The organism is Streptomyces sp. NPDC047981 (assembly GCF_040653315.1).
Classification (GTDB): Bacteria; Actinomycetota; Actinomycetes; order Streptomycetales; family Streptomycetaceae; genus Streptomyces.
The window spans coordinates 1-57,671 of record NZ_JBEZNQ010000044.1 but is presented as its reverse complement, the minus strand read 5'-3'; the positions used below and the strand labels follow the sequence as shown (position 1 = coordinate 57,671).

The following is a 57,671-nucleotide window of genomic DNA, read 5'->3' as shown; positions in this document are numbered from 1 at the left end:
GCGAGTAGCCGAGCCGGTCCACCGACTGCTGTCCCTGGCAGAGGAAGTAGTACGCGAACGCGCCGAGCGACTTGCCCTTCTGCGGGTTGAAGTTCGACTCCAGGGCGGTCGGGACGATCATGTAGCTGTAGCTGGAGAGCGGGTAGGTGCGCGGGTCGGTCGAGTTGTAGACCCCGTCGAGGCGCTGGGTGAGGTCGGCGTTGATGGCCGCCTTGGTGAGCGAGACCGCGACGTTCTGGGCGGTGGGCTCGGTGTAGTAGCCCTTCTCGTTGAGGATCTTGGCCACCGGGAATCCGGTGGTGGAGACCGCGTACGAGTACTCGACGTAGGTGATCGTGCCCTGGTTGCCGTCCTGGGCGACGTAGCCGGAGACGCCGTTGGAGCCGGACTGGCCGACGAAGCCCTTGCCGCCGATGACGGGGAAGTTGGAGGTCGGGCCGCAGGGGGTGCGGCGGCCGGCCTTGGCGCAGTACGCGTCCCACAGGCCCGCGTGCTTCTTGCTCAGCCAGGTCGTCAGCTGGGCCGTCGTGCCCGAGCCGTCGGAGCGGACCACGGGGACGATCCGGCGGGCCGGGAGGGCGGCGGCGAGGCCCGGGTTGTCGGCCTTGATCGCCGGGTCGTTCCACATCGTGACGGTGCCGGTGAAGATCTTGGCGACGTTCTCGCCGGAGAGCCGGAGGTTGGTCACCCGCCGGTTGCCGATCCTCAGGTTGTACATGAAGGCCGTGCCGCCGGCGACGATCGGCATGTAGCTGAACTTCCGCGAGGGCGGCGGGTCGGCGACACCGGAGTCGTTGATGCCGTAGGGGATCTCGGAGACGGCGAAGTCGACGGTGCCGTTGCGGAACTGGTTGCGGCCGTCGGAGGAGCCGGTGCCGTTGTAGTTGACCGTCATGCCGTACTGCTTGACGTTGGCCCGCCACTGGTCGAGGGCGTTCTGGCTCCAGGTGGAGCCCGCGCCGGAGACCGGTACGTAGCTCTCGGCGGCGGCGGGCAGGGCGCCGGTCACCAGCAGCGCGAGGGCGGTGACGAGCACCGCCAGGGTGCGCCGCAGCACGCGCGTGGGGAGCGCCGGGGGGCGTCCGGACATGGAGGTCTCCTGATCGGGGTGGCGGGTCGTACGGTGCGGCGGCGAGTGGTCAGCCGGCCGTGGGCGGGGGCGGGGACGGCGGGGTGGCTCCGACGGCGACGGGCTCGACAGGGCGGGAGCCCATCCGCTCCACGTCCTTGCGGGAGGCGGCGGCCCTTCGGCGCTGCTGGCGGCGGCTGAGCTGGCCGGGGCCGCGCCCGCCGATGACCCGGGCGAGCAGGAAAAGCAGCAGGACCAGCGCCATCAGCAGCGCCGCGCAGCCGAAGCCGCGGATGATCATGGTCTTCTCGGGCGAGGCGACCAGGGTGAAGGTGGCCAGCGGCAGCGAGGTCTGCGGTCCGTCGAAGGGGTTGAGGTTGAGGCCGGTCGCGGCGCCGGAGGTGAGCAGCACCGGGGAGGTCTCACCGATGCCGCGCGCGGTGCCGAGGATGACGGCGGTGGTCAGGCCCGAGCGGGCGGTCGGCAGGACCACCGTCCACACGGTGCGCCACTGTCCGGCGCCCAGCGCGTACGAGGCCTCCCGCAGTGAGCCGGGGACCAGCCGGATGACGACGTCGGCGGCCCGGATGATGATCGGCAGCATCATCACCGAGAGCGCGAGCGAGGCGGCGAAGCCGGACTTGTCCAGGCCGAGCGCGAGGATCGCGGTGGCGTAGATGAACAGACCGGCCACGATCGACGGCAGCGCCGTCATCGCCTCGACGATGGTGCGCACGAACCGCGCGTAGCGGCCGGGCACTTCGTTGAGGAAGACCGCGCAGGCGAGCCCCAGCGGCACGGTGATCAGCAGCGAGATGCCGATCTGCTGGAGCGTGCCGACGATGGCGTGCACCATGCCGCCGTCGGTGATCGGCTGGAGGGGTCCGGTGCCGGACATGTCCTCGGTGAAGAAGTTCAGATGGCCGAGCGCCTCGTACCCGCGCCAGAGCGCGTAGCCGACGATGAAGAGCAGCGCCGCGAGCAGCAGTCCGGCGAGGGCGTGCACGAGGGTCTGGGCGAGCCGGGCGCGGACCGTCGCGCCGTTCTCGTCGAGGGAGACGAGGACGGCGTACAGCGCCATGAACGCCAGGTACGTGACGACGGTGAAGCCGAGCGGGGCGTTCCAGGGCAGCACCCGGTCGAAGACCACGGCGGTCAGGGCGACCGCCGCGGCGCCCGAGCCGACCAGCGCGAAGACGTCCTTGGCGTGCAGCGAGGAGGTGACGCGGCGGGTCTCGGCGGGCGCGCCGGGGCCGTGCGGGACGACGTCGGGTGTGACCGTGGTCGGCACCTCGTCGGTCGCCGCGGGTTCGGCGGTGGTCAGGGTCATGCGTCGGCTCCCGTTCCGGACCGGCTGCGCGCGACCACGGAGGACGCGATGAAGTTGACGACGAGGGTCATCAGGAAGAGCGAGAGGCCGGCCGCCATGAGCGCGGACATCCCGAGCGGGCTGGCCGCTCCGTAGCGCAGGGCGATCAGCGCGGAGACGGAGTTGGCGCCGTTCTCCAGGATGTGCGGCTGGAAGAAGAAGACCGGCGAGATGATCATGACGACGGCGATGGTCTCGCCGAGCGCGCGGCCGAGCCCGAGCATCGTCCCGCCGATGATGCCGCCCTTGCCGAAGGGCAGGACGACGGTGCGGATGACCCCCCACTGGCTGGCGCCGAGCGCGAAGGCGCCCTCGCGCTCACCGGGCGGGGCCTGCGCGAAGGCCTCCCTCATCACCGAGCAGGCGATGGGGGTGACCATCAGGGCCACGACGATCCCGGCGATGAAGGTGGAGGAGGTGTAGACGGTGGCGGGCGCGAGCGGGTCGCGCGGGTCGGCGCCGTCGACGGCGAAGACCGGGATCCAGCCGAAGTACGTGGAGATCCACCGGGCGAGTCCGGTGATCTGGGGCTGCAGGAAGAAGAAGCCCCACAGGCCGTAGACCACGCTGGGCACGGCCGCCATCAGGTCGACGAGGCTGACCAGGGTCCGGCGCAGCCGGCGGGGCGCGTACTCGGTGATGTAGAGCGCGGTGCCGAGGGCGAGCGGCAGGGCGAAGGTGATCGCGGTGACGCCGATGAGCACGGTGCCGGGCAGCACGGCGGCGATGCCGAAGCGGTGGGAGTCGGGCTCCCAGGCCGAGGTGGTCACGAAGGACCAGCCGGCGTCGCCGAGGGCCTGGGCCGCGCGGACGCTCAGGAAGACGCCGACCAGGGTCATGGTGACCAGGACGACGGCACCCGCGCCGCGCGCGCCGCCCCGGAAGAACCGGTCGGCGGGGTCGCCGGCCTTGGACCGGGGGCGCGGGACGTCGGTGTCCGGGGCGACGGCGGGAGTGACGGTGGGGCCGGGCGTCGGGCCGGCGGTCGGACTGGCGGTGCTCACGAGGCGGTCCCCCGGACGGCGTCGGGCAGCCGCAGCCCGCGCAGCCGTCGGGTGTAGGTGACGCCCGCGGCGAGCTGGCCTTCGGCGGCGGCGGCGAGGAAGAGCTGCAGGCTGTGGCGGCACTCGCGCTGGCGGCGGAAGGTCCGCGCGGCGACGGCGACGCACCGCTCGTCCAGGGCGAGTTGCCAGCTCCAGAGGCCGGTGGTGGCGCCCATGGTGACGAGCGGTACCGCGCGGTCGAGCCCCTCGCGCAGCCGCCGTACGGCCGCGCAGCAGGCGGTGTGACCGCTGTGGAGGTCGGGTCCGCGCCCGAGTTCGTGGTTGTTGGCCCCGACGAGCCGCCAGCTCACGGCCTCCGCCCCGACATCGCCGGGCGTCCACTCGTGCGGCGCCTGACGTCTTTCGACGTCCACCCAGGAAACAAACAGAAACCGTGGCCGAGACACGACACCCGCCCCCTTCGCCCGGACCCCACGCGTGGCCGACAATCGACCACGCGTTCACAGCTGCGCGCATGACAATCACGGCGCTGGGCGCTGGTGGCTACACGGGCCGGTGAAGCAGAGACGGAGAAAATATGAACGAGGGGTAGAAGTCCTCGGGAGGAGTCGGCAGCTACCGGAGCCGCTCGGTCCGTTGTTGTACGCCGCTGGGGGAGTTGCGGCATTCGGCGGCGCGCGGGGCCCTCGATCCACCGGAGGGCGACTTCCGGCCATAGGGCCGATTCACGGCGGCGCGGGGCCGGTTCACGCGCACGAGGACGGCGCGGAGCCTGATCGTCGGCACAGAGCGAGGCCGCGCGTCAAGAGTTCGTACAGTCCGGCGCCAGACAGCAAGATCACTCGGGACGTCCGCATCGGGCGGTTTTGTCGGCACCGCGGGCCCGCGCCGAACAGCCACGTTAAAGTCTGATTTCCGGCCGAAAAAATACGGCAGCGCGACGCCACGCAGCGGGATCGGGTCCCCGACGGCCGGAACACCCGCCCCCGCATGGCCGATCTCCACAGCCCGGTGGGTGCACCCGGCCGGAAGGACGGCCCATCAGCCCCGCCACGGGCAAATGTGACGCGTCTCACGGAATCCCTCTCTCCGGGCGACATTCCGTCCGCGCGCCGTGGTCGGTCCAGGCACGATGGACTCCCTTGTATTCAGAGGCCAATCGGAGCCTCGACCTCCGCCGTGGACGTTGGTTGCCCTGCTGGGGCGGCCGGGTTTTACTGGGCAGAGCTTGCCAGCGGAAGATCCCATCGACACGTCTGGCGCACCCCGTTCTCCGATATAGCTGAATACGAAGCGGAGTCGAAAGAATGCCTGCAAGAACAGCGTCGGTCGTTCTGGACAAGCTCCCCACCCCGCCCCATCCCCACCCCATGTGCGAGCGCGAGGAACAGTTATCGGCCCTGCGGCGCCTCCTCGGCGAAGCACTGGCGGGAAACAGCAGGATCGCCGTCGTCAGCGGTGCCGCCGGACACGGGAAGACCGAACTCCTCGCCGCACTGGCCGAAGAGGCCGAGGGCGCGGGCGCCGTGCATCTCTCCGCGACCGCCTCCCGCATGGAGCGGTACGTGCCCTTCGGTGTGCTCGCCCAACTGTTCCGCAACGTGGAGCTGCCGCCCGCGGCGGCCGGACATGTGGCCCGCCTGCTCGACCGGGCACTGAGCGCCGACGCCGCGAACACGCAGGACGCCGCCGCCGTCCCGCCGCGCCTCTTCCACGAGATGGGCACGGCCATGCACGACCTCGTCAAATACGTCGAGCGGCCGCTGCTCATCAGCGTCGACGACGTCGAGTACGCGGACACCCCGTCCCTGCTGTGCCTGTCCTCCCTCACCCGCCGGCTGCGGGTCACTCCGCTCCTCCTCGTCCTCAACGAACTCCCCTCCCCGCGCAGGTCGAGCACCCTGCTACGCGCGGAGCTCCCCCCGGAGCCGGTCTGCCACCGCGTACGGCTGCCACCCCTGTCCCTCGTCGGGGTGCGCGAACTCCTCGCCTCGCGCCTCGGCCCGAGCGCCGCCGAAGCCCTCGGCACGGAGTGCCTCGCCGCCACCGGCGGAAACCCCTTCCTCGTCCGGGGCCTGGTCGAGGACACCATCGCGGCGGCGCAGGAGTGGCCCGCCCCTGTGCTCTCCTCGGGCACCCTCTTCGAGCAGGCCGTCCTCGGCTGCCTCTACCGCTGCGCCACATCGGTGCGGACGATCGCACGGATCATGGCCGTCCTGCACGATCCCCGGTACGTCCCGCTGCTCGTCCAGTTCCCCGGGACGCACCCGCAATCCCTCGACCTGGCGCTGAACACGCTGGAGGAGACAGGCCTGCTGGCGAACGGCTCCTGGCGCCACCCCGACGCGCGCACCGCCGTGCTGCACGACATGACCCCCGAGGCGCGCGCCGAGCTGCACACCAGGATCGGGACCCTGCTCTTCAAGAACGGCGCTCCGGTGACGGCGGTCGCCCATCACCTCGTCGCCGCGAGCCAGATCGACAACGACTGCGCCGCGGGCGTGCTGCTCGAGGCCGCGCAGGAGGGCCTCGCCACCGGCGACACCACCCTCGCGACCGACTGCCTCTCCGTCGCCTACCGGTACGACCGGAGCAAGGAGCACTTCACCGCCACCACGGCGATGCTCTTCCGCACCGAGTGGCGGTCCGATCCGCGCACCGCGGCCCGCCGGCTGCCCGCCCTGTTGGACGCGGCCCGCTGCGGCCTGCTGACCGGACGTCATGTGGCAGCGCCCGTCGACGCGCTGCTCTGGTTCGGCCGGCCGAGCACGGCCCTGGAGATCCTGGAGCAGATGGAGGGGCACGCCCGGCTCCGCCAGGACGCGGAGGCGTCGGCCACCCTGCGCAGGTGCCGGACCACCCTCGCCCTGCTGTACCCGGCGGCGGCGGAGGGCGGCGACGCCACGGCGGTGGCGGGCGGTCCGTACGTACCGCCCGCCGCCACCCGGGGGCAGACCCTGGCCGAGCTGCCGCGGGTGCTCCGGGACGGGCCCGGGCCGCTCACCGCCCTGTGCGCGGAACAGGCCCTGGTCAGCCACCAGTTGGACGACGACACCCTGATCCCGCTCGTGGTGGCGGTCAGCACGCTGATCCTCAACGGGATGTACACCTCGGCCGAGCAGTGGATCGACTCGCTCACCGCCGCCGCCCGGAGCCAGTCGGCGCCCGTCTGGCAGGCGCTGTTCGAGAGCCTGCGGGCGAAGCTGGCCCTGCACCGGGGCGACCCGGCCGAGGCCGCTCGGCTGGCCGAGCGGGCCCTCGGCGAGACCCCGGCCGCCGGCTGGGGCGTCCTCATCGGGCTGCCGCTGACCGTCGCCCTGGAGGCGTACACCGCGCTCGGCTCGCACGAACGGGCGCTGGCCCAGCTCCAGGTGGAGCCGCCCGAGGGCATGTTCCAGACCCCGATCGGGGTCGGCTACCTGCGCGCCCGGGGCAACGCGCTGCTCGCGAGCGGCCAGTCGCAGGCGGCCCTGGACGACTTCGCCGCCGTCGGCGAGCTGGCCACCCGCTGGCAGATGGACGTCCCGGCCCTGCTCCCCTGGCGCACCGACGCGGCCCGGGCCCACCTGGCGCGCGGCGAACTCGCGCGCGCCCGCGAACTGGCCACCGAGCAGTCGGTCCTCGTCGGACCCGGGCACCACGAGGCGCGGTCCGTGACGATGCGGACGCTGGCCGCGACCGCGCCCCCGCAGGAGCGGATCAAGCTCCTGGGGCACGCCATGGAGGCCGCGCAGAAGTGCGGCAACCCGCTGGAACTCGCGTACACGCTCAACGCGCTGAGCCGGTGCCACCTCGACACCGGGCAGTACAGCAAGGGCCGGATGGCGCTGCGCCGGGCCCGTCAGCTCGCCGAGCAGTCCGGTGTGCCGCTGCCCGCCAGGACACCACCGGAAGCGGCGCGAAGACCTCAAGAGCTCGGCGCGGCGACCGGCGGCGAGAAGCTGGTCGCCCTGCTGAGCGACGCGGAGATGCGGGTCGTGGCCCTCGCCGTCCGAGGCCACAGCAACCGCCAGATAGCGGGCAAACTCTTCGTGACCGTCAGCACCGTCGAGCAGCACCTCACCCGGGTGTACCGGAAGCTCGGGATCAGGCGGCGCAGCGACCTCGTCCTCGCCGTGAACGGCGAGGGCGCGCCGGGAGTCACCGCCCGGCGCGCCTCCTGAGCCCGGAGTCCCACGGGCCCGCCCGGCGGCCTCCGCCGGCCGGGCCCGGATCTCATCCGGCGCCGGGGCCGGGCGGTCCGGTCCTCACGCCGTACGGTCCGGCGCCGTGGCCGCGGGGCGGACGGTGAGGGCCTCGCGGATCACCCCGGCCACGGCGTCGCGCCGCGCGTCCAGGTAGAAGTGACCGCCGGGGAAGACCCGCACGTCGACCGGGGCCGTGGTGTGGGTGCGCCAGGCCGCCGCGTCCTCGACGGACGTGACCGGGTCGGCGTCGCCGACGAGCACGGTGACCGGGCAGCCGACGCGGGCCTCGGGCGGCGCGTAGTGCCCGGCGACGGCCCGGTAGTCGGCGCGCAGCGTGGGCAGCAGCAGCGCCATCATGTCCTCGTCGGCGAGCAGCGCCTCGTCGGTGCCGCTCAACTGTCGTACCCGCGCGAGGATCGCGGCGTCGTCCAGCGGTCCGGTGCCGCCCTCCGTACGGACTGAGGGCGCGCGGCGCCCGGACAGGAAGAGCCGTACCGGCCCGGAGCCGCCGGCCTGCCGCTCGTAGCGGCGCGCCACCTCGAAGGCGACCGCCGCTCCCATGCTGTGGCCGAAGAACGCGCAGTCGGCGGGGAGTTCGGGTCCGAGCGCCGCGACGACCGCGTCCGCGAGCGCGTCGATGCTCTCGGCGGGAGGTTCGAGGCGTCGGTCCTGGCGACCGGGGTACTGCAGGGCGAGGACCTCGACGTCCGGTGCGAGGGTCCGCGAGAGCGCGGTGTAGGCGCTCGCGGCGCCGCCCGCGTGCGGGAAGCAGACGAGGGTGGGCGCGGCTTGCGGCACCGCGGTGAATCGACGTAACCAGAGACGCGTGTGCGCGTGTTGGATGTCCACGTCGGGAGCGTAGGCAGCCGTCCGGGCCGGCCGGAACCCCTACTCCGGTGCCCTGCGGGCCACTCCCCCGCGGACTCCGCCGACCCCTGGTGCGACTCCTCCTGCGACCCCTGTCCGCCACGGGGTGTCCCTGCACGAAGACCCGTGGCCCCTCGTCGAGTCGGCGAGGGGCCACGGGTCTTCTCTGGTCGGGACCCGCGGCCGGTACGGGGGAATTCCCGGCCGCGGGTCCCCGTCGGGGACGTGGTGGGCGTCAGGAGACGCGCACCTCGGGCTTCTCCTCGGCCGGGGCGGGGGCCTCGGCAGGGGGCTTGCGGAGGTTGAGCGCGGCCACGGCGCCGAGGAGGGCGGCCGCGGCGGTGACCCAGCCGGCCAGCCGCAGACCGGCGATGACGTCGGCGTCGGCCGGGGCGGGGGCACCGGCGGTCAGGTCGAGGCCGGAGTTGGCGATGACCAGGATGACGGCGAGTCCGACGGCCGCGCCGATCTGCTGCGAGGTGGAGGCGAGGGCGGAGGCGACACCCTGCTCGGCCGGGTCCACGCCGGCCCCCGCGGTCGCGAAGATCGAGGTGAACGCCAGGCCGCCGCCGAAGCCGTAGAGGGCGACACCGGGCAGGACCGCCCAGTACGTGCCGCCTGCGACCATGCCCGCGGCCATCGCGGCCATGCCGATCGCGTAGATGAGCATGCCGAGGGAGAGGGCTCCGCGCAGACCCGTCTTGTTGAGCATGGTCGCGGCGATCTTGCCGCCGGCGAGCATCGCGAGCAGGCCCAGCGGGAGGAAGGCGAGGCCGGCCTGGAGCGCGTTGTAGTCGAGGATGTTCTGGATGTACGTGGTGAAGAGGTAGTAGCCGCCGCTCAGGGCGCTCATGTGCAGGAACGCCACCATCATCGAGGTGACGAGGCTGCGGTTGCGGAACATCCGCAGCGGGGCGAGCGGGGCGCTGGTCTTGGCCTCGATGAGGAAGAACGAGGCGACGAGCAGCAGGCCGACGATCAGCGAGCCGAGCACCCGGGGCGTGGTCCAGCCGGACTCGGGGCCGCTGACCAGGCCGAACACGACGAGCGTGGCGCCGATGGTGACGACCAGGGCGCCCGGGATGTCGAAGCCCTGACGGGCGCCGGTGCGCGGGGCGTCCGGAGCGAGCAGGCTGGGCACGCCGAGGAGCGCGACGAGGGCCAGCGGGGCCATGAAGAAGAAGACCCACTCCCAGCCGAGCCACTGGGTGAGCACACCGCCGAGCAGCGCGCCCGCGGCGAGGCCGCCGCTGCCGGTGGCGCCCCAGACGGCGAGCGCCTTGTTGCGCGCGGGGCCCTCCTCGAAGCTGGTGACGACCAGGGTGAGCGTCGCGGGGAAGAGCAGCGCGCCGCCGAGGCCCTGCACGGCCCGCGCGGCGACCAGGAGTTCCGCCGAGCCGGCGAGGCCGCCGACCAGGGCCGAGACGCCGAAGAGGACGAGCGCCGCGACGAAGACCCGGCGGGCGCCGAGCCGGTCGGCGGCGCGTCCGCCGAAGAGCAGGAAGCCGCCGAAGGCCACGGCGTAGGAGCTGACGACCCACTGGAGGGTCTGCGGGGAGAAGTCGAGGGCCTTGCCGATGTCCGGCAGCGCCACGAACACGATGTTGTAGTCCACGGCGATGATGAACTGGGCCAACGCCAGCAGCGCAAGCCTCAGGCCGGACCGCTGATGCGAGCTAACGGAACCTTCCACTGGATTGGAGCCCTTCTGCAAAAGGAGAACGGCGAGCCGCTCTCTACATGTCGTTCGATTGCTGAGCGGTGTTCAGAGTTCGCATGGGAGATGGTACCGCCACGCCGTTCACTGTCAAGCGGAATCGGCGTGCGCGCGAACCGGCCCCGGACCGTGTGCGCGGTCCGGGGCCGGCGATCGAGCGGGGGCGGGCGCCGCACCGGCGCCGCAGGGCAGGTCAGGCGGGGTCGGCGTCGCCGACCGGGCCGAGGACGACCGGCAGTTCGCCGATCACCCGCAGCGAGATCCCGGGCCAGCGCTCCACCCGTCGGCTGTCGTCCAGGCGGACCTCACGCCGGATGAGGGCGGCGAGCGCCTCCTGGCCGATCATGCGCGCGATCGGGGCCGCGACACAGAAGTGGATGCCGTGCCCGAAGCCGAGGTTGCGGGTCTGCTCCCGGGTGATGTCGAGCCGCTCCGGGTCGTCGAAGGCCGCCGGGTCGCGGTTGGCGGCGGCCATCATCACCGCCACGTACTCCCCGGCCCGCACCGGGATGCCCGCCACGTCGGCGTCCTCCAGGGCGGTCCTGGTCACCATCGCCAGCGTGCTGTCGTAGCGCAGCAGCTCCTCGACGGCGGCCGGCACCCGGTCCGGGTTCGCCCGCAGCCACGCGAACTGCGCGGGGTGGGAGAGCAGGTTGTGGACCTGGTTGCCGATGAGCGCGGCCGTGGCACCGAACCCGGCGGCCAGCAGGTTCATCAGGAGCATGGCCAGCTCCCACTCGGACAACCGGTCGCCCTCCTGCTCCGCGCGGGCCAGTTCGCTGATGAGGTCGTCGCCGGGCGCCTCCCGGCGCGCGGCCACCATCTCGATGCCCGCGTTGATGAAGACGTCACGGGCGCCGTTGCGGCCGGTCTTCTGCTCGTCGGTGAGCGTGAAGCCGGGGTCGAGACCGCGCCCGCTCTCCATGGTGTTGGCGAAGAAGAGCGGGTGGTAGTGCTCGGGTATGTCCATCATGTCGCTGAGGACCCGGGCCGGCAGCGGCCGGGACAGCACCTGCTGGAGGTCGACGCGCCCGTCCGGGTGCTCCGCCAGGGCCTGGTCGAGCAACTCCTCCGCGTACCGCGCCGCCTTGGGGCGCAGGTCGGCGATCATCTTCGGCGTGAACGCCTTGGACACCAGGCCGCGGATCCGGGTGTGGTCCGGCGGGTCCATGAACATGAGGATGCGGCCGGACTCCCCGCTCGCGGGGTTCTCCACGAACTGGTCGGCCACCATCGGGTTGACCCCCCAGCCGAACCGGGGGTCCTTCATGAGCGCCGCGGCCTCCTCGTAGCCGTACACGGCCACGATCCCGCCCGGCGTGCGGAAGGCCCTGCCGTGCTCCTCCCTGGTCTTGCGGTGGTACGGAAACGGGTCGGCATGGAAATCGGGGTCGAACGGGTCGAAGGGAAGCGCCCGCCGAGCGGCTTCGGGGTCGTACGTGATGACATCCGGGATTTTTGCGGTCGACGCCTCGGTCATTTTCCACATCCCACTCGATTGAGGACCGTCTGCTGGGATCCGGAAATTACTTGCGACCTCCCCCTAGGGCCAACCCCTCTCCCCGCGCGGGGAGGACTGGGGTACCCCAGAAAATCTGGGGTTGGCACTAGGGGGAGAGGCCCACTACTTTCACCGGGGAAATCGCAGAGTATCGCACCGAAAACTCCCTGACACGAGGTTCGGATGAGCAATGGCAGCGACCGCAACAATTCCATGGAATTCCCTGAGATCCTCGGCGGATTCGACCTCACCGACCACGCGGGATTCGCCGGCGGGATTCCGTACGGGCTGTTCGCGAGGCTCCGCCGCGAGGCACCCGTACTCCTGCACCCCGCCGGCACCCTCCCGGACGGCGAGAGCTTCTGGGTGCTGACCCGGCACGCGGACATCGCGGCGGCGTCGGTGGACCCGGTCTTCTCCTCGCAGGGCGGTGGCGGTCGCGCCGGCGGCGGCTCCCACCTGGAGGACCTGCCGTTCGGCGGCGGCCTCACCGGCAGCGTGCTGGCCATGATGGACAACCCCCGGCACGACGTGTTCAAGCACCTGCTCGGCCCGGCCCTGGCGACCGCCGTGACCGCTCTGGAGCCCGAACTCCGGGCGACCGCGGCGGACCTGGCGGACGCCCTGGTCACGCGCGGCCGGGCGAACCTGGTCGACGACTACACCGAGCCCTTCGCGCTGCGCTCGGTGGCCCTGCTCCTCGGCATTCCGCGCGAGGACTGGCCCCGGCTCACGGAATGGGTGCACGCCGTCCTCGGATTCACCCACCGCAGGACCGGACAGGTGGACGACGTCTCGCGGGCCGTCTACCAGAATCTGCGCTCCTACTTCACCTCGCTCCTCGAAGAGAAGCGACGGCGGCCCGCGGACGATCTGGGCTCCGTCCTCGCCAACGGCGAACTGCCCGCCGACAGCGGCCAGCCACCGCTCACCGAGATGGAGCGGGAGACCAACGCGAGCGTCCTGCTCGTCAGCGGCTTCGAACAGCCGCGCAACACGATCGCCGGCGGCCTGCTGGCCTTCGCCCACCACCCCGACCAGTGGCGGGAGTTGCGCAAGGACCGCGCCCTGCTGCCGACCGCGGTCGAGGAGGTGCTCCGCTGGCTGCCCGCGAACCCGTACAACCGGCGCACCCTCACCCAGGACGTGGAGCTGCACGGCACGCGCATGCGCGCGGGCGACAAGGTGACCCTGTGGTGGCCGTCCGCCAACCGTGACGAGACGGTGTTCCCCGACGCGGAGCGGTTCGACATCCGGCGCGACCCCAATCCGCACCTGTCCTTCGGCCACGGCGTCCACTACTGCCTCGGCGACGCCTTCGGCCGCCTGGAGATCCGGCTCGCGCTCGACGCGCTGCTCGACCGGGTCGAGGAGATCCGGCCCGCCGGACCCGAGACCTGGGCGCCCAACAACAAGCACACGGTGCTGCTCGACGTCCCGGTCGAACTCGTCCCCGCGCAGGAGGTGTGATGACCACGCCCGCCGTGGAGGCGCCCCCCACCCGCGGCTTCGCCGCCGCGCTGGAGAGCGGGCTGCTCGGCCCGGAGCCGCCCGCCTTCCCCGAACAGGACGCGGCGGACCGGGCCGAGGGCGACGCGACCACCGCCCGGCTCGACGCGTTCCTGCGCGCCCGGCTCGACCCGGACCGGGTCGACCTGACCGGAGAACTCCCGGAGGGGTTCCTCGACGACCTGCGGGCGAGCGGCTTCCTGAAGCTGCGTCTCGGACCGGAGGCCGAGGGCCTCGGGCTCTCGCCGTACAACACCTTCCGCGCCGTCGAGCACGCCGCCGGACTCTGCATGCCCGCCGGGCAGATGCTCGCCGTCCAGGCCGGGGTCGGCGCGCCCGCGCTGGTGCCCGCGCTGCCCGAGGGGCCGCTGCGCGACCACCTCACCGGGCGGCTCGCCGACGGCGCGGTCTCGGGGTTCGCGCTGACGGAGCCCGCAGGGCAGAACAACGCCTGGCCGGGCACCACGGCCACGCCGGCCGCCGACGGCGCCTCCTACGTCCTGCGCGGGGAGAAGGTGTTCACCGGGCACGGTCCCGTGGCCGACCTGCTGGCGGTCGCGGCCACCGAACACACGGTGGAGGGGCGCCGGTTGTGCGTCTGCTTCGTCGACACGTCCGCCGCCGGTTTCGAGGTGACCTCCTCCATCGAGTTCGCCGGCAGCCGGGGGCTGCCCAACGGGGCGCTGCGCCTGGACGGGGTGCGGGTGCCGGCGGAGCACGTGGTGCGCGGCGCGCCCGAGGAGCCGCGCTTCTCCGACCGGATGGCCGACGTCCTCCTCGACGGCCAGCTGTACTTCACCGGCGCCCCCGCGCTCGCCATCGCCCGGCTGTGCCGCAGCTGGTCCGCGGAGTTCCTCGCCCGGCGCAGCGTCAACGGCCGCGCCCTGATCGAGTACGACGCCGTCCAGCGCCTTGTCGCCCGGACGCTCGCCGAGGTGCACGCGGTGGACAGCGTGATCCGCTGGGCACTGATCGGCCCGGGAGCCGAGGACCGCTGGTTCGAGCGGCTCACGGCCAAGAACCTGGCCGTGCGCACCGCCTGGCGGATCGTCGACAGGACCGTCTCGCTGTACGGGGCGGAGGGCGTCGAGACGGTGCCGAGCAAGCTCCGCCGGGGAGCGCCCCCCGTCCCGCTGGAGCGCCGGATGCGCGACGCCCGCAGCCTGCGCATCGCCGGGAACGTGGACTTCCAGCTGGACGCCCAGGCCGGGCGGCGGCTGCTGACCCGGTACTACGCGACGACCGGTGACGCGCCGGCCGCCGCCTTCCCCGGGCACACCACGGGCGGGGACGGCACGGCAGGCCTCACGGGGGCGAACCGGGCCCATCTGACGGCCGTACGGGAGCAGGTGGCCCGGTTCCATGAGACCTGCGCGGCCCTGGTGAAGGCCCACCCGGAGCAGGAGGAGCTCTTCGAGAAGGAGCACACGCTGATCCTGCTCGGCCGGATCGGGGCGGAGCTGTTCGCCATGTACGCGGTGCTCGCGAGGGCCGCGCAGGCACGCCCCCGCGACGAGGGCGGCGGCGAGGGCGCGTACGCGGACGCGGCGTCGGGGACGCTCGCGGAGGTGTACTGCGTCGAGGCGGGCCATCGGCTCGCCGATCTGTGGCGACGGCTCGACACCGGCCCGGAACCCGACTACGCGGGGCTCGGCAGACGTTGGCTGGCGGGCTGCGCGGACCGTCCCTGAGACGTGCGACGGCCGGGCCGGGGAGCGCATCCCCGGCCCGGCCGTCGGCGTTTCACGTCAGGCGGCGGCCACCGGCTCGCCCGTCGGCACGTGCCCCAGGGACTTGGAGAGGTCGATGAGTTCGGCGCGGTAGAGCTTCGCGGGGTCGCGGACCTGGGGGGCCAGGTGGCCGTACACCTCCAGCGAGACCAGGCCGTGCATCCGGCCCCAGACGCGCAGCGAGAGGGCGACGGCGGCCGGCGGCAGGTCCGGGAAGGAGCGGCGGATCAGGTCGCCGAAGTCCGGGTCGAAGTCGGACCAGGCGTGGTCGCTGCCGATGTAGAGGTGCTGTGCCTTGGGCCAGGCGGCGGCGACGATGCTGGTGAGGACGGCGCAGGAGCGGTGCTCCGCCTCGGCGGCGGCACCACCCTCCGGGGGCTGGTAGTCGGGCACGGCGTCGCCGTACACCAGGCGGAACTCCTCCGGGTTGCCCACCGCCCAGTCGCGGTAGGCCTGCCCGAACGCGAGCACCTGCGCGGCCGCGTCCCCCTTGGGCGTCTTCTCGACGGCGGCTTCCAGGGTGTCGGCCAGCCGGCCGTAGACATCCGCGATCAGGACGCTGACCAGGTTGTCCCGGGTGTCGAAGTAGCTGTAGATGGCACCGGCGGTCATCCCCATGTCACGGGCGATGGCACGCAGCGAGATCGCGGCCGTCCCGCTGGTGGCCATGTGCTCCAGGGCGGTCGCCTTGATCTCCGCGGTTGTCGCTTCGCGCAGCCGCATCCTCCGGCTTTGAGTCACCTGTCCCATGCTCGGCATCTTAGCAGTGTTGAAACATAAATACCGCTCCCCGGTTCCTTCACGGCATGTAATTTACTGGCGGAGTGCAAATGATGAACACTGTGTACATGACTCAGCCCATCACGCGGCCCCAGGCGGGCGGCACCCTCCGCATCGGGGGCGATCTCACCGTCAACCGGCTCGGCTACGGCGCCATGCGGCTCACCGGACCGGGCATCTGGGGCGACCCGGCGGACCCCGCCGAGGCGGTCCGTGTGCTCCGGCGGGCCGTGGAGCTCGGCGTGAACTTCATCGACACCGCCGACGCCTACGGCCCGTTCACCAGCGACCTCCTCATCAAGAAGGCCCTGCACCCGTACGCGGACGACCTGGTCATCGCCACCAAGGTCGGCCTCACGCGCCCCGGCCCCGACGACTGGCGTCCGGTCGGGCGGCCCGAGTACCTCCGCCAGCAGGTCGAGCTCAACCTCCGCCACCTCGGCCTCGACGCGATACCCCTGCTCCAGCTGCACCGGATCGACCCGGCCGTCCCCCTGGAGGACCAGGTCGGCGCGCTGGCCGAGCTGCGCGCGGAGGGCAAGATCCGGCACATCGGCCTGTCCGAGGTCACGGTGGAGGAGCTGGAGAAGGCACGGGCGGTCACCCCGATCGCCTCCGTCCAGAACCTCTACAACCTCGCCGAGCGCAAGTACGAGGACGTCCTGCTCCACGCCGAGCAGCAGGGCCTCGCGTTCATCGCCTGGTTCCCGCTCGCCATGGGACAGCTGGCCGCGCCGGACGGCACGCAGGGGAGCGCCGAGGGCGACGTGGCGGGCGGTGCCACGCCCGCGCAGCTCGCGCTCGCCTGGCTGCTGCGCCACTCCCCCGCCCTGCTCCCGATCCCCGGCACGTCCTCGGTGGCGCACCTGGAGGAGAACATGGCGAGCGCGGCGATCCGGCTGTCCGACGAGGACTACCGGTCCATGACCGCCGTCTCCTGACGGCACGAGAGGAACCCGGATGCCGCCCACCGAGCACGGTCACCGCGTCGTGGCCGTCCACGGGTCCCAGACCGTACGGGTGTCGATCGGCGGCCGTACGGTCGCCGCGTCCGACCGGCCCGTCCTCGTCCACGAGACCGGTCTGCCCGTGCGCTACTACCTTCCGCCCGAGGACGTCGACCTCACGCTCTTCGACACCTCCGAGACCCGGACCACCTGCCCCTACAAGGGCGAGGCGGCCTACTGGTCGTTCCGCGGCGACGGCCCGGACGCGCCGGCCCACCCGGACGTGGCGTGGTCGTACCTCGACCCGATCGACGCCGTCCCCGAGATCAAGGGGTACCTGTCGTTCTACGACGACATCGCCGTCGTGGACGTGGCAGGCCCGGCGCCCGAGGCGCCGGCCGTCTGACACGTCCGCGTTCCGACGCGACCCTTTCCGACGCACGACGGGCCGGCGCGGACTCCGCGCCGGCCCTCCGGTACCCGCCGTCCGCTCAGGCCGGCGGGTTGCCGTGCTTGCGGGCCGGCAGGTCGGCGTGCTTGGAACTCAGCATGTCCAGGGCGCCGATCAGCACCTGGCGGGTGTCGCGGGGGTCGATCACGTCGTCGACCAGGCCGCGTTCGGCCGCGTAGTACGGATGCATCAGCTCGGCCTTGTACTCCTTGATCTTCTGGGCGCGCACCTCGTCGGGGTCGTCGGCGTCCGCGATCTCGCGCCGGAAGATCACGTTGGCCGCGCCCTCGGCGCCCATCACCGCGATCTCGTTGCTCGGCCAGGCCAGCGAGAGGTCCGCGCCGATCGAGCGGGAGTCCATGACGATGTACGCGCCGCCGTACGCCTTGCGCAGGATCAGGCTGATCCGCGGCACGGTCGCGTTGCAGTACGCGTACAGCAGCTTCGCGCCGTGCCGGATGATGCCGTTGTGCTCCTGGTCGACGCCCGGCAGGAAGCCGGGCACGTCCACCAGGGTGACCAGCGGGATGTTGAACGCGTCGCACAGCGAGACGAACCGGGCCGCCTTCTCCGAGGCGTGGATGTCCAACACCCCGGCGGCGGAGGACGGCTGGTTGGCGACGATGCCGACGACCCGGCCGTCGAGCCGCGTCAGCGCGCAGACGATGTTCGTCGCCCACCGCTCGTGGACCTCGAAGAACTGCCCGTCGTCGACGATCTCCTCGATCACCGCCCGCATGTCGTACGACTGGTGGGGATCGTCCGGGACCAGGTCGAGCAGCACGTCGTTCGGCCGGTCGACCGGGTCGTCGCACATCTCCGCGGGCGGCATCTCCCGGTTGTTCTGCGGGAGCAGCGAGAGCAGGAAGCGCACCTCCTCCAGACAGGACTCCTCGTCGTCGTGGACGAAACCGGCGACGCCCGACACGCCCGCGTGGACGTCCGCGCCGCCGAGCCCGTCCATGGACACCTGGGCGCCCGTCACGGCCTGCACGACGTCGGGTCCGGTGATGAACATCTGCGAGGTCTCCCGGACCATGAAGACGAAGTCGGTGAGCGCGGGCGAGTACGCCGCCCCGCCCGCGCACGGCCCGAGCATGACGCTGATCTGCGGGATCACCCCGGAGTTGCGGGTGTTGCGGCGGAAGATCCCGCCGTAGCCCGCCAGCGCGGTGACGCCCTCCTGGATCCGCGCGCCCGCGCCGTCGTTGAGCGAGACCAGGGGCGCACCGGAGGACGCGGCGAGGTCCATCAGCTTGTGGATCTTGGCGGCGTGGGCCTCGCCGAGGGCGCCGCCGAAGATCCGGAAGTCGTGCGCGTACACGAAGACGGTCCGGCCGTGGACCGTGCCCCAACCGGTGATCACCCCGTCGGAGTGGGGGCGGCGCCGCTCCATGCCGAAGCCGGACGAGCGGTGCCGCCGCAGCGCCTCGATCTCCTGGAACGAGCCTTCGTCGAGGAGCAGTTCGATCCTCTCGTGCGCGGTGAGCTTGCCCCGGGCGTGCTGGCGCGCGGTGGCCGTCGGGTCCGTCCCCCGACGTACCCGCGACTTCAGCTCGATCAGTTCCGCGAGGCGGTCTGTGGCCGGCATGGCTGGACTCCTTCGTCCTCGTCGGGTCAGCGCGCGATACGGGCCAGCAGGCGCCCGGCATCGGCGAGTTCGGCAGGTGTGGCACCGGAGGCCGCGACATAGCCGTCGGGCCGTACGAGCAGGAAGCCGGAGGCGCGCCGGGTCACATGGACGTGCCCGACCGGCAGCGCGGCCCGCTCCGCCCACTCCCGGCCCCGCCGGGCGACCGCGCCGCCCGCGGGCCCGGAGGTCACCAGACGGAATCCGGCGGGTCCGGTCGCCGTGTCCTCCGGCACCCAGTGCGGCGCCCGCCGGCCGGGGGCGGGCAGCCCGCGCGACCGCGACGACCGGGCGGAGCCGGCCCGGGCGTCCTCCGACAGGGTGTCGGGGTAGTGGATGCGCCAGCCGGCGAGGAGCGGGACGAACCAGCGGCGCAGCACACCGGCCGCCTCCAGGGAACTCCACACCGTGTTGCGCACCCTGGCCGCGAAGGGGCCGAGCATGAAGACCTTCAGGAACCGGTGGGTGACCCGGACGATCTGCTCGGCGGCCCCGCGCCGCTCCGCCTCGTACGTGTCGAGGACGCGTGCGTGCAGTGCGCCGGTGCACACGCCGGCCAGCTTCCAGGCGAGGTTGTGCGCGTCCTGGATGCCGAGGTTGAGGCCCTGCCCGCCGAGCGGGGAGTGCGTGTGGGCGGCGTCCCCCGCCAGCAGGCAGCGGCCCTTGCGCAGGGCGACGGCGATCCGCTCCTGGCTGGTGAACCGGCCGACCATGTCGAGGTCCTCGATGGTGATGCCGCCGGGACCGCGCTCGTCGAGGAGCTGTTGGACGCCCTCGGGGGTCGTCGGATGATCGTCGGGGACCGCGCCGGAGACCCTGATCCGGTCGCCGGGCATCGCGGCGAAGACCACCGAGCCCTTGTGGCCCAGGAAGTAGTGGACCGCGTCCCGTTCGAAGGCGCCGTCGATGCGGCCCTCGGCGAGCAGGAAGCCGGTGGCGACCGGGGAACCGGCGAAGTCGACGCCCAGGAGGTCGCGGACGGTGCTGCGGACGCCGTCGGCGGCGACGAGCCAGTCGGCCTCGACGACCTCGGTGCCCCGCGGCCCCTCGGCCTTGACGGTGACGCCGTCGTCCGCGAGGGCCACGGACGTGACCCGCACGGAGCGCTCCACCCGCCCGCCGGCCCGGACGAGAGCCTCCTCGAGGAGGCGGCTGGTCTCCTGCTGCGGGAGCATCAGCGGTTGGTTCTCGGTGCCGAGGGCGACCCGCAACGTGCGGCCCCCGGCCAGGTGGTAGCTGGTCGTACGGATCCGCAGACCGAGCCGCTCGGCCTCGTCGAGGATGCCGAGCTCCCGGAAGACGCGGAGCGTCGGGGGGTGGAGCTGCACCGCGCGGGAGCCCTGGTGCGGTTCCCCCTGGGCCTCGACGACCCGGGCCGGCACACCGCGCTGCCACAGGGCGCAGGCGACGGCCAGACCCACCGGTCCGGCACCCACGACCAGGACCGGGGTGCGCGGGTTCCGCTGTTCGTCCGGTGCCGAGCCCTTCGGTGCCGTGTCCCTCGCGGTCAGGTCCTTCTCGGTCAGATCCTTCTCGGTCAGGTCCTTCTCGGTCATGCGGTCGGCTCCTTCGCCGGGTCGGGGGCGGTCGTCGCGTCGCCGGGGACCGTGCGGTCCCACCAGCTGCGGACGGCGTGCGCGGTGGTGACGGCGTCCTCCTCGATGAGCGAGAAGTGGTCGCCAGGGACGGTGACGGCGTCGTGCCGACCCGGCCAGACCGACTGCCAGCCGTCGCCGGACGGGGACTCGACCCCCGGTACGGGCCGGTCCGGCCGGACCAGCAGGACCGGGGCCTTGATGTCGGCGGGCCGCCAGTCGGCGAGGAGGTCCAGGTGGGCGGTCATGGCGGTGACCCGTTCGGCGCCGAGCGGCTCGAACTCGCCGAGCCGGCGGGCCATGCCCCGCATCAGCGCCGGTCCGACAGTGGTGAGTTCGGCGCTGCCGGGGACGTACGCGTCGAGCAGGACCAGGGCCTCGGGGAGCACGCCGTCCGCTTCGAGGCGGGCGGTGACCGCGTGGGCGAGGACACCGCCCGACGAGTAGCCGGCGAGCGCGAAGGGGGCCCCGTCGGCGCGGCGGCGCACCGCTTCGGCGAGGGCCGCGGTGAGCGCGTCGAGGGACGCGGGCAGTCGCTCCCCCGCGACGAAGCCCGTCAGGTGCAGCGCCGCGATCTCCTGCTCGCCGCCGAGGCCGGCCGCGAGGCGGGCGAACTGGTGCGGTCCCGAGGTGGCGAGCACGGTGGGCAGGCAGATCAGCGCGGTCCTGCGGCCGCCGGAGGTGATCAGCACCGAGTCGGGGATGTCGTCCGGCCCCGGCTCCTCGAAGGAGGCGCGGGCGGCGACCGCCTCGGCGAGCGGTCCGGCGAGTTCACCGGCCCGCCCGTCGGCGGCGACGGCCGCCAGATACCGGGCCGCGAGTCCGTCCGCCGGATCGTCCGACGGTTCGTTCGCGCCGCCGCTTCCGGTCCCCGGGGCGAACTCCTCGGACAGGAAGGAGGCGAGGGCGTCGGGCGTGCGCCGGTCCAGGACGAGCCGGGCGGGCAGCTTGCGCCGCAGCACCCCTTCGAGACGGTTGCGGAGCGCCACCGCGCCCACCGAGTCCATGCCGAGTTCGAGGAAGTCGCGGCGGCTCTCCACGTCCTCCGGGCTCGCGTGCCCGAGGAGTTCGGCGATCTCGGCGCGCACCAGGCCGAGCAGCAGCGCGTGGCGCTCGGCCGGGCTCGCCCCCTGGAGCTTCACGAGCTCGGCCGCCGCCCGGTCGCGTCCGCCGGAGCCCTGGCCGACGGCCGCCGCGACCTCGGGGACGAGGCCGAGGAACGGTTCGTGCCGCCCGGCCACCAGCACCTTCAGATACGTGTCCCAGTCGATGTCGGCGAGGACCTGGGTGGGGGTGTCCGTGTCGAGGGCCCGGCGGAGCGCGGCGAGGGCCCGCCGCGGGGCGAGCGGCGGCAGGCCGCGCCGGGTCAGGCGCTCGCGCCGCGTGACGGCCTCGGCCGCCGCCGCGGGCTCGGCGGGCTCCTCGTCCCAGACGCCCCAGGCCAGCGAGGTCGCGGGCAGTCCGTCCACGCGGCGCTGCTCGGCCAGCGCGTCGAGGTAGGCATTGGCGGCGGCGTGTCCGGCGAGTCCCAGGCCGGCGCCGAGGACGGCGGTGACGGAGGAGAACAGCACGAAGGCCGAGAGGTCCCGCTCCCGGGTCAGCTCGTGCAGGTGGCGGGCGCCGAGGGTCCTGGTGCGCAGGACGGCCGCGAGACGGTCGGGCGTGAGGGTGCCGAGCGCCTCTTCCTCCAGCAGCCCGGCCGTGTGGAAGACGCCGGTGAGCGGCGCGTCGTCGGGCAGCCCCGCGAGCAACCGGGCCAGCGCCTCGCGGTCGGCGAGATCGGTCCGGGCGACGGTCACCCGGGCGCCCGAGCTCTCCAGTTCGGCGACGAGTCGGGCGACCGGTTCGGCCGTCCTGCCGTCCGCGGTGTCCTCGGGGTTCTCGGGGTCCGTGGTGAGCAGCAGGTGGGCGGCTCCGTCCCGGGCGAGCAGGCGGGCGAGGTGGGCGCCGGGCCCGCTGGTGCCCGCGGTGACGAGGACGGTTCCGTGGGCCTGCCGTGCATCGGAGGAGGGGCGGGCCGAGGCGCGCGGGGCGCGGACGAGCCGACGGGCGAAGAGCCCGTAGGGCCGTACGGCGAGACCGCTCTCGTCGGCCGTCCCCGCCAGGACGGCGGTCAGCCGGAGCAGGTCGCGCTCGCCGGGCGCCTCGGGCAGGTCGACGATCCCCGCCCACAGGTGCGGCACCTCGAGCCGGGCGACCTCGCCGAGGCCCCACACCTGGGCCTGCTCGGGCGCGTCGACCCGGTCGGCGGCGCCGACCGCGACGGCGCCGCGGGTCACCGACCACACCCGGCGGTCCAGGCCCGCGTCGGACACGGCTTGGAGGAGCAGCAGCGTCCCGGCGAGTCCCTTCGGCAGCGCGGGGCGGGCGGTGTCCGCCGCGCCGTCCAGCGGGAGCAGGGACAGCACCCCGGCCGGCGCGGCACCGGCGGTCGCGGCGCGCAGCCGCGCGGTGAGTTCCGCGCGGTCGTCGTCCGCCGCCACGGTGACGAGGGAGGTCCGGGCGCCGCCCGCCTCCAGGGCCCGGACGACGTCCTCGACCAGGGGCTCGTCCGGGGCGCCGGCGGGCACGGCGACCAGCCAGTGTCCGGTGGGCGCGGCCGGGAGGGGGTCACTGGCGGCGTGCCAGGTCACCCGGTAGCGCAGCGATTCAAGTCCGGCGTCCGCGCGGCTCTCGCGCCGCCAGGAGGCCAGGGCGGGCAGGACGGCGCCGAGCGGCCCGGCCTCGACGCCCAGGGTGGCCGCGAGGGCTTCGAGGTCCTCGCGTTCGACGGTCGCCCAGAACGCGGCGTCCAGGGCGTCGGCCGGCGCGGAGTCCTGCCCGGAGACCGCCCCTTCCACCCAGTAGCGGCGGTGCTGGAAGGCGTACGTCGGCAGGTCGGTGCGGCGACCTGCGCGGCCGGCGAACGCCGGCGTCCAGTCCACGGGGACGCCGCCGACGTGGAGTTCGCCGAGGGTCGTCCAGAAGCGCGGCAGGCCGCCCTGGTTCCGGCGCAGCGTGCCGGACACCAGCGGTTCGGCGCCGACGGCCTCGGCGGTCTCCTCCACCCCGAGGGTGAGCACCGGGTGGGCACTGGACTCGACGAAGACGTCGAAGCCGTCGGCGAACAGCCTGCGCAGCACCGGTTCGAAGGCGACCGGCCGCCGGCAGTTCTCGAACCAGTAGTCGGCGGTCAGTTCGGATCCGTCGAGGACCTCACCCGTGACGGTGGAGTAGAGCGGGACCCGCCCCGCCCGGGGCCGTACGAACTCCAGCAGCTCGGCGATCCGCCCGCGCAGCCGGTCGACCTGGGGGCTGTGCGAGGCGACGGTGGCGGGGACGATCCTCGCCCGCACCCCCTCGGCGCCGAGCGCGGCGACCAGCTCCTCCAGGGCCTCCGTCTCACCGGCCACCGTGACCAGACGCGGGCTGTTGAGGCCCGCGACGGTCAGCCGCTCCCCGTACGGCGCGAGCCTCGGCTCCAGTTCGTCCCGGGACAGCGCGACCGAGGCGACGGCTCCCCGGCCGACGAGTTCGTCGGCGAAGAGCTGCGAGCGGAGCACGATGAGCCGGGCGGCGTCCTCCAGGGTCAGCGCGCCGGTGACGGCCGCCGCGGCGATCTCGCCCTGGGAGTGGCCGACGACGGCGTCCGGTTCCACGCCGTGGGAGCGCCACAGCTCGGCCAGGGCCACCATGACCGAGAAGAGCACGGGCTGCACGATCTCGATGCGTTCGATCGACGGCGCGCCCTCCCGCTCGCGCAGGACGTCCTCCACGTCCCAGTCGACATGGGCGCCGACGGCGCGGGCGCAGGCGCGCAGGCGCTCGGCGAAGACGGGGGCGGTGTCGAGGAGTTCGACGGCCATGCCCGCCCACTGGGAGCCCTGGCCGGGGAAGACGAAGACCGTACGGCCCCGCTCCTGGCTCACGCCCGTGACGGACGCGCCCCGGGTCTCGCCCTCGGCGAGACCGGTGAGACCGGCCAGGACGGCGTCCGGGGTCCCGCCGAGGACGACGGCGCGGTGGTCGAGGCCGGTCCGGGTGGTGGCGAGCGCGTGCGCGATGTCGGCGAGGTCGTCCACGGGGTGGGCCTGGAGATGGGCCGCGAGGCGGGCGGCCTGGGCGCGCAGCGCCTGCGGACCGCGGCCCGAGACGAGGAACGGCAGCACGGGCTGCTCGGCGGAGAATCCGGCGGTTCCGACAGCCGGAGCCACGGCTTCCGGCTCGTCGGGGGATTCCGCTTCGACGGGCGCCTGTTCCAGGACCACGTGCGCGTTGGTCCCGCTCATGCCGAACGAGGAGACGGCCGCGCGGCGGGGCCGGCCGGTCTCGGGCCACTCGCGGCGCGAGGTGAGCAGTTCGACGGCCCCGGACTCCCAGTCGACGAACGGCGTCGGCTCGTCCACGTGCAGGGTCGACGGCAGCACCCCGTGCCGCATCGCCATCACCATCTTGATCACACCGCCCACGCCCGCGGCGGCGAGCGTGTGCCCGATGTTCGACTTGAGCGATCCCAGCCACAGCGGCTCACCGGCCGCCCTGTCCTGCCCGTAGGTGGCGAGCAGCGCCTGCGCCTCGATCGGGTCGCCGAGACGCGTACCGGTCCCGTGCGCCTCGACCGCGTCCACCTCCCGGGCCGCGAGCCCCGCCTCCGCGAGCGCCCGCCGGATCACCCGCTGCTGCGAAGGCCCGTTCGGAGCCGTCAGCCCGTTCGACGCACCGTCCTGGTTGACCGCCGTACCCCGGACGACCGCGAGGATCCGCCGCCCGTTGCGCAGGGCGTCCGACAGGCGCTCCACGACCAGCACGCCGACGCCCTCGGCCCACCCCGTACCGTCCGCTGACGCCGCGAAGGCACGGCACCGGCCGTCGGAGGAGAAGCCGCGCTGGCGGCTGAAGTTCACGAACTCGGTGGGCGTGGCCAGGATCGTCACGCCGCCGGCGAGCGCGAGCCCGCACTCGTCGCGGCGCAGCGCCTGCACGGCGAGGTCGAGGGCGACCAGGGAGGAGGAGCAGGCCGTGTCCACGGTGACGGCAGGCCCTTCGAGGCCGAAGGTGTACGCGACGCGGCCGGAGACCACGCTGCGCGCGGCGCCCGTCATCCGGTACCCCTCGATCTCTCCCGGGGCCTGCTGGAGGGTGAGCTGGTAGTCGTCCGTGACACAGCCCGCGTAGACACCGGTCCGGCTGCCGCGCAGCGCGGCCGGGTCGATCCCGGCCCGTTCGAGCGCCTCCCAGGAGACCTCGAGGAACTGGCGCTGCTGCGGGTCCATCGCCAGCGCCTCGCGCGGCGATATCCCGAAGAACTCCGCGTCGAACTCGGGCGCCTCGTAGAGGAATCCGCCCCGGGTGGTGACGGTCCGGCCGGTCCGGTCGGGGTCGGGATCGTAGAGGTCCTCGTCCCAGCCGCGGTCGGTGGGGAAGCCGCCGATCGCGTCGGCGCCGGTCTCCACCACCCGCCACAGGTCCTCGGGGGAGCGCACCCCACCGGGAAACCTGCAGGCCATCCCCACGACGGCGATGGGCTCGTGGCGCCGGTCCTCGGTCTCCTTGAGGCGGCGGCGCGACTCGGTGAGCTCGACGGTGACGCGCTTGAGATAGTCCCGGAGCTTGTTCTCGTCTGGTGTGGCGTTCATCGGTTCCTCGCTGATGTCGGGAAGGCTTCGCGCCGATGTCGGGCGGGGCAGGGGCCCCTGGAGTCGGGAGGGCCTGAGGTCCGGCGGCGCGGTCGCGCCGCCGTCCGGCCGGGTCAGCCGGTGCCGAGTTCGCTGTCGATGAAGGCGAAGATGTCGTCGTCCGACGCCGCGTCGAGGCGTTCGGCGACTCCCGCTCCGGGCGCCTCCGCGTCCCGGTCGGCGAGCCGGGCGAGCAGGGACTGCAGCCGGGTGCCGATCCGGTCCCGGGCGCCCTGGTCCGGGGAGAGCCCGTCCAGGAGTGCCTCCAGCCGGTCGATCTCCTGCTCGACGTCCGAGCCGGGCTCCTCCGGTGCGAGTTCGGCGCGCAGGAGGGCGGCCACGGCCGCGGGGGTGGGGTGGTCGAAGACGAGCGTCGCCGGCAGCCGCAGACCGGTCGCCGCTCCCAGCCTGTTCCGCAGGGTCACGGCGGCCATCGAGTCGAGTCCGAGGTCCTTCAGGGCCTTGCCCGCGGGTACGGCCTCGGATCCCGAGTGGCCGAGGACGGCCGCGATCTCGTTCCTGACCAGCTCGGTCAGGAGGTGGTCCTGCTCCGCCTCGGACCGGCCCGCGAGGGACGCCCGCAGGGTCTCGGCCTCGGCGGGGGTCCCTGAGCCGTCGGTGGCCGGCTCCTCCAGGGCCCGCACGGCCTCGGGCAGGGCGCGCAGCAGCGGGGTGCTCCGGACGGCGCCGAGGGCGGGGGCGAACCGGGTCCAGTCCACGTCGGCGACGACGTGTCCCCCGTGCGCCCGGCCGACCGCCTCCAGCATGGCGTCCAGGGCCCGCTCGGGGTCGAGTTCGGCCAGGCCGAGCCGGCGAAGCTGGTCGCGTCGAAGCTGCTCGGCAGCCGCGCCGGCCGGGTCGGCGGAGTCTGCCGACTCAGCCGGGTCGGTCAGGTCTGCCGTCGCGTCTGCCGTCGCGTCGACGGTCGCGTCGGCGGTCACGGCGGTGTCCGCCCAGACGCTCCAGGCCAGCGCTGTCGCGGTCAGGCCGCCGGCCCTGCGGTGGTCGGCGAGCGCGTCGAGGTGGGCGGTGGCCGCGCCGTACGCGCCCTGGCCGCCGCTGCCCCACACCCCGGCGACCGAGGTGAACAGCACGAAGGCGTCCAGGTCGTCGGCGTCTTCGCCGTCGCCGCCGCGGTGGGAGAGCAGTTCGTGCAGGTGCGCCGCGCCGGCCACGGTGGCGCTCACCGTGCGGGCGAACTCCGCCTCGTCCGTCTCGGCCAGCGGGGCCACGCTCAGTTCGGCGGCGGCGTGCACGACGGCGGTGAGCGGCCGGTCCGACGGGACGGCGGCGAGCAGGGCGGCCACCGCGGCCCGGTCCCCGAGGTCGCACGGCGCGACGGTCACCTCGGTGCCCAGGGCGGCGAGTTCGGCGAGGATCTCCTCGGTGCCGGCGGCGGTCGTCCCGGGGGCGTGGGTGAGCAGCACGTGCTCGGCGCCGAGGGCGGCGAGCCGGCGGGCGACCCGCGCGCCCGTGCCCCAGGTGCCCTCGGTGACGAGGACCGTGCCCCGGGGCGTCCAGGCGGGGTCGCCCGGGCGGCCGACGGAGGCGCGCACGAGACGCCGTACGAGCGTCCCGGCCGGCCTGATCGCCACCTGGTCCTCGTCGGCGGGCGCGGCGAGCACGGCCGTGAGGCGGCGCAGCGCGTCCGTGTCCGGTGCGGCCGGGAGGTCGACGGCGCCGCCCAGGAGCCGCGGATGCTCCAGCGCGGCGGTACGGGCAAGACCCCACACCTGGGCCTGCGCCGCGTCGGCGGTCAGGTCCTGGCCGCCGGTGCCGACGGCGCCCTGGGTCAGCAGCCAGAGGCGGGGCGCGGCGGAGCCCTCGGGCACAGCGGCGGCCTCGGGGGCGGCTCCGTCGGCGCAGGCCTGGATCAGCAGCAGGGTGGCCGTGGTGCCGCGCGACACGCCCGGGTGGTCGTCGAGCGGGGTGGTGTCGAGGGCGAGCAGCGACAGGACGCCCGCGAGCGGAGCGCCGTCCGCCGCTTCGGCAAGCTGCCGGGCGACGGACGCCCGGTCCGCCCGCGCCGGGTCGACGACGACCCGGGCCGGGTGGGCGCCCCGGGCGGCCAGCGCCGTCATGACGCCGGCGGCCAGGCCGGAATCCGCGGTGGCCGGGGGCTCGACGACCAGCCAAGTGCCGGTCAGATCGGTCTCGTCGGACTCGTCGGCGGGCCACCAGGCGGCGCGGTAGCGCCAGTTCTCGATGGAGGAGCGCCGGGCGCTGTCCTCGCTCCACTCGGCCAGAGCCGGTACGACGTCGGCGAGCGCGTCGGCGGTCCGCGGCCCGAACATGTCCCGCAGGCCGTCGAGGTCCCGCTCGCGCACGGCGGACCAGAACCGCCGCTCAGGGCCGCCGTCCACCACCCCGTCGGCCGACGGCACGACGGACTGCTCCAGCCAGTACCGCTTGTGCTGGAAGGAGTACGAGGGCAGGTCGACGGTCCTGGCGCCGGCGCCCTCGTACAGCACGCGCCAGTCCGTCTCGACCGCCCCGCTCGCATGGGCCTGCGCCAACGCCTCGGTGAGGGTACGGACCTGGGGCCTGCCGCGCCGCTGGGCGGCGATCAGAAGGGGGGCGACGCGGTCGGCGGCCCCGTCGGCCCCGTCGGCGGCGAGGCCCTCCTGCGCCATGGCCGTGAGGACGGCGTCGGGCCCCAGCTCCAGGCAGGTGCCGACGCCCTGGGACCACAGGGTGGCCAGGCCGTCGTGGAAGCGTACGGCTCCCCGGATGTGGTCGGCCCAGTACTCCGGGGAGCACGCCTCCTCCGCGGTGAGGAGACGGCCGGTGACGTTGGAGACGATCGGCACGGTCGGCGGGGAGAAGGTCAGTTTGCCCGCGACCGCGCGGAACTCGTCGAGGATCGGCTCCATGTGGGGCGAGTGGAAGGCGTGGCTGACCGTCAGGCGCCGGGTCTTCACACCCCGGGTGCCCAGGTCCTTCGCGATGCCGAGGACGGCCTCCGTGTCGCCGGAGATCACCACGGAACCGGGCCCGTTGACGGCGGCGACAGCCACCTCGTGCTCACGCCCCACCAACAACGGAACCACGTCCGCCTCGGGCGCCAGGACCGACACCATCGCACCCGTCTGCGGCAGCGCCTGCATCAGCCGACCCCGCGCCGCCACCAACGCCGCCGCGTCCGCGAGCGACAGCACACCCGACACATGCGCGGCGACCAGCTCACCGATCGAGTGCCCCATCAGCAGGTCCGGGCGCAGACCCCAGGTCTCCAGGAGCCGGAACAGCGCCACCTCGTGCGCGAACAGGGCGGTCTGGGTGTACGCGGTGTGGTGCAGCAGCTCGGCGGCCTCGCTTCCCTCCTCCGCGAACACGACCTCGCGCAGCGGACGTTCGAGCAGACCGTCCACCTCGTCGCACACCGCGTCGAAGGCGGCGGCGAACACCGGGTGGGTGTCGTACAGTTCCCGGCCCATGCCCGCCCGCTGGCTGCCCTGACCGGTGAAGAGCAGGGCCACCTTGCCGGCCCGGTCGGCCACGCCCGACGCGAGCCCGGGGGCGGGACGCCCCTCGGCGAGCGCGAGGAGACCGTCGCGCAGCTCCGCCGTGTCGGCGCCCAGGACGACCGCGCGGTGCTCGAAGGCCGGGCGGGCGGCGAGGGAGAAGCCGACGTCGGCCACCCCTGCCAGGTCGGCACCGTGCTCGGCGAGACGCTCGCGCAACCGCCGGGCCCCGGTCGCGAGCGAGCCCGCGCTCTTCGCGGAGAGGACGAGCGGGAGAAGCCGGGGCGGCACGGTCTCACCGGTCGGCTCCTCGGCCACGGCCTCGACCGGAGCCTGCTCGAGGACCACGTGCGCGTTGGTCCCGCTGATCCCGAACGAGGAGACCGCCGAGCGGCGGGGCCGCCCCGTCTCGGGCCAGTCGCGCCGCTCCCTGAGCAGCTCCACGCCTCCCGACTCCCAGTCCACGAAAGGTGTCGGCTCGTCCACGTGCAGGGTCGACGGCAGCACACCGTGCCGCATCGCCATCACCATCTTGATCACACCACCGACACCGGCGGCGGCCTGCGCATGCCCGATGTTCGACTTGAGCGATCCCAGCCACAACGGCTCACCGGCCGCCCTGTCCTGCCCGTACGTCGCCAACAGCGCCTGCGCCTCGATCGGATCGCCGAGACGCGTACCGGTCCCGTGCGCCTCCACCGCGTCGACGTCCCGCGCCGCGAGCCCCGCCTCCGCGAGCGCCCGCCGGATCACCCGCTGCTGCGAAGGCCCGTTCGGCGCCGTCAACCCGTTCGACGCACCGTCCTGGTTGACCGCGGAACCCCGCACGACCGCCAGAACCCGCCGCCCGTTCCGTACGGCGTCCGACAGCCGCTCCACGACCAGTACGCCGACGCCCTCGGCCCACCCCGTACCGTCCGCGGACGCCGCGAACGCACGGCACCGGCCGTCCGCCGACAATCCCTTCTGCCGGCTGAACTCCACGAAGGTCCCGGGCGAGGACATCACCGTCACCCCGCCCACCAACGCCAAGGAGCAGTCCCCCTGACGCAGGCCCTGCACCGCCATGTGAAGTGTCACCAGCGACGACGAACACGCCGTGTCCACCGTCACCGCGGGGCCCTCGAGACCGAAGGTGTACGCGACCCGGCCCGACAGCACGCTGGCCAGGCCGCCGGTCAGCCGATAGCCCTCGACGCCCTCGACCAGGTCGTGGAGGCGCGGACCGTAGTCGTAGTACATCTGGCCCGCGTAGACGCCGGTGGTGGAGCCGTGCAGCGTGGCCGGGTCGATCCCGGCGCGCTCCAGCGCCTCCCACGACACCTCCAGGAACAACCGCTGCTGCGGATCCATCGCCAACGCCTCACGCGGCGAGATACCGAAGAACTCCGCGTCGAACTCGGCAGCCTCATGCAGGAAGCCGCCCTCGCGCGTGTACGACGACCCCGGACGCTCCGCCCCCGGGTCGTACAGCTCCTCCAGATCCCACCCACGATCCACCGGAAACCCCGAGACCGCGTCACGACCCGACTCCACCAACCCCCACAGGTCCTCGGGCGACGCCACGCCACCCGGATACCGGCACCCCATCCCCACGATGGCGATGGGTTCCTGGGCCGCGTCGGTGATCTGCCGGTTCTGGTGGCGGAGCCTCGCGTTCTCCTTGAGCGAGTCGCGGAGGGCTGCGACGAGTTCGTCGGGCGCCGTGTTCGTCATGATTCTCTCCCGTTCGGAACGTGTCAGACTTCGGAGCCCGCGCGGGCCATGCGGATGAGGGCGTCGACGTCCATGTCGTCGATGTCGGCGCTGTCCTGGGGGTCGGCCGAGGTGGCCTCGGTGCCGCTACCGGCGGCGGTCTCGTGCGCGAGCCTGAGCAGGCCGTCGAGCAGGCCGGCCTGGCGCAGGCGGTCGACCGGCAGGGCCGCGATCAGGCGGCGGACCTCGTTCTCGTCGGGCGCGTCGGCGGGCGCCGTGGCGGGTTCGGGTGCCAGTGCCGTCACGAGATGGTCGGCGACGGCCTCGGGGGTCGGGTAGTCGAAGACGAGCGTCGCGGACAGCCGCAGCCCCGTCGTCCTGCCGAGCCGGTTGCGCAGTTCGACGGCGGTCAGCGAGTCGAGGCCCAGTTCCTTGAAGCCCCGCTTCACGTCGACGGAGTCGGCCCCTCCGTAGGCAAGGGTTCCGGCCACCTCGGTTCGGACGAGGTCCAGGAGCAGGTTCCGTCGCTCGTCCTCGGTGCGGCCTGCCAGGCGCTCGGCGAGCGTGGGCCCCGCGGCAGGACCTGCGGCCGGGCCGCCGGACGCGGCCGCCCTGCGGGCCGCCGTGGGCCGGACGAGTCCGCTGAGCATGGGCGGGAGCCCGGCGCCGAGCGCGCGCAGCGCGGCCGGGTCGATCGGCAGCGGTACGGCCGCGGGCGCGTCGAGCCGCAGGGCCGCGTCGAGGAGTTCCATGCCCTGCTCGGCGCCGATCGCGGCCATGCCGGTGCGGGCGAACCGGTCGCGGTCGGCGGCCGAGAGGCCGGCCGCCATGCCGCCGTCGGCCCACGGGCCCCAGGCGAGCGAGGTGGCGGGAAGCCCCTGAGCGCGGCGGTGCTGGGCCAGGGCGTCCAGGTAGGTGTTGGCCGCCGCGTAGTTCGCCTGTCCCGCGCCGCCGAGGAGGCCCTGGATGGAGGAGTAGAGGACGAAGGCGGTCAGCTCCACGTCTCGTGTGGCCTCGTGCAGGTTCCACGCGGCCTCCGCCTTGGGCCGGAGCACGCGCGCCATGCGCTCGGGCGTCAGCGACTCCAGTACGCCGTCGTCGAGGACACCGGCCGCGTGCACCACCGCCCGCAGGGGGCGGCCGGCCGGGATCCCGGCGAGCAGCGTCGTCAGGGCTTCCCGGTCGGCGACGTCGCAGGCCGCGACGGTGACCTCCGCCCCCAGCGCCGTCAGGTCGTCGCGCAGTGCGGCGGCGCCGTCGGCCGCGAGCCCCCGACGGCCGACGAGGAGCAGGTTCCGTACGCCGTGCCGCTCGACGAGGTGCCGGGCGAGGAGGGCTCCGAGCGCTCCGGTGCCGCCGGTGACGAGCACCGTGCCGTCCGGGTCCCACGGGCCGTGGTCGCCGTCGGGGACCACGGCCCGTTCGAGTCGCGGCACGCGGGGGACGCCGGAGCGGACCGCGAGCTGCGGTTCGTCCGCCGACAGCGCCGTGCCGAGCGCCTCGGCGACGGCTTCGCCGTCCGCGTCCGGGGCCAGGTCCAGGTCGACCAGCGTGAACCGGTCCGGGTTCTCGGTCTGGGCCGCACGCAGCAGGCCCCACACGGCCGCGTTCGGCAGGTGGTGCACGTCCTCGTCGGGCGCGGCGGCGACCGCGCGGCGGGTAACGACGGCCAGCCGGGACGCGGCGAGCCGTTCGTCGGCCAGCCAGCTCCGTACGACGGACAGGGCACCGTCCACGGCCTCGCGTACGGCGTCGGCGCCCTCCTCCGCCGTCGGGCCGGTCAGCGGCAGCACGGCCACGGCGGGCACGGCCCTGCCGGCGGCGACGGCGTCACCGAGGGCGGCCACGTCGGCGAACCGTTCGGCCGCGGGCAGCGCGAGCAGGGCCTCGTCGCCGAGGACCGTCCACGGCTCGCGCCACGTCCCGTCACCGCTCGGGACCGCCGTCCAGACGGGCAGGAACAGCGCCTCGTGAGCGCGTCCGCCCGCCGCGGCGAGCTGGTCGGCCGACACGGCCCGTACCGCGAGCGACGCGACCGCGGCGACCGGGGCGCCCGTCGCGTCGGCGAGTTCGATGGTCACCGAGCCCGCCCCGGCGGGGGCCAGTCGGACCCGGGCGGCGGCGGCGCCGGTGGCGTACAGCGAGACTCCGCTCCACACGAAGGGCAGCCGCGGTTCACCGGTGCCCGGCAGCACGCCCAGCTCGATGGCGTGCAGCGCCGAGTCCAGCAGGGCGGGGTGCAGGCCGAAGCCGGCCGCCTGCTCCTTCTGCCCCTCGGGCAGGGCGAGTTCGGCGAAGACCTCCGTGCCCCGCCGCCACACGGACCGCAGGCCCTGGAAGGCCGGGCCGTAGGCGAAGCCCTGTGCGGCGAGGTCCTCGTAGCGTCCGGTGAGCTCGACGGGCTGTGCGTCCCTCGGCGGCCAGACCGCCAGGTCGAAGACCGGGGCCGTCGGCTCGGGCGCGAGGGTGCCCCCGGCGTGCCGGGTCCACGGTTCCTCGAAGTCGTCGCTGTCGGGGCGGGAGTACAGGCTCACGGAGCGGTGTCCGGTCGCGTCGGGGGCACCGACGGCCACCTGGAGGCGGACGGCTCCGCGCTCCGGCAGCACCAGGGGCGCCTCCAGGGCGAGTTCCTCCAGGTGCCCGGCGCCCGTCTCGCTGCCGGCCCGTACGGCCAGCTCCACGAAGGCCGTGCCCGGCAGCAGCACCCGCCCGAGCACCGCGTGGTCGGCGAGCCAGGGATGGGTCTTCAGGGAGAGGCGTCCGGTGAAGAGCGTCTCGTCGGCGTCGGCCCGGGTGAGCACCGCGCCGAGCAGGGGGTGTTCGGCCGGTGCGAGACCGGACGCGCCGAGGTCTCCGGCCGGACGGACGGGCATGGCCCAGTACCGCTTGCGCTGGAAGGCGTACGTGGGCAGGTCGCCCGGGTGGGTGCCGGAGCCGCCGCCGAGCCCGGCGTCCCAGGCCGGTGCGGCGTCGCGCACCCACAGCCGGGCGAGGCCGTGCGCGAGGGCGGGGCCGTCGTCACGGTCCTTGCGGAGCAGCGGCACGAACTCGGTCTCCTCGTCCCCGTCCGGCAGGCAGTCCCGGCCGAGGGCCGACAGGACGCCGTCGGGACCGAGTTCGACGAAGGTCGTGACGCCCGCGTCGCGCAGGGTGCGGACGGTGTCGGCGAAGCGGACGGCCTCGCGTACGTGCCGCACCCAGTAGTCGGGGGTGCCCACCTGCTCGGCGGGGATCACCTCACCGGTCACGTCGGACACGAGGGGGATGGCCGGGGCCGCGTACGTCAGGCCCTCGGCCACGGCCCTGAAGTCGTCGAGCATCGGGTCCATGTGGGGCGAGTGGAAGGCGTGGCTGACCGTCAGGCGCCGGGTCTTCACACCCCGGGTGCCCAGGTCCTTCGCGATGCCGAGGACGGCCTCCGTGTCGCCGGAGATCACCACGGAACCGGGCCCGTTGACGGCGGCGACAGCCACCTCGTGCTCACGCCCCACCAACAGCGGAACCACGTCCGCCTCGGGCGCCAGGACCGACACCATCGCACCCGTCTGCGGCAGCGCCTGCATCAACCTGCCCCGCGCCGCCACCAACGCCGCCGCGTCCGCGAGCGACAGCACACCCGCGACGTGGGCGGCGGCCAGCTCGCCGATCGAGTGGCCTGCCACGTAGTCGGGGGCGAGGCCCAGGCTCTCGACGAGCCGGAACAGGGCCACCTCCAGGGCGAACAGGCCCGTCTGTGTGAACAGGGTCTGGTCGAGCAGGCCCTCCTCCCAGTCCCCGGGGCCCGCGAAGACGACGTCACGCACCGAGCGGCCGACGTGCCGGTCGAGCTGTTCGCACACCGCGTCGAAGGCGGCGGCGAACACCGGGTGGGTGTTGTAGAGTCCCCGCCCCATGCCGGCTCGCTGGGCGCCCTGCCCGGTGAAGAGGAAGGCCGTCCGGCCGCTGATCGGCGCGCCGGTGACGAGCCGCGCGGACGAGCCGCCGGCCGCCAGCGCGTCCAGTCCTTCCAGCAGGTCCTCGGGGCTCTCGGCGAGCACGGCCGCACGCTGGGCGAAGGGGGTCCGTCCGAGGGCGAGGGAGCGTCCGAGGGCCGGCAGGCTCACCGCGTCCAGGCTGTCGAGACGGGTACGGAGCCGGACGGCCTGCTCCGCGAGCGCCTGCGGCGAGGTGGCGGAGAGGACGAGGGGCAGGGGCCGGGGCGGCGTGGCTTCGCCCACCGGCTCACCACCGTCCACGGACTCCGCCGGAGCCTGCTCGAGGACCACGTGCGCGTTGGTCCCGCTGATCCCGAACGAGGAGACCGCCGAGCGGCGGGGCCGCCCGGTCTCGGGCCAGACGCGCCGCTCGGTGAGCAGTTCGACCGCACCCGCCTCCCAGTCGACGAACGGCGTCGGCTCATCCACGTGCAGCGTCCGGGGCAGCACACCGTGCCGCATCGCCATCACCATCTTGATCACACCACCGACACCGGCGGCTGCCTGCGCGTGCCCGATGTTGGACTTGAGCGAGCCGAGCCACAGCGGCTCACCGGCCGTTCGGTCCTGCCCGTAGGTGGCGAGCAGCGCCTGCGCCTCGATCGGATCACCCAGACGGGTCCCCGTCCCGTGCGCCTCCACCGCGTCCACATCCCGCGCGGCGAGTCCGGCCTCGGCCAACGCCCGCCGGATCACCCGCTGCTGCGAAGGCCCGTTCGGAGCCGTCAACCCGTTCGACGCACCGTCCTGGTTCACGGCCGTACCCCGCACGACCGCCAGAACCCGCCGCCCGTTGCGCAGGGCGTCCGACAGCCGCTCCACGACCAGCACACCCACACCCTCGGCCCAGCCCGTGCCGTCCGCGGACGCCGCGAACGCCTTGCACCGGCCGTCCGCCGACAGCCCCTTCTGCCGGCTGAACTCGACGAACGTGCCCGGCGACGACATCACCGTCACGCCACCGACCAACGCCAGCGAGCAGTCCCCCTGTCGCAGGCCCTGCACCGCCATGTGCAAGGACACCAGCGACGACGAGCAGGCCGTGTCCACCGTCACCGCGGGACCCTCGAGGCCGAACGAGTACGCCACACGGCCGGAGAGGACGCTCGCCGCGCTGCCGGTCATCCGCTGTCCCTCGGGCCCGCCCTGTCCGGCGTCGCCCTGGTCGCGGAAGCCGAACGTCCCCGCGTAGACGCCGGTGGCACTGCCCCTGAGCACGGCCGGGTCGATCCCGGCGCGCTCCAGCGCCTCCCACGACACCTCCAGGAACAACCGCTGCTGCGGATCCATCGCCAACGCCTCACGCGGCGAGATACCGAAGAACTCCGCGTCGAACTCGGCAGCCTCATGCAGGAAACCGCCCTCGCGCGTGTACGAGGTCCCCGGACGCTCCGCCCCCGGGTCGTACAGCTCCTCCAGATCCCACCCACGATCGACCGGGAAACCCGAGACCGCGTCACCACCGGTCTCCACGAGCCGCCACAGGTCCTCGGGCGACGCCACACCACCCGGATACCGGCACCCCATGCCCACGACGACGATCGGGTCGTCCTCCTGGGCGGACGGCCCGGAAGCGGCGCGTCCGACGGTGAGATCCTCATCCGCGCCGAGGAGTTCGTCGCGCACGTGGCGGACGACGGCGTCGGTCGTGGGGTGGTCGAAGATCAGGGTGGCGGGGAGGCGGACACCGGTGGTCGTGCTCAGCCGGTCGCGCAGTTCCACCGCGGTGAGGGAATCGAACCCGAGCTCCTTGAAGGTGCGTACGGTGTCGACGGCGTCCGCCGAGGCGTACCCCATCACGGCGGCGACGTCGGTACGGACGGCCTCGTCGACGAGCTGCTCGGCGGTCTCCCTCGGCAGGCCGGCGACCCGGCCGGCGAGACCGGCCGCACCGGGTGTCTCCAGCGGCTTCGCCGTCGGGGTCGTCACCGCACGCCCGGTGCCCGGCACCAGCACGGTCCCGTCGCGCAGGGCGATCTCCGGCTCGCCCGAGGCGATGGCGGCGGGCAGCGCCCGCAGCGACTCCCGCGCGCCGCCCAGGTCCAACAGGCCGACCCGGCCGGGGTGTTCGGCTGCCAGGGCGCGGAGCCGCTCCCACAGCGTGCCGTCGGCCTGTTCCGGCGCTCGCTCCTCCGCGCCGGTGGAGACCGCGCCGCGGGTGACCCACACCAGGCGGGCTCCGGTGAGGCGGTCGTCCGCCAGGCAGGCGCGGACCTGGTCGAGGAGCGGCCCGTCGAGGGCCGGCGCGGGACACGGCACGAGGATCACCTCGGGCGGTCCGCCGTGGGACGCGGACGCGAGGGTGGTCATGTCCGGGTGGACGGTCACGCCTCCGGTGCCCGTGGTGAGGGCGGTGGCCAGGCCGAATGCGTCCTGGCCCGCGACGGCCCAGAGACCGCTCGGCTCCTCCACCGGAGCGAGGTCCAGCGGCGTCCAGGGGCCGCCCCTGGGGTGCGCGCCCCTCCCCCCGCCCACGGCCTCCGGCAGCCAGTAGGAACGGCGCCGGAAGGCGTACGTCGGCAGGGGCACCCGGCGGCGCGGCCCCCGGTCGGCGACGGTCCGCTCCCACGCCACGGTGGCCCCGTTCGTGTGGACGGCGGCGAGGGCGCCGAGCAGCGCGGGCACTTCGCGCCTGCCGCGCCGGGCGGTCGCCGCGAACACGGCCCCGTCCTCGTCCGGCAGGCAGTCGCGGCCCATCGCGGTGAGCACCGCGTCAGGACCGATCTCCAGGAAGAGACGGGTGCCGCGTTCCGCGAGGGCGCGCATGCCGTCGTGGAAGCGGACCGCCTCACGGGCGTGCCGCACCCAGTACTCGGGCGAGCCGATGGACTCGGCGGCGACGGTACGGCCCGTCAGGTTGGACACCACGTCGATGCGGGGCGCCCGGTAGTCGAGACCGGCCGCCACCTCCCGGAAGGCGTCGAGCATCGGGTCCATGCGGGGCGAGTGGAACGCGTGGCTGACCCGCAGGCGGGTGGCCTTGCGCCCGCGGCTGCGCCACAGTTCGGCGAGTTCGAGCACGGCGTCCTCGTCGCCGGCGAGCACGGTGGACAGGGGGCCGTTGAGGGCGGCGACGGAGACCCGGTCCTCCCGTCCGGCGAGGGTGGGCAGCACCTCCTCCTCGGAGGCCTGGACGGAGACCATGGCCCCACCGGCCGGCAGGTCCTGCATGAGCCGGCCGCGCGCGGCGACGAGGGCTGCGGCGTCCGGGAGGGAGAGGACACCGGCGCAGTGGGCGGCGGCGATCTCGCCGACGGAGTGGCCGACGACGACGTCGGGGGCCAGACCCCAGTCGGTCAGCAGGCGGAAGAGCGCGGTCTCGTAGGCGAAGAGAGCGGGCTGGGTGTACGCGGTCCGGTGCAGCGGTCCGCTCTCGGCACCGGCCTCGGTGCCCGCGTCCTCGTCGGCCCCGGCCCCGAACATCACCTCGCGCAGGGGGCGGTCGAGGTGTTCGAGGTGTTCGTCGAGCGCGGCGCAGGCCTCGTCCAGGGCCGTGGCGAACACCGGATACGTCTCGTACAGCTCCCGGCCCATGCCGGTGCGCTGGCTGCCCTGGCCGGTGAAGAGGAAGGCGAGTCCGCCGGGGCGGACGGTGCCCGTGGCGGCGGTGGCGGAGGTGGTCCCGGCGGCGAGTCCGGCGAGCGCGGTCCGCGCCGTGTCGGGGCCTTCGGCGAGGACCAGGGCCCGGTGCTCGAAGTGGGTGCGGGTGACGGCGAGCGCGTGGGCGAGGTCGTCGAGCCGCTGGTCGGGGTGGCGCTCCATATGGGCGCGCAGGGCGTCGGCCTGGGCCCGCAGGGCGTCGGAGGTGCGGCCGGAGACGGCGAGCGGGAGGGGCGAGGAGCCGGTCTCGTACGGCTCCTGCCGCTCCGGCTGTTCGGCGACCGTCCCCGGGTCGGCGAGCACGAGGTGGCAGTTGGTGCCGCCCATGCCGAACGACGAGACGCCGGCCAGGATCCGGCCGTCACCCTCGCCCTCCGCGCCTTCCGCGCCCTCACCCCTGTCCAGCGGGCTGAGGCGGTCGTTGACCCGCAGCCGGAGGTCGTCGAGGGGGATGGCGGGGTTCGCGGAGCGGAAACCGAGGCTCGCGGGGAGGGCGCGCTCGCGCAGGGAGAGGACGGCCTTGATGAGGCCCGCGATGCCCGCGGCGCCCTCCAGGTGGCCGATGTTGGGCTTGACGGAGCCGACGAGCAGCGGGGTGCGGGCGGCCCGGCCGCTGCCGTGGCCGAGGACGGCGCCGACGGCGGCCGCCTCGATGGGGTCGCCGAGGGGGGTGCCGGTGCCGTGCAGCTCGACGAAGCGGACGGCCGCGGGGTCGGCGCCGGCCCGCTCGTAGGCGCGGCGCAGCACCTCCTCCTGGGCGGCTCCGTTCGGGGCGGTGAGGTTGCCGCCGCCACCGTCGTTGTTGACGGCGCCGCCGAGGACGAGGCCGTGCACGGTGTCGCCGTCCGCGCGGGCCCGGCTCAGGGTCTTCAGGACGACGACACCGCCGCCCTCACCCCGTACGTACCCGTTGGCGCGCTCGTCGAAGGTGTACGTGCGGCCGTCGGGCGACAGCGCGCCGAACCGTTCCGCCACGGTGAAGCCCTCGGGCACCAGGTTCAGGCTCACGCCGCCCGCGAGGGCGATCTCGGAGTCACCCTTGCGCAGGCTCTCGCAGGCGAGCTGGACGGCGACGAGCGACGAGGACTGGGCCGTGTCGACGACGAGGCTGGGGCCGCGCAGGCCGAGGACGTAGGAGACGCGGTTGGCGATGATGCCCCGGCTGACGCCGGTGATGGTGTGGTGGCTGACGGCGTCGGCGCCCTGCTCGTGGGCGAGTTTCGCGTAGTCGTCCCAGATCGCGCCGACGAAGACCCCGGCCCGCGCGCCCTGGAGCGTGCCCGGGACGACTCCGGCGTTCTCCAGGGCCTCCCAGGCGAGTTCGAGCATGAGGCGCTGCTGCGGGTCGATGGCCGCCGCCTCGCGGGGGGTGATGCCGAAGAACTCGGGGTCGAAGCCGTCGACGCCGTCGAGGAATCCGGACGGCCGGCCCACCGCCCCGGCCGGGAGGCCGGGACGGGAGTCGGGGGACCGGTCCGACACCGCGCTCTCCCCGGCGGTGAGCAGCCGCCAGTACGCCTCCGGCCCCGCGGCTCCGGGGAAGCGGCAGGCCATCCCGACGACGGCGATGGGCTCCTCGGGCACTGCAGTGTCCATGGTGTGCTCGTCCTTTCCGTGGTCGCGCGGGCACGCTGAAGGGCGCGGCGAGGTGTGCTGAAGGAGTGCGGGGAGGTGTGCTGAAGGGGTGCGGGGAGGGAGGAGTTCGGAGAGAGGCGAATGCGATGAGACGGCGACGGGGGTGTCAGCCGTACGCGTAGAACCCGCGGCCGGACTTCTTGCCCAGCAGGCCGCCGTCGACCATGCGCAGCAGCAGCGGCGGAGGCGCGTAGAGCGGCTCCTTGAACTCCTCGTACATCGCCTGCGCGATCGAGACGGTGGTGTCCAGGCCGATGAGGTCGGCCAGCCGGAGCGGCCCCATGGGGTGCGAGCAGCCGTGGACCATGCCGTCGTCGATGACCTCGGCCGTCGCGAGCCCGGAGTCCAGCATGCGAATGGCCGAGAGGAGGTACGGGAAGAGCAGGGCGTTCACGACGAAGCCGGCCCGGTCGGGGGACTTGATCGGCTTCTTGCCGAGGACGTCCCGGACGAACGCCAGGGCCCGGTCGCTGACCCGCGGCTCGGTGAGCACCGAGTCGACGACCTCGACCAGCGGCAGGATCTGCGCGGGGTTGAAGAAGTGCAGGCCGAGGACGTGCCCGGGCCGGTCGGTGGCCCCGGCGAGCCGCACGATCGACAGTGAGGAGGTGTTGGAGGCGAGGATCGCCTCCGGGTCCGTGACGATCTTGTCGAGGGCGGCGAAGAGTTCCAGCTTGAGCCGCTCGTCCTCCTTGACCGCCTCGATCACGAGCTGCCGGTCGGCGAGTTCGTCGAGGTCGCGGGTGAACGAGACCCGGCCCAGGGCCGCGTCGCGTTCCTGTTCCGTCAGCTTCCCCTTGGCGACGCCCCGGTCGAGGGACCGGGTCAGCCGCTGCGGTCCGGTGACGAGGGAGCCGGCGGAGGACACCTGGACGACGACGTCGAGGCCGGCCCGGGCACAGAGTTCGGCGACGCCGCTGCCCATGATGCCGCTGCCGACGACACCGACGCGCCGGATGGCGGAGGAGGCGCCGGTGGTCGTGGTCGTATCCGTGACGGTTTCGGTCATGCTCCGGTCCCCCAGGTGAGAAGTGCCGCTCCGATCGACATGCCGCCGCCGAATCCCGCGAGCAGCACCAGCTGCCCCGGGGACAGCGCGCCGCTGCGATGGGCGTCGTCGAGAGCGACGGGAACCGACGCGCTGCCCACGTTTCCGTACGTCCGCAGCGTGCGGTGGGTCGTGGCGCGGTCCAGGCCCGCGCGCTCCACGACGTCGTTCAGCAGGACGCCGTTGGCCTGGTGGGGCACGAAGTGGTCGACGTGTGCGAGGTCCACCCCGGTGCGCCGGGCGAGCCCGGCGAGCGCGGGCGGGACGTGCTCGGCGACGAAGTCCCGTACGCCTCGGCCGTCCATGCGGAAGTAGTGGCCGCCCTCGGCCACGGTGGTCTCCGAGGCCGGGTTCCGGCTGCCGCCGGCCTCGACCCGGATCAGGCCGTGTGCGTCGCCGCGGCTGGCGAGGTCGATGCCGAGGATCCCGTACGGGGCGGGTACGGCCCCGACGACGGCGGCGCCCGCGCCGTCGGCGAAGAGGACGGCGGTGCGGCGGTCGTCGAAGTCGAGGATGCGGGAGTAGAGGTCGGCGCCGATGACCAGGACCCGGCTGTCGGGTGCGGCCTGGACGAGGCAGCGGGCCAGTTCGAGGGCGTAGACGAAGCCGCTGCAGACGACGTTGACGTCGAAGCAGGCGGCGTTGACCGCGCCGAGGGCCGTCTGCACGAGGTAGGAGGTCGGGGGCTGGGGGAAGTCGCCGGTGGAGGTGGAGACGATGAGGTGGTCGATGCGATCCGCCGTCAGCCCGGCCTGTTCGAGGGCGTTCTCGGCGGCGCGCACGGCCAGGTCGGAGGTGGCCTCGTAGGGGGCGGCGTAGCGCCGCGAGCGGATCTGGGTCTTCTGCTCGATCCACTCGGGGGTGACCCCGACGCGGGCGGCGATCTCCTCGTTGTCGACCTCGCGCTTGGGCAGGTAGGAGCCCGTGGCGAGGATCCCGATGTGCCGTTCCGTCATGTCAGACCGCCGCCCTCGACGTGCTGCGCAGCGGGTTGATCCGTTCGTCGCCGAGGCGGGCGCGGAGTGCGGGGTCGGTGACGCCGAGGCCCTCCTCGGGTGCCAGGCAGAGCACGCCGACCTTGCCGGTGTGGCGGTTCTCCTGGACGAGGCGGGCGGCCTCGCCGACCTCGGCGAGCGGGTAGACCTCGGAGAGGATCGGGGAGAGGTGCCCGAGCTGGAAGAGCCGGTTGCACTCGGCCTGCTCCTGGAGGTTCGCGGCGTGGCTGCCGACGATGCGCTTCAGGTTCATCCACAGGTAGCGGTTGTCGTAGTGGTGGTCGTAGCCGGTGCTGGAGCCGCAGGTGACGACGGTGCCGCCGTTGCGGACGACGAAGACGGAGATGCCGAAGGTCGCCCGGCCGATGTAGTCGAAGACGATGTGCGGGTCCTCGCCGACCTGGCGCCGGATCTCCCGGCCGAGCGCCTTGCCGAGTTCGATGGTCCGTTCCGGGCCGGGGGCGGAGTCTGCGCCGAGCCCGATCTCCGAGCGGTCGATGACCACGTCGCAGCCGAGCCGGCGCAGCAGCTCGGCCTTGCGCGGGGAGCCGACGACGCCGACGGGGATGCCGCCCGCGTTCTTCACCATCTGGACGGCGAAGGCGCCGAGCCCACCGGTCGCGCCCCAGATCAGCACGATGTCGCCCTGCTTGACGCGGGCGCCGTTGTCGCCGACGAGCATCCGGTAGGAGGTCGCGGCGGTCAGCATGACGCCGGCGGCCTCCTCCCAGGTCAGGTGGCCGGGCTTGGGCAGCAGCTGGCTCGCGCGGACGACGCTGTAGTGGGCGAGACCGCCGAAGTTCGTCTCGTAACCCCAGATGCGCTGCTCGGCGCCGAGCATCGCGTCGCCGTGGGTGGCGGGCTCCTCGGAGTCGACCTGGACGCAACTGACGACCACATGGTCGCCGACCTTCCAGCGCCGGACCCCGGCGCCGACCCGGACGACGACCCCGGCGGCGTCCGAGCCGAGGACGTGGTGCGGCAGGTCGTGCCGGGCCGCGTCGCCGCCCTGGCGGCCGTAGCGCCGGAGGAAGTCGAACGTGGGCTTCGGCTCGAACGTGGCCGACCAGACGGTGTTGTAGTTCACCGAACTCGCCATGACCGCGACGACGACCTCGTCCGGCGCGAGTTCCGGCATGGGCACCCGCCCTACCTGCAGCGACTTCCGGACGTCCCGGTCCTCGATGCCGGCGAACATGTCCACGTCCGAGTCGCGCAGGTGCGCGGCCAGGTACTCCGCGGGTAACGCGTGCCGTTCCAGCTCGTCCGGTCCGGCCCCGGCGAGCAGGGCCTCGGCCAGAGCATCCATGGTTCCCCCTTGGATGAGCTCGGCACGCGCGGCGGCAACGGCGTACGGCATGCGTCCGCCGGTGACTTCGGGTGCCGAGGTGGGTGGTGCGGGAACTCGGGGCCGGTCCTCACCGCGCTGTGAGCCGTTCGATCGCCCCGGTACGAACGACGGTACGCACGCCGGCCCCGCCGCCCCACCCTTAACCGCCCTTACCCGCCCCCTAGCCGTCACCCCACCGGACGGCACCCGCCCCAGGCCCCGGCACTGGGGTTCCCCACCCCTGCGAACAGGGGTCCCGTGACGCAGGGCGCGAGGCATCCGGGTGACGTCCGGCGTGTCGTGGCGAAGGCGGCGGCGAGGGCGGCGCACCCTGGAAACCGAGAAGCCCGCGACCGCAGGTGAAACCTTCCTGCGGTCACGGGCTGCGGTGGGGCGGGTGGGACTCGAACCCACGGCCGACGGATTATGAGTCCGCTGCTCTAACCGGCTGAGCTACCGCCCCTCACCGCGTGGCGCGTACATGTGTGCGCGCCGTCTGCCGCAGCATAGCCGCTCATACGATCTCCTGCTCCGGATGGTCGGCCTCTGCTGCGCGCTGCTCGACCATGAGGACCGCGCAGCGTGGCGCATGGTTCCCGGACATACGAAAAAGGACCCCTGAGGGTCCTTTTTCTCTTGCTCCCCCGGCTGGACTCGAACCAGCAACCCTCCGGTTAACAGCCGAATGCTCTGCCAATTGAGCTACAGGGGATCGCGCTCCCCCGACTGGACTCGAACCAGTAACCTGCCGGTTAACAGCCGGCTGCTCTGCCAATTGAGCTACAGGGGATTGCTGCGGTTGCACCGAACGGATCCACCTCGGGTGTTCCCGGGCGGCGCGCGCTCGCTGCGACACATACATTAGCGCAAGCAGGGGGGTGCTCCGCCAATCGGTATGCCGTGGGCGCTCGTGGGCACCAGTGAGGCAACAGCGAAGCTCAAGGGAAGGTGGTGCCGCCGTGCGGTACAAGCTGACGTTCGTCGTGGGGCTGGCCCTCGGTTACGTCATCGGGACGCGGGCCGGGCGCGAGCGCTACGAGCAGATGAAGAAGTCGGCCAGGGAGTTCTCCCAGAACCCGGCGGTCCGCAACGCCGCCGAGTCCGCGGCGCAGACCGGCCGCCAGGTCGCGGGCAAGGCGTTCCACGCGGTGAGCGACAAGGTCGGCGACAAGCTCCCCGCCTCGGTGACCGACAGGATCCACTCGCTGCGGCACCACAACGGTCAGGTGACCGAGGACGAGTGGGGTGTGAGCAACACCTGACCCGGCCCGCGCGGGCACCACGCGGGACCCGCGCGTCCAAAAACGGCACCCCTACCCCGCGGGCGCTCCCCTTACTCCTCCGCGTGCGGCAGAATCCCTCCCATGGGGATAGTCGCCGGCTTGGACAGCTCAGCCGAGTTCACACGCATCGTCGTCTGCGACGCGGACACGGGTGCCGTACTGCGTCAGGGGTACGCCCCGCACCCGGGTGAGCCCAAGGCCACCGATGTCGACCCGCAGGCATGGCTGCTCTCGCTCGGCGAGGCGGCCGGCGGCGGGCTGCTCGAAGGCGTGCAGGCCATCGGGGTCTCCGCCCAGCAGCACGGGCTCGTCCCCCTCGACGCGCAGGGCGGGCTCGTCCGGCCCGCCCTGGTCGGCAACGACAAGCGCGCGCAGGTGGCCGCCGCGGATCTGGTCGAGGCGTTCGGGGGCCGGCAGGCCTGGGCCGAGGCCGTCGGCTCCGTGCCGCAGTCCGGGCAGCCGGTGGCCAAGCTCCGCTGGCTGGCCCGCTCCGAGCCCGAGCACGCCCAGCGCGTCGCGATGCTCCTCCAGCCGCACGACTGGCTCGTCTGGCAGCTCCTCGGCCGCCCGGTGCGCCGCACCACCGACCGCGGCGCCGCCTCCGCCACCGGCTACTGGTCCGCCGGCTCCGGCGCGTACCGGCCCGACCTCGTCGAGCTGGCCCTCGGCCACCAGGCCGTCCTGCCCGAGGTGCTCGGCCCCGCCGAGGCCGCCGGGACCACCCCCGAGGGCCTGCTGATCTCCGCCGGTACGGGCGAGACCATGGCCGCCGCCCTCGGGCTCGGGCTCGGGCTCGGGGACGCGGTCGTCTCCCTCGGCGCCTCCGGTTCGGTGATGGCCGTGCACCACGAGGCGCTCGCCGACCCGCAGGGCCTGATCACCTCGTTCGCCGACGCGGCCGGGATGCACCTGCCCGTCGTCCACACCTCGAACGCGGTGCGGGCGCTGCGCGGCACCGCCGAGATGCTGGGCGCGGAGAGCCTGGAGGAGCTGTCGGCGCTGGCGCTCAAGTCGACGCCCGGTGCCTCGGGGCTCGTGCTGCTGCCGTATCTGGAGGGCGAGCGCACCCCGCAGCTGCCGCACACCGCGGGCACGCTCAGCGGGCTGCGCCGCGAGTCGATGAAGCCCGAGCACCTGGCCCGGGCCGCGTTCGAGGGCATGCTGTGCGCGCTCACCGACGCCATGGACGTACTGCGCGGGCGCGGGGTCGAGGTGCGCCGGGTGTTCCTGCTGGGCGCTGCGGCCGAGCTGCCGGCCGTCCAGGCGATCGCCCCCGCGATCTTCGGGGCGCAGGTCGTCGTCCCGCAGCCCGCCGACTACGCGGCGCTCGGCGCGGCCCGGCAGGCCGCCTGGGCGCTCGGGGTGGCGCAGGGCACGCTGTCGCCGGCCGCTCCCCCGGCCTGGCAGGGCGCCGCCGCGCAGATCTTCGAACCGGGTGACGAGCTGGCCGTCGGCCAGGCCGTCCGGCAGCAGTACGTGGCGACGCGGGAGCAGATCCACCCGGGTGCGTTCGGCTCGTAGCGGAGTCTCTTCAAGACTCGACAAAACCGGCTCGTAACGTCGTGGGGGCGCGGGCGATAGTAGGACCCGTGCTCCTACGACTTCTCCGAACCCACCTTCGACCGTACAAGAAGCCCATCGGCCTGCTGGTCCTGCTGCAGTTCCTGCAGACCTGCGCGTCCCTCTACCTGCCGACCCTCAACGCGGACATCATCGACAACGGTGTCGTGGACGGGGACACCGGCTACATCCTGCGCTTCGGCGCGCTGATGATCGCCGTCTCGGTGATCCAGGTCGTCTGCAACGTCGGCGCCGTCTACTACGGCGCGCGGACCGCCTCCGCGCTGGGCCGGGACGTCCGCGCCGCGGTCTTCGACCGGGTGCAGTCGTTCTCCGCCCGGGAGGTGGGGCACTTCGGCGCGCCGTCGCTGATCACCCGTACCACCAATGACGTCCAGCAGGTCCAGATGCTGGTCCTGATGGCGTTCACGCTGATGGTCTCGGCGCCGATCATGTGTGTCGGCGGCATCGTCATGGCGCTCAGCCTCGACGTGCCGCTGTCGGCGGTGCTGATCGCGGTCGTGCCGGTGCTCGGCATCGCGGTCTCGCTGATCGTGCGGAGGATGCGTCCGCTGTTCCGGACGATGCAGGAGCGGCTCGACACGGTGAACCGGGTGCTGCGGGAGCAGATCACCGGCAACCGGGTGATCCGGGCGTTCGTGAAGGACGACTACGAGCGGGAGCGGTTCAAGGGCTCCAACACCGAGCTGACCGACGTCTCGATGGCGACGGGCCGGCTGATGGCGCTGATGTTCCCGACGGTGATGACGGTCGTGAACATCTCCAGCGTCGCGGTGGTCTGGTTCGGAGCGCACCGCATCGACAGCGGTGGGATGGAGATCGGCGCGCTGACCGCCTTCCTCGCCTATCTGATGCAGATCGTGATGTCCGTGATGATGGCCACCTTCATGTTCATGATGGTGCCGCGCGCCGAGGTGTGCGCCGAGCGCATCGAGGAGGTCCTCGGTACGGAGAGCAGCGTCGTGCCGCCGGCCGAGCCGGTGCGCGAGCTGGGGCGGCGCGGCCACCTGGAGGTCAGGAGCGCGGACTTCCGCTACCCGGGTGCCGAGGAGTCCGTCCTGCGGGACGTGGAGCTGGTGGCCAGGCCGGGCGAGACGACGGCGATCATCGGTTCGACCGGCAGCGGCAAGTCGACGCTGCTCGGCCTGGTGCCCCGGCTGTTCGACGTGACCGGCGGCGAGGTGCTCGTCGACGGCGTGGACGTGCGGAAGCTGGCGCCCGAACTGATGGCGCGGACGGTGGGGCTCGTGCCGCAGAAGCCGTACCTCTTCTCCGGGACGGTCGCGACGAACCTGCGGTACGGCAGGCCCGACGCGAGTGACGAGGAGCTGTGGCACGCGCTGGAGGTCGCGCAGGCGGCGGAGTTCGTGAAGAAGCTGGAGAACGGGCTGAACGCGCCGATCGCGCAGGGCGGCACCAATGTCTCCGGTGGTCAGCGGCAGCGGCTCGCGATCGCCCGGACGCTGGTGCAACGGCCGGAGATCTATCTCTTCGACGACTCCTTCTCGGCGCTCGACTACGAGACCGACGCGCTGCTGCGGGAGGCGCTGAAGACGGAGATGGCGGACTCGACCGTCGTGATCGTCGCCCAGCGGGTGTCGACCATCCGGGACGCGGACCGCATCGTGGTCCTCGACGAGGGCCGGGTCGTGGGCACCGGACGCCATCACGAGCTGATGGCGGGCAATGAGACGTACCGGGAGATCGTGCTCTCCCAGCTGACCGAGGCGGAGGCAGCCTGATGGCCGGTCCTGGCGGACGGATGATGGCCGGCGGCGGCCCCAACGAACGGTCGATGGACTTCAAGGGCTCGGGCAAGCGGCTGCTGAAGCAGCTGGCGCCCGAGCGGGGCCCGCTGTGGCTGATGCTGGTCGCCTGTGTGCTTGGCGTGGCGGGCTCGGTGTTCGGACCGCTGATCCTCGGCAAGGCGACCGACCTGGTCTTCGCGGGCGTGGTCGGGCGGCAGATGCCCGACGGCACGACGAAGGCGCAGGCGATCGAGGCCCTGCGGGCCAAGGGCGACAGCGGGATGGCGGACATGCTGTCCGGGGTGGACTTCACCCCCGGACAGGGGATCGACTTCACGGCCGTCGGCAAGGTGCTGCTGCTCGTCCTCGCGATCTATGTGGCGGCCGGTCTGCTCATGCTGGTGGCGACCCGGATGTCGATCAGGGTGATCAACCGGACGGTCTACCGGATGCGCGAGGAGGTGCAGGCGAAGCTGGCGCGGCTGCCGCTGTCGTACTTCGACCGGGCCAAGCGCGGTGAGGTGCTGAGCCGGGCCACGAACGACCTCGACAACATCTCGCAGACGCTCCAGCAGTCGATGGGCCAGCTGATCAACTCGCTGCTGACCATCGTCGGCGTCCTGGGGATGATGTTCTGGATCTCCCCGCTCCTCGCGCTGGTCGCGCTGGTGACCGTGCCGGTGTCGGTGGTCGTGGCGACGAGGATCGGCAAGCGCTCGCAGCCGCACTTCGTGCAGCAGTGGAAGTCCACGGGCGCCCTCAACGCGCACGTGGAGGAGATGTACAGCGGGCACGGGCTCGTGAAGGTCTTCGGGCGGCAGGACGAGTCGGCCGCCGACTTCCGCGAGCAGAACGAGGCGTTGTACGAGGCCGGTTTCAAGGCCCAGTTCAACAGCGGCGTGATGCAGCCGGTGATGGTCTTCCTCTCGAACATCAACTACGTGCTCGTCGCCGTCGTGGGCGGTCTGCGGGTGGCGAGCGGCACGCTGTCGATCGGTGACGTGCAGGCGTTCATCCAGTACTCCCGCCAGTTCTCGATGCCGCTGACGCAGGTCGCGTCGATGGCGAACCTGGTGCAGTCGGGTGTGGCGTCCGCCGAGCGGATCTTCGAGCTCCTCGACGCCGAGGAGCAGGAGCCGGACGCGCCGCGCAGCGAGCGGCCGTCGGAGTCGCTGGGCAAGGTCGCCCTGGAGGAGGTGGCGTTCCGCTACGAGCCGGACAAGCCGCTCATCGAGGACCTGTCCCTGACGGTGGAGCCGGGGCAGACGGTCGCCATCGTCGGCCCGACGGGCGCGGGCAAGACGACGCTGGTGAACCTGCTGATGCGGTTCTACGACGTGACCTCGGGCCGGATCACCCTGGACGGGATCGACATCGCGGCGATGTCCCGCGACGAGCTGCGGGCCGGGATCGGCATGGTCCTGCAGGACACCTGGCTCTTCGGCGGGACGATCGCCGAGAACATCGCGTACGGGGCGGGCGGGGAGGTCTCGCGGAAGCGGATCGAGCAGGCGGCGCGTGCCGCGCACGCGGACCGCTTCATCCGCACCCTCCCCGACGGCTACGACACCGTCATCGACGACGAGGGCGGGAACGTCAGCGCCGGTGAGAAGCAGCTGATCACCATCGCGCGGGCGTTCCTGTCGGACCCGGTGATCCTGGTCCTGGACGAGGCGACCAGCTCGGTCGACACCCGTACCGAGGTGCTCATCCAGAAGGCGATGGCCCGCCTCGCGCACGGCCGCACCTCGTTCGTGATCGCGCACCGGCTCTCCACCATCAGGGACGCGGACGTGATCCTGGTGATGGAGAACGGCTCGATCGTCGAACAGGGCACACACGACGAGCTGCTGGCCTCCGGCGGGGCGTACGCGCGGCTGTACGCGGCCCAGTTCGCGCGGGCGGTCGCGGAGGTCGACTAGGGGCGGCCTAGTCGAGGTAGCCGCGTAGCTGGTCCGCGAAGGCGTGGTCCCGCAGCTTGTTGAGGGTCTTCGACTCGATCTGGCGGATGCGTTCGCGCGTCACGCCGAAGAGCCGGCCGATCTCCTCCAGGGTGCGGGGCCTGCCGTCGTCGAGGCCGTAGCGGAGCTGGACCACCTTGCGTTCGCGCTCGCCGAGGGTGGAGAGCACGGCCTCCAGGTGCTCGCGCAGCAGCAGGAACGCGGCGGACTCCACGGGGCTGGCGGCGTCGCCGTCCTCGATGAGGTCGCCGAGGGCGACGTCGTCCTCCTCGCCGACGGGGGCGTGCAGGGAGACCGGTTCCTGGGCGAGGCGGAGCACTTCGCCGACCCGCTCGGGGGCCAGGTCGAGCTGGGCGGCGACCTCTTCGGGGGTGGGTTCGTAGCCGCGTTCCTGGAGCATCCGGCGCTGGACGCGGATGACCCGGTTGATGAGTTCGACGACATGGACGGGGACGCGGATGGTCCGGGCCTGGTCGGCGAGGGCCCGGGACATCGCCTGGCGGATCCACCAGGTCGCGTACGTGGAGAACTTGTAGCCGCGCGCGTAGTCGAACTTCTCGACGGCTCTGATCAGGCCCAGGTTCCCCTCCTGGACCAGGTCGAGCATGGTCAGGCCGCGTCCGACGTACCGCTTGGCGACGGAGACGACAAGCCGCAGGTTGGCCTCGATGAGCCGGCGCTTGGCCATCCGGCCGAGGACGACGAGCCGGTCCAGGTCGTGGGCGAGCTGCGAGTCCAGGTCGGGGGTTCCCGCGAGCTTCGCCTCGGCGAAGAGCCCGGCCTCGACCCGGCGGGCGAGCTCGACCTCGTCGGCGGCGGTGAGCAGCGGGATGCGGCCTATCTCGCGGAGGTACTGGCGGAACAGGTCCGACGAGGGCCCGTTGCCGCCGAGATCGGAGACGCGGCGCGGGACCGGCTCCGGCTCGGGCGTGTCGTCCACGAAGTCGGCGGGCTCGGTGGGCTCGGGCTGCTCCGCGGGCTCGGGCGGATCGGCTCCCTCGACCGGCTCCGCGGGGGCGGCCGAGGCCGGCGCCTCCGGGTGGTGGGCGGCCGGGCGCTGCCCGGGCACGACGTCGGACAGGGTCTGGGTCTGCACGGGGGCGACCTCCAGGGTGATCGCTGCCGGTGCTCCGGGGGCTCAGGCACCGCTTCCCAGTGTGGGGTACGACACATCGCTGCCACGAGGGGCGTGCGGTGACTTTTTGAGTTCGGGAGGTGACCGAACGTCAGAAGTGCCCTGGGGGAGGCCCCTTCGGATCGGCGCCACGAGCGGCGCCGACCGGTTCACCTGTCCCTGACGGGCTCCTCGCGGGGCTGGTCGTCGGGCTCCAGGATGTACAGGTCCCAGGCGTCGGGGTCGCCGACGAGCACGTACAGCTTCGGGTGCTCGGGGGTCCCGAACACCTCCCAGGGGCCCAGGCTCCCCTTGCAGGCGTCGACGGAGACCTCCACGTTCTGGGACCACGCCCCGTCGCCGGGGTCGTGGACCCAGGTGCCGGCACCCGCGCAGGGCCGGCCCGCGTCGTCACGGTCGTCGCGGAAGCCGAAGGTCCTGACCCCGTCGGCCGTGACCTTGCCGTCCGCCGTGAAGGTGATCCTGCCGCCCATGCCGTCGGACCACGTCCCGGCGAGCCGTTCCGCGGTCAGCCGCGGCGGCTCGTACCCGATCCCGGCGTACAGTGCGGCACCGGCGAACGCGCCGGTGACGACGACGCCGAGCGTCCCGTACAGCGCCACCCGGCCGAACATCGCGATGCCGGACACCCGCGGGCGGTCCGGCAGCACCAGCCTGCGGACGACCAGCGCCGGGACGCCGAGCGCCGCGGCGCCGATGAACCACCCGATGAGGCCCGACTCGACGTTCGCCGGGAACCCGGCGGGCACCATCGACGCGAAGACCAGCCCCGGCAGGGTGCCGCCGACGGCCGCCAGGAGCGGGATCCACCACCAGACGTCGCGCCCCGAGACCTTGCGGCCGAGCCATCCGGCGACGGCCACGAGCGGTATCACCACGCCGGCCGACAGCAGGGCGGCGCCGACCGCCCCGGCCGCCACGGCGACCAGTCCCATGACGAACAGGAAGAGGATGTTGAACAGGTTGTAGCCGAGGGCCGGGACCTCCTGGGTCTCCATCCATACGAAGAAGACGATCGCCCCGATCACCGCCTCGAAGAACAGCACCGAGAACGACGCCGTGAACGCCGCGCCGAACCGGTCACTCACCCGAACCGGCGTCTGCGCCCGGGCCGCGACCTGTGCCTGCCACGGGGCCCCCGCCCCCACCTGATCCCGCATTTCTGAACGCATTCGAATCCCTCCGCCGCGCATCATCCTCCATGCGGTGCGGAGCCGTACCCCCGGGGTCCGGACGACAGGCCCTAGAGGGCCGCGGCGCCGTTGGTGCGGAGCGACTGGCCGTACTGGGTGAGGACCCACAACTCGTTCTGTACGGCGGCCACCTGGGCAGGGTCGCCGTGCGGGCCGAGGCGAGCCAGGGTGCCCTGGACGTCGCGGAGGCGGCGGTCGACGGCGCGCAGCCTGACCGAGACGAGCTGGGCGCCCGCGTAGACCTCGTCGACGACCTTGGCGAAGATCGTCTCGACGGCGAGTTCGGTGACGAGCGCGCGCACGGTGTCGTCGGGAGCGGCCTCGCGGACGGCGGACAGGTAGTCCGCGGGCGCTCCGGTGGCACCGCCCGCGTCCTGGACGCACTGGCGGACGGCCGCGTAGGGCGGGGCGGTGAACTCGTCGACGCCGTACGCGTCGAAGGCCGGGGAGACCAGCTCGGGGCGCTGCAGGGCCAGCTTGAGCAGCTCGCGCTCGGTGCGGTGCGCGGGGCTGCGCAGGTTGAGCGCGGGGCCCGCGGGGGCGGCCGAGGGCGCCTGGGTGTTCTGGTAGCCGCGCTGCGGGGCCGCGGGCGCGGGCGCGCCCCGGCCGCCGCGGTCGCGCTGCCACCGGGCGATCTGGGCGACGCGCTTGACCACGAACGGGGTGTCGAGGATGCCGAGCATGCCCGCGAGCTGGACGGCGACCTCGTGCTGGGAGGCGATGTTCTTGATCCGGGCGACGATCGGCGCGGCCTCGTCGAGGGCGGCGGCCCGGCCGGCCGGGGTCTCCAGGTCGTAGCGGGCGACGATCTGGCGGAGCGCGAACTCGAACAGGGGGGTCCGCGGCTCGACCAGCTCGGCGACGGCCTGGTCGCCCTTGGCGAGCCGCAGCTCGCAGGGGTCCATGCCGTCGGGGGCGATCGCGATGTAGGTCTCGGCGGCGAACTTCTGGTCGTCCTCGAAGGCGCGCAGGGCGGCCTTCTGGCCGGCCGCGTCGCCGTCGAAGGTGAAGATCACCCGGGCCGAGCCGTTGTCCATCAGGAGCCGGCGGAGGATCTTGATGTGGTCGCCGCCGAAGGCGGTGCCGCAGGTGGCGATGGCGGTGGTGACGCCCGCGAGGTGGCAGGCCATGACGTCGGTGTAGCCCTCGACGACGACGGCCCGGCTGACCTTGGCGATGTCCTTCTTCGCCAGGTCGATGCCGTAGAGCACCTGGGACTTCTTGTAGATCGGCGTCTCGGGCGTGTTCAGGTACTTCGGCCCGTTGTCGTCGTCGCGGAGCTTGCGCGCGCCGAAGCCGACGACGTCGCCGCCCACGTCCCTGATCGGCCACATGAGCCGGCCGCGGAAGCGGTCGATGGGGCCGCGGCGGCCGTCCTGGGAGAGCCCGGAGAGGATCAGCTCCTTGTCGGAGAAGCCCTTGCCGCGCAGGAAGCGGGTGAGGTGGTCCCAGCCGGCCGGGGAGTAGCCGACGCCGAAGTGCGCGGCGGCGGCCTGGTCGAAGCCGCGCTCGGCGAGGAACTTCCGGCCGATCTCGGCCTCGGGCGAGTCGAGTTGGTCGACGTAGAACTGGGCGGCGACCTTGTGCGCCTCGACCAGCCGGATGCGCTCGCCGCGCTGGTGGCCGGGGTTGTAGCCGCCCTCCTCGTAGCGCAGGGTGATGCCCGCCTTCGCGGCGAGGCGCTCGACCGTCTCCGAGAAGGACAGGTGGTCGATCTTCATCACGAAGGCGATCGTGTCGCCGCCCTCCTGGCAGCCGAAGCAGTGGAACAGGCCCTTGCTCGGGCTGACCTGGAAGGAGGGGGACTTCTCGTCGTGGAAGGGGCACAGGCCCTTGAGGTTGCCGCCGCCGGCGTTGCGGAGCTGGAGGTACTCGGACACGACGGCGTCGATCGGGACCGCGTCCCGTACCGCCTTCACGTCGTCATCGTTGATCCTGCCTGCCACGCGGGAATTCTACGTGGGCGGGTCAGGGAACGAGGCTCTCCAGGGGGACGGACGGATCCGCGAGGGCGTCGGTGTCCACCGGGGACCCGGCCCGGATGAGCTTCTGAACGGGTTCTGTGACGTCCCACACATTCACGTTCATCCCGGCGAGCACCTTGCGGTCCTTCAGCCAGAAGGCGATGAACTGCCGCTTTCCCGCGTCCCCGCGGATCACGACCTGGTCGTAGGAGCCGGGCGGGGCCCAGCCGGAGTACTCCATGCCGAGGTCGTACTGGTCGGAGAAGAAGTACGGCACGCGGTCGTACGAGACGTGCTGCCCGAGCATGGCGCGGGCGGCGGCCGGGCCGCCGTTGAGGGCGTTGGCCCAGTGCTCGACGCGCAGCCGGGTGTCCAGGAGCGGGTGGTGCGCGGCGGCGACGTCGCCGGCCGCGAAGATCTCCGGGTCGGAGGTGCGCAGCGAGGCGTCGACGGCGATGCCGCCGCCGTGGGCGCGGTCGACCAGGGCGAGCCCCGCGGCCTCGGCGAGGGCGGTGCGCGGGGCGGCGCCGATCGCGGCGAGGACGGCGTGCGCCGGGTGCTCCTCGCCGTCGTCGGTGCGGACGGCGAGGACCATGCCGTCCTGTCCGACGATCTCGGCGAGCCGGGCGCCGAAGACGAAGCGGACGCCGTGCTCGGTGTGCAGGTCGGCGAAGAGCTGGCCGAGCTCGGGGCCGAGGACCTGGTGGAGCGGGGTGGGCTCGGACTCGACGACGGTGACCTCGGCGCCGTAGCCGCGGGCCGCGGCGGCGACCTCCAGACCGATCCAGCCACCGCCCGCGATCACCAGATGGCCGTTGTCCCGGCCGAGGGCGGCCAGGACGTGGCGCAGCCGGTCGGCGTGGGCGAGCCGGCGCAGGTGGTGGACGCCGGCGAGGCCGGTGCCGGGGACGTCGAGGCGGCGCGGCTCGGAGCCGGTGGCGAGCAGCAGCCGGTCGTAGCGGATGGTGGTGCCGTCGCCGAGGCGTACGGTGCGGGCCTCGCGGTCGACGGTGGTGACGGGCTGCCCGAGGTGGAGCTCGACCTCGGCCCGGGCGTACCAGGCGGCCTCGTGGACGAAGACGCTGTCGCGCTCCTCCTTGCCGGTGAGGTAGCCCTTGGAGAGCGGTGGGCGTTCGTAGGGGTGGTCGCGTTCGTCGCCGATGAGGATGACCCGGCCGGTGAACCCCTCGGAGCGGAGCGTCTCCGCCGCCTTGGCCCCGGCCAGTCCCCCGCCGACGATGACGAAGGTCTGATCTGCGTCGACCACTTGATGCCTCCTCGTTGCGACCGCTTCTACGCTACGCCTCCGGGCGTTCGGCGAGCCGTTCCGCCTCGGGCCCTGCGCCGAGCGTCCCGCACGGAGCGTGATGACGAAAGAGGGCGGGTCTCATGCGCGGCGCGGGCGGAGGCGGGCGTGCAGGGTGCGCGCGGAGGCGTCGGTGAGGGAGGCGATCTGGTCGATGATCACCCGCTTGCGCGACCTGTCGTCGTCCGCGGCGTCGAAGAGGGCGCGGAACTGCGGGTCGAGCCCCTCGGGGGCGCGGGAGGTGAGCGCCTCGGCGAGCTCGGCGAGGACGATGCGCTGGTCGGCGCGGAGGGCCTCCTGCTCGGCGCGCTGCATCACGTACCGGTCGGCGACGGCCTTGAGGACGGCGCATTCGTTGCGGGTCGCGCGGGGGACGACGAGTTCGGCGGCGTACCGGGTGAGGCGGCCGGATCCGTACGCCTGCCGGGTGGCGCCCTCCGCGGCGAGGGCGAAGCGGCCGATCAGCTGGCTGGTGGCGTCCTTGAGCCGGGCCTGGGCGACGGCCGATCCGTCGTAGCCGTGCGGCCACCAGTCCTGGTCGACGAGCCGGTCGAGCGCCTCGGCGAGCTCCTCCGGGTCGGTGTCGTGGGGGACGTACCGGCCGATGGCGACGCGCCAGATCTCGGCGCGCTCGGGCTCGGCGAAGAGCATGTTCGGGTCGATGTGGCCGGCGTGCAGCCCGTCCTCGAAGTCGTGCACCGAGTACGCGACGTCGTCGGACCAGTCCATGACCTGGGCCTCGAAGCACTTGCGGTGGGCGGGGGCACCCTGCCGGGCCCACTCGAAGACGGGCAGGTCGTCCTCGTACACGCCGAACTTGGAGGAGTCGGGGTCCTCGGGGTGACCGCCGCGCGGCCAGGGGTACTTGGTGGCGGCGTCGAGCGCGGCACGGGTGAGGTTGAGGCCGACGCTGACGGGCCGGCCGCCGGCGGGGTCGGCGATGAACCGCTTGGGCTCGATCCGGGTGAGCAGCCGCAGCGACTGGGCGTTGCCCTCGAAGCCGCCGCAGTCCTTGGCGAATTCGTTGAGCGCGACCTCGCCGTTGTGCCCGAAGGGCGGGTGGCCCATGTCGTGGGCGAGGCAGGCGGCCTCGACGAGGTCGGGGTCGCAGCCGAGCGCGGCGCCCAGCTCACGCCCGACCTGGGCGCACTCCAGGGAGTGGGTGAGGCGGGTGCGGGGGCTGGCGTCCCAGGCATGGCTCCGGGAACCGGGGGTGACGACCTGGGTCTTGCCCGCGAGCCGGCGCAGGGCGCTGGAGTGGAGCACGCGCGCGCGGTCCCGTTGGAAGGCGGTCCGCCCTGGCCTCTTGTCCGGCTCGGCGGCCCAGCGCTCGGTGGCGCCGTCGTCGTAGCCGGGGGTGTCCGTGGTACCGGGGGTGTGCGTGATGCCGGGGGTGTCCGCGAAGCCTTCCATGCACCGAAGGTAACGGGCGGGACGGACACATGGGGTCCCTGGCGTGCGGGTGACACCGTCCGGTGGCCGGTCCGGGCGGGTCTGGGGCAGGTCCTGGGGCGGAGTCCCGGGGCGGAGTCCCGGGGCAGGTCCTGGGACGGCCCATGGGCCCTCAGGCGGAGGCGAGTTCTCGCCAGGAGGCCGCGGGGGCGGTGAGCGCCTGGTCGTAGCGGTGCAGGACCAGGCGGGCGAGGGCGGGGTGGTCGCCGAGGGGGTGCGCGGCGATCCAGGGGGCGTGCGCGGCGGCGTGGGCCGCGAAGCGGCCGGGGGCGGTGAAGCAGGAGGCGACGGCGACGC

30 protein-coding genes, 3 tRNA genes and 1 pseudogene (1 of these 34 running past the window's edge) are annotated in these 57,671 nt (G+C 73.3%); 9 read left to right on the top strand and 25 right to left on the bottom strand.

Features of this window, described 5'->3' with window-relative positions; translation table 11 throughout:
• The 4 genes in view from pstS to AB0E14_RS24750 are tightly spaced (at most 49 nt apart) and all read right to left on the bottom strand, a layout consistent with a single transcriptional unit that may run on beyond the window.
• Positions 1 to 1,090: the 5' portion of a phosphate ABC transporter substrate-binding protein PstS gene (pstS, locus tag AB0E14_RS24765; RefSeq protein ID WP_362422031.1), read on the bottom strand. Its footprint begins 653 nt before the window's first position; 1,090 of the gene's 1,743 nt are visible here — the first part of the coding sequence; the start codon lies at positions 1,088 to 1,090; its stop codon lies off the left edge, out of view.
• A 49-nt stretch (positions 1,091 to 1,139) separates the two neighbouring features.
• The gene (gene pstA, locus AB0E14_RS24760) at positions 1,140 to 2,399 is read right to left on the bottom strand and encodes a phosphate ABC transporter permease PstA (protein WP_362422028.1); all 1,260 of its coding nucleotides are present in this window, start codon (positions 2,397 to 2,399) and stop codon (positions 1,140 to 1,142) included.
• On the bottom strand, positions 2,396 to 3,442 hold the full coding sequence (gene pstC / locus AB0E14_RS24755) for a phosphate ABC transporter permease subunit PstC (protein ID WP_362422024.1): 1,047 nt from the start codon (positions 3,440 to 3,442) through the stop codon (positions 2,396 to 2,398). The genes pstA and pstC overlap by 4 nt, the downstream gene beginning before the upstream one ends.
• Positions 3,439 to 3,855: a hypothetical protein gene (locus tag AB0E14_RS24750; protein WP_362422021.1), complete on the bottom strand. Its 417-nt coding sequence runs from the start codon at positions 3,853 to 3,855 to the stop codon at positions 3,439 to 3,441. Before AB0E14_RS24750 ends, pstC begins: the two co-directional genes overlap by 4 nt.
• Before the next feature lie 894 nt (positions 3,856 to 4,749).
• On the opposite strand from AB0E14_RS24750, the gene AB0E14_RS24745 reads away from it, so the two are divergent.
• Positions 4,750 to 7,605, top strand: a complete 2,856-nt coding sequence (locus AB0E14_RS24745) for an AAA family ATPase (protein WP_362422019.1) — start codon at positions 4,750 to 4,752, stop codon at positions 7,603 to 7,605.
• Positions 7,606 to 7,689: 84 nt separating this feature from the next.
• On the opposite strand, the gene AB0E14_RS24740 is transcribed toward AB0E14_RS24745, so the two are convergent.
• The 3 genes from AB0E14_RS24740 to AB0E14_RS24730 form a co-directional block, all read right to left on the bottom strand.
• Entirely contained in the window at positions 7,690 to 8,478 is a 789-nt protein-coding gene (locus tag AB0E14_RS24740; RefSeq protein WP_362422016.1) for an alpha/beta fold hydrolase, read from the bottom strand.
• A gap of 253 nt (positions 8,479 to 8,731) precedes the next feature.
• Complete coding sequence (locus AB0E14_RS24735) at positions 8,732 to 10,132, bottom strand: MFS transporter (RefSeq protein WP_362422014.1); 1,401 nt, start codon at positions 10,130 to 10,132, stop codon at positions 8,732 to 8,734.
• A gap of 274 nt (positions 10,133 to 10,406) precedes the next feature.
• The gene (locus tag AB0E14_RS24730) at positions 10,407 to 11,693 is read right to left on the bottom strand and encodes a cytochrome P450 (protein ID WP_362422011.1); all 1,287 of its coding nucleotides are present in this window, start codon (positions 11,691 to 11,693) and stop codon (positions 10,407 to 10,409) included.
• A 234-nt stretch (positions 11,694 to 11,927) separates the two neighbouring features.
• On the opposite strand from AB0E14_RS24730, the gene AB0E14_RS24725 reads away from it, so the two are divergent.
• Both AB0E14_RS24725 and AB0E14_RS24720 read left to right on the top strand, forming a co-directional pair.
• Positions 11,928 to 13,184 (top strand): cytochrome P450, encoded by a 1,257-nt coding sequence (locus AB0E14_RS24725; protein ID WP_362422008.1) that lies wholly within the window; start codon positions 11,928 to 11,930, stop codon positions 13,182 to 13,184.
• Positions 13,184 to 14,914 (top strand): acyl-CoA dehydrogenase family protein, encoded by a 1,731-nt coding sequence (locus AB0E14_RS24720; protein WP_362422004.1) that lies wholly within the window; start codon positions 13,184 to 13,186, stop codon positions 14,912 to 14,914. The genes AB0E14_RS24725 and AB0E14_RS24720 overlap by 1 nt, the downstream gene beginning before the upstream one ends.
• Before the next feature lie 57 nt (positions 14,915 to 14,971).
• Here AB0E14_RS24720 and AB0E14_RS24715 read toward each other — a convergent pair whose 3' ends face one another.
• Complete coding sequence (locus AB0E14_RS24715; protein ID WP_362422001.1) at positions 14,972 to 15,703, bottom strand: TetR/AcrR family transcriptional regulator; 732 nt, start codon at positions 15,701 to 15,703, stop codon at positions 14,972 to 14,974.
• Positions 15,704 to 15,801: 98 nt separating this feature from the next.
• Between AB0E14_RS24715 and AB0E14_RS24710 the strand changes: the two genes are divergently transcribed.
• Complete coding sequence (locus AB0E14_RS24710; RefSeq protein ID WP_362421997.1) at positions 15,802 to 16,674, top strand: aldo/keto reductase; 873 nt, start codon at positions 15,802 to 15,804, stop codon at positions 16,672 to 16,674.
• 19 nt (positions 16,675 to 16,693) lie between these two features.
• Positions 16,694 to 17,086, top strand: a complete 393-nt coding sequence (locus tag AB0E14_RS24705; RefSeq protein ID WP_362421994.1) for a DUF427 domain-containing protein — start codon at positions 16,694 to 16,696, stop codon at positions 17,084 to 17,086.
• Between the two features lie 85 nt (positions 17,087 to 17,171).
• On the opposite strand, the gene AB0E14_RS24700 is transcribed toward AB0E14_RS24705, so the two are convergent.
• The 11 genes from AB0E14_RS24700 to AB0E14_RS24650 form a co-directional block, all read right to left on the bottom strand.
• Positions 17,172 to 18,722, bottom strand: a complete 1,551-nt coding sequence (locus tag AB0E14_RS24700) for an acyl-CoA carboxylase subunit beta (protein WP_362421991.1) — start codon at positions 18,720 to 18,722, stop codon at positions 17,172 to 17,174.
• A gap of 26 nt (positions 18,723 to 18,748) precedes the next feature.
• Complete coding sequence (locus tag AB0E14_RS24695; RefSeq protein WP_362421988.1) at positions 18,749 to 20,317, bottom strand: FAD-dependent monooxygenase; 1,569 nt, start codon at positions 20,315 to 20,317, stop codon at positions 18,749 to 18,751.
• Positions 20,314 to 25,971, bottom strand: coding sequence for a type I polyketide synthase (locus tag AB0E14_RS24690; RefSeq protein ID WP_362421985.1), 5,658 nt, complete (start codon positions 25,969 to 25,971; stop codon positions 20,314 to 20,316). Before AB0E14_RS24690 ends, AB0E14_RS24695 begins: the two co-directional genes overlap by 4 nt.
• 113 nt (positions 25,972 to 26,084) lie before the next feature.
• Positions 26,085 to 31,190: a type I polyketide synthase gene (locus AB0E14_RS24685; protein WP_362421982.1), complete on the bottom strand. Its 5,106-nt coding sequence runs from the start codon at positions 31,188 to 31,190 to the stop codon at positions 26,085 to 26,087.
• 23 nt (positions 31,191 to 31,213) lie between these two features.
• The gene (locus AB0E14_RS24680; RefSeq protein ID WP_362421980.1) at positions 31,214 to 40,339 is read right to left on the bottom strand and encodes an SDR family NAD(P)-dependent oxidoreductase; all 9,126 of its coding nucleotides are present in this window, start codon (positions 40,337 to 40,339) and stop codon (positions 31,214 to 31,216) included.
• 145 nt (positions 40,340 to 40,484) lie between these two features.
• A complete protein-coding gene (locus tag AB0E14_RS24675) occupies positions 40,485 to 41,387 on the bottom strand; it encodes a 3-hydroxybutyryl-CoA dehydrogenase (protein ID WP_362421977.1) in 903 nt (300 codons plus the stop codon).
• Positions 41,384 to 42,382, bottom strand: coding sequence for a ketoacyl-ACP synthase III (locus AB0E14_RS24670; protein ID WP_362421974.1), 999 nt, complete (start codon positions 42,380 to 42,382; stop codon positions 41,384 to 41,386). The genes AB0E14_RS24675 and AB0E14_RS24670 overlap by 4 nt, the downstream gene beginning before the upstream one ends.
• 1 nt (position 42,383) lies before the next feature.
• Positions 42,384 to 43,730: a crotonyl-CoA carboxylase/reductase gene (gene ccrA / locus AB0E14_RS24665; protein ID WP_362421971.1), complete on the bottom strand. Its 1,347-nt coding sequence runs from the start codon at positions 43,728 to 43,730 to the stop codon at positions 42,384 to 42,386.
• Between the two features lie 410 nt (positions 43,731 to 44,140).
• A tRNA-Ile gene (locus tag AB0E14_RS24660) sits at positions 44,141 to 44,214 on the bottom strand.
• A gap of 176 nt (positions 44,215 to 44,390) precedes the next feature.
• A tRNA-Asn gene (locus AB0E14_RS24655) sits at positions 44,391 to 44,463 on the bottom strand.
• A 5-nt stretch (positions 44,464 to 44,468) separates the two neighbouring features.
• Positions 44,469 to 44,541: transfer RNA gene (locus AB0E14_RS24650), tRNA-Asn, on the bottom strand.
• Positions 44,542 to 44,710: 169 nt separating this feature from the next.
• On the opposite strand from AB0E14_RS24650, the gene AB0E14_RS24645 reads away from it, so the two are divergent.
• The 4 genes from AB0E14_RS24645 to AB0E14_RS24630 all read left to right on the top strand — a co-directional run bounded on the left by AB0E14_RS24645 (position 44,711) and on the right by AB0E14_RS24630 (position 50,285).
• Entirely contained in the window at positions 44,711 to 45,013 is a 303-nt protein-coding gene (locus AB0E14_RS24645; RefSeq protein WP_362421967.1) for a YtxH domain-containing protein, read from the top strand.
• A gap of 102 nt (positions 45,014 to 45,115) precedes the next feature.
• Positions 45,116 to 46,555: an FGGY family carbohydrate kinase gene (locus AB0E14_RS24640; protein ID WP_362421964.1), complete on the top strand. Its 1,440-nt coding sequence runs from the start codon at positions 45,116 to 45,118 to the stop codon at positions 46,553 to 46,555.
• A gap of 68 nt (positions 46,556 to 46,623) precedes the next feature.
• Positions 46,624 to 48,357, top strand: coding sequence for an ABC transporter ATP-binding protein (locus AB0E14_RS24635; protein WP_362421961.1), 1,734 nt, complete (start codon positions 46,624 to 46,626; stop codon positions 48,355 to 48,357).
• A complete protein-coding gene (locus AB0E14_RS24630) occupies positions 48,357 to 50,285 on the top strand; it encodes an ABC transporter ATP-binding protein (protein WP_362421958.1) in 1,929 nt (642 codons plus the stop codon). The genes AB0E14_RS24635 and AB0E14_RS24630 overlap by 1 nt, the downstream gene beginning before the upstream one ends.
• Before the next feature lie 7 nt (positions 50,286 to 50,292).
• Here AB0E14_RS24630 and AB0E14_RS24625 read toward each other — a convergent pair whose 3' ends face one another.
• From AB0E14_RS24625 to AB0E14_RS24600, 6 genes and pseudogenes are all read right to left on the bottom strand, one after another.
• Positions 50,293 to 51,441, bottom strand: coding sequence for an RNA polymerase sigma factor (locus tag AB0E14_RS24625; RefSeq protein WP_362422053.1), 1,149 nt, complete (start codon positions 51,439 to 51,441; stop codon positions 50,293 to 50,295).
• A gap of 167 nt (positions 51,442 to 51,608) precedes the next feature.
• Positions 51,609 to 52,547: a hypothetical protein gene (locus tag AB0E14_RS24620; protein WP_362421955.1), complete on the bottom strand. Its 939-nt coding sequence runs from the start codon at positions 52,545 to 52,547 to the stop codon at positions 51,609 to 51,611.
• Between the two features lie 155 nt (positions 52,548 to 52,702).
• Positions 52,703 to 54,598: a DNA primase gene (dnaG, locus tag AB0E14_RS24615; RefSeq protein WP_362421952.1), complete on the bottom strand. Its 1,896-nt coding sequence runs from the start codon at positions 54,596 to 54,598 to the stop codon at positions 52,703 to 52,705.
• Between the two features lie 22 nt (positions 54,599 to 54,620).
• Positions 54,621 to 55,883 (bottom strand): FAD-dependent oxidoreductase, encoded by a 1,263-nt coding sequence (locus AB0E14_RS24610; protein WP_362421949.1) that lies wholly within the window; start codon positions 55,881 to 55,883, stop codon positions 54,621 to 54,623.
• Between the two features lie 120 nt (positions 55,884 to 56,003).
• Positions 56,004 to 57,335, bottom strand: a complete 1,332-nt coding sequence (locus AB0E14_RS24605) for a deoxyguanosinetriphosphate triphosphohydrolase (RefSeq protein ID WP_362421946.1) — start codon at positions 57,333 to 57,335, stop codon at positions 56,004 to 56,006.
• Positions 57,336 to 57,486: 151 nt separating this feature from the next.
• A pseudogene (locus tag AB0E14_RS24600) lies at positions 57,487 to 57,671 on the bottom strand (sirohydrochlorin chelatase); the annotation flags it as partial.

Bases quoted from the DNA above. Each gene is read 5' to 3' on its own strand.
- AB0E14_RS24690 (WP_362421985.1), bottom strand. From the start codon at position 25,971: ATGAACGCCACACCAGACGAGAACAAGCTCCGGGACTATCTCAAGCGC.
- AB0E14_RS24725 (WP_362422008.1), top strand. From the start codon at position 11,928: ATGGAATTCCCTGAGATCCTCGGCGGATTCGACCTCACCGACCACGCG.
- AB0E14_RS24685 (WP_362421982.1), bottom strand. From the start codon at position 31,190: ATGACGAACACGGCGCCCGACGAACTCGTCGCAGCCCTCCGCGACTCG.
- AB0E14_RS24670 (WP_362421974.1), bottom strand. From the start codon at position 42,382: ATGACGGAACGGCACATCGGGATCCTCGCCACGGGCTCCTACCTGCCC.
- AB0E14_RS24695 (WP_362421988.1), bottom strand. From the start codon at position 20,317: ATGACCGAGAAGGACCTGACCGAGAAGGATCTGACCGAGAAGGACCTG.
- AB0E14_RS24745 (WP_362422019.1), top strand. From the start codon at position 4,750: ATGCCTGCAAGAACAGCGTCGGTCGTTCTGGACAAGCTCCCCACCCCG.
- AB0E14_RS24705 (WP_362421994.1), top strand. From the start codon at position 16,694: ATGCCGCCCACCGAGCACGGTCACCGCGTCGTGGCCGTCCACGGGTCC.
- ccrA (WP_362421971.1), bottom strand. From the start codon at position 43,730: ATGGATGCTCTGGCCGAGGCCCTGCTCGCCGGGGCCGGACCGGACGAG.
- AB0E14_RS24640 (WP_362421964.1), top strand. From the start codon at position 45,116: ATGGGGATAGTCGCCGGCTTGGACAGCTCAGCCGAGTTCACACGCATC.
- AB0E14_RS24680 (WP_362421980.1), bottom strand. From the start codon at position 40,339: ATGGACACTGCAGTGCCCGAGGAGCCCATCGCCGTCGTCGGGATGGCC.
- AB0E14_RS24630 (WP_362421958.1), top strand. From the start codon at position 48,357: ATGGCCGGTCCTGGCGGACGGATGATGGCCGGCGGCGGCCCCAACGAA.
- AB0E14_RS24675 (WP_362421977.1), bottom strand. From the start codon at position 41,387: ATGACCGAAACCGTCACGGATACGACCACGACCACCGGCGCCTCCTCC.
- pstA (WP_362422028.1), bottom strand. From the start codon at position 2,399: ATGACCCTGACCACCGCCGAACCCGCGGCGACCGACGAGGTGCCGACC.
- AB0E14_RS24730 (WP_362422011.1), bottom strand. From the start codon at position 11,693: ATGACCGAGGCGTCGACCGCAAAAATCCCGGATGTCATCACGTACGAC.
- AB0E14_RS24700 (WP_362421991.1), bottom strand. From the start codon at position 18,722: ATGCCGGCCACAGACCGCCTCGCGGAACTGATCGAGCTGAAGTCGCGG.
- AB0E14_RS24715 (WP_362422001.1), bottom strand. From the start codon at position 15,703: ATGGGACAGGTGACTCAAAGCCGGAGGATGCGGCTGCGCGAAGCGACA.
- AB0E14_RS24710 (WP_362421997.1), top strand. From the start codon at position 15,802: ATGACTCAGCCCATCACGCGGCCCCAGGCGGGCGGCACCCTCCGCATC.
- AB0E14_RS24605 (WP_362421946.1), bottom strand. From the start codon at position 57,335: ATGGAAGGCTTCGCGGACACCCCCGGCATCACGCACACCCCCGGTACC.
- AB0E14_RS24720 (WP_362422004.1), top strand. From the start codon at position 13,184: ATGACCACGCCCGCCGTGGAGGCGCCCCCCACCCGCGGCTTCGCCGCC.